Annotated in this window: 57 protein-coding genes (1 of these 57 running past the window's edge); 8 read left to right on the forward strand and 49 right to left on the reverse strand. The window is 51.9% G+C overall.

Annotation, left to right across the window (positions count from 1 at the left end):
• Positions 1-146: 146 nt before the first annotated feature.
• The 10 genes from DWY25_RS13080 to DWY25_RS13125 all read right to left on the reverse strand — a co-directional run bounded on the left by DWY25_RS13080 (position 147) and on the right by DWY25_RS13125 (position 10,739).
• The gene (locus DWY25_RS13080) at positions 147-677 is read right to left on the reverse strand and encodes a LemA family protein (RefSeq protein ID WP_117895602.1); all 531 of its coding nucleotides are present in this window, start codon (positions 675-677) and stop codon (positions 147-149) included.
• Positions 678-754: 77 nt separating this feature from the next.
• A complete protein-coding gene (locus tag DWY25_RS13085) occupies positions 755-1,639 on the reverse strand; it encodes a DUF3137 domain-containing protein (protein WP_117895603.1) in 885 nt (294 codons plus the stop codon).
• 188 nt (positions 1,640-1,827) lie between these two features.
• Positions 1,828-3,045, reverse strand: a complete 1,218-nt coding sequence (locus tag DWY25_RS13090) for an ABC transporter permease (protein WP_006061132.1) — start codon at positions 3,043-3,045, stop codon at positions 1,828-1,830.
• A gap of 12 nt (positions 3,046-3,057) precedes the next feature.
• Positions 3,058-4,767 (reverse strand): efflux RND transporter periplasmic adaptor subunit, encoded by a 1,710-nt coding sequence (locus DWY25_RS13095; RefSeq protein WP_006061133.1) that lies wholly within the window; start codon positions 4,765-4,767, stop codon positions 3,058-3,060.
• Positions 4,768-4,769: 2 nt separating this feature from the next.
• The gene (locus DWY25_RS13100; protein WP_006061134.1) at positions 4,770-5,468 is read right to left on the reverse strand and encodes an ABC transporter ATP-binding protein; all 699 of its coding nucleotides are present in this window, start codon (positions 5,466-5,468) and stop codon (positions 4,770-4,772) included.
• A 403-nt stretch (positions 5,469-5,871) separates the two neighbouring features.
• A complete protein-coding gene (locus DWY25_RS13105; protein ID WP_181981821.1) occupies positions 5,872-6,480 on the reverse strand; it encodes a MerR family transcriptional regulator in 609 nt (202 codons plus the stop codon).
• 203 nt (positions 6,481-6,683) lie between these two features.
• The gene (locus DWY25_RS13110) at positions 6,684-8,081 is read right to left on the reverse strand and encodes an FAD-binding oxidoreductase (protein ID WP_117895605.1); all 1,398 of its coding nucleotides are present in this window, start codon (positions 8,079-8,081) and stop codon (positions 6,684-6,686) included.
• A complete protein-coding gene (locus tag DWY25_RS13115; protein ID WP_117895606.1) occupies positions 8,066-9,265 on the reverse strand; it encodes an FAD-binding protein in 1,200 nt (399 codons plus the stop codon). The genes DWY25_RS13110 and DWY25_RS13115 overlap by 16 nt, the downstream gene beginning before the upstream one ends.
• On the reverse strand, positions 9,262-10,065 hold the full coding sequence (locus DWY25_RS13120; RefSeq protein WP_117895607.1) for an electron transfer flavoprotein subunit beta/FixA family protein: 804 nt from the start codon (positions 10,063-10,065) through the stop codon (positions 9,262-9,264). The genes DWY25_RS13115 and DWY25_RS13120 overlap by 4 nt, the downstream gene beginning before the upstream one ends.
• Positions 10,062-10,739: a FadR/GntR family transcriptional regulator gene (locus DWY25_RS13125; RefSeq protein ID WP_117895608.1), complete on the reverse strand. Its 678-nt coding sequence runs from the start codon at positions 10,737-10,739 to the stop codon at positions 10,062-10,064. Before DWY25_RS13125 ends, DWY25_RS13120 begins: the two co-directional genes overlap by 4 nt.
• Before the next feature lie 363 nt (positions 10,740-11,102).
• Here DWY25_RS13125 and DWY25_RS13130 point away from each other — a divergent pair, with 363 nt between their 5' ends.
• The 4 genes from DWY25_RS13130 (at position 11,103) to DWY25_RS13145 (ending at position 13,854) form a co-directional block, all read left to right on the forward strand.
• A complete protein-coding gene (locus DWY25_RS13130) occupies positions 11,103-11,906 on the forward strand; it encodes a Cof-type HAD-IIB family hydrolase (RefSeq protein WP_181981822.1) in 804 nt (267 codons plus the stop codon).
• Positions 11,907-11,915: 9 nt separating this feature from the next.
• A complete protein-coding gene (locus DWY25_RS13135; protein ID WP_117895610.1) occupies positions 11,916-12,101 on the forward strand; it encodes a hypothetical protein in 186 nt (61 codons plus the stop codon).
• A gap of 542 nt (positions 12,102-12,643) precedes the next feature.
• Positions 12,644-13,654 carry an SPFH domain-containing protein gene (locus tag DWY25_RS13140; protein WP_117895611.1) on the forward strand — a complete coding sequence of 337 codons (1,011 nt, stop codon included), beginning with the start codon at positions 12,644-12,646 and terminating at the stop codon, positions 13,652-13,654.
• Positions 13,654-13,854, forward strand: a complete 201-nt coding sequence (locus DWY25_RS13145; protein ID WP_072684612.1) for a type II toxin-antitoxin system antitoxin — start codon at positions 13,654-13,656, stop codon at positions 13,852-13,854. Before DWY25_RS13140 ends, DWY25_RS13145 begins: the two co-directional genes overlap by 1 nt.
• Before the next feature lie 74 nt (positions 13,855-13,928).
• Here DWY25_RS13145 and DWY25_RS13150 read toward each other — a convergent pair whose 3' ends face one another.
• Both DWY25_RS13150 and DWY25_RS13155 read right to left on the reverse strand, forming a co-directional pair.
• Entirely contained in the window at positions 13,929-15,269 is a 1,341-nt protein-coding gene (locus DWY25_RS13150) for an ATP-binding protein (protein ID WP_117895612.1), read from the reverse strand.
• Between the two features lie 261 nt (positions 15,270-15,530).
• A complete protein-coding gene (locus tag DWY25_RS13155; protein WP_181981823.1) occupies positions 15,531-17,519 on the reverse strand; it encodes an FAD-binding protein in 1,989 nt (662 codons plus the stop codon).
• Positions 17,520-17,661: 142 nt separating this feature from the next.
• Here DWY25_RS13155 and DWY25_RS13160 point away from each other — a divergent pair, with 142 nt between their 5' ends.
• A complete protein-coding gene (locus tag DWY25_RS13160; protein ID WP_117895614.1) occupies positions 17,662-18,537 on the forward strand; it encodes a LysR family transcriptional regulator in 876 nt (291 codons plus the stop codon).
• Between the two features lie 107 nt (positions 18,538-18,644).
• On the opposite strand, the gene DWY25_RS13165 is transcribed toward DWY25_RS13160, so the two are convergent.
• The 7 genes from DWY25_RS13165 to iolD form a co-directional block, all read right to left on the reverse strand.
• Positions 18,645-19,823 carry a metal-dependent hydrolase family protein gene (locus DWY25_RS13165; protein WP_117895615.1) on the reverse strand — a complete coding sequence of 393 codons (1,179 nt, stop codon included), beginning with the start codon at positions 19,821-19,823 and terminating at the stop codon, positions 18,645-18,647.
• A 183-nt stretch (positions 19,824-20,006) separates the two neighbouring features.
• Positions 20,007-21,098 carry an ABC transporter ATP-binding protein gene (locus tag DWY25_RS13170; RefSeq protein ID WP_117895616.1) on the reverse strand — a complete coding sequence of 364 codons (1,092 nt, stop codon included), beginning with the start codon at positions 21,096-21,098 and terminating at the stop codon, positions 20,007-20,009.
• Positions 21,099-21,110: 12 nt separating this feature from the next.
• Complete coding sequence (locus DWY25_RS13175) at positions 21,111-22,166, reverse strand: transaldolase family protein (RefSeq protein WP_117895617.1); 1,056 nt, start codon at positions 22,164-22,166, stop codon at positions 21,111-21,113.
• An 11-nt stretch (positions 22,167-22,177) separates the two neighbouring features.
• Positions 22,178-23,614 carry an aldehyde dehydrogenase family protein gene (locus DWY25_RS13180; protein ID WP_117895618.1) on the reverse strand — a complete coding sequence of 479 codons (1,437 nt, stop codon included), beginning with the start codon at positions 23,612-23,614 and terminating at the stop codon, positions 22,178-22,180.
• Positions 23,607-24,641 carry an inositol 2-dehydrogenase gene (gene iolG / locus DWY25_RS13185; protein ID WP_117895619.1) on the reverse strand — a complete coding sequence of 345 codons (1,035 nt, stop codon included), beginning with the start codon at positions 24,639-24,641 and terminating at the stop codon, positions 23,607-23,609. Before iolG ends, DWY25_RS13180 begins: the two co-directional genes overlap by 8 nt.
• A gap of 14 nt (positions 24,642-24,655) precedes the next feature.
• Positions 24,656-25,552: a myo-inosose-2 dehydratase gene (iolE, locus tag DWY25_RS13190; RefSeq protein WP_117895620.1), complete on the reverse strand. Its 897-nt coding sequence runs from the start codon at positions 25,550-25,552 to the stop codon at positions 24,656-24,658.
• A gap of 4 nt (positions 25,553-25,556) precedes the next feature.
• Positions 25,557-27,482 (reverse strand): 3D-(3,5/4)-trihydroxycyclohexane-1,2-dione acylhydrolase (decyclizing), encoded by a 1,926-nt coding sequence (gene iolD, locus DWY25_RS13195; RefSeq protein ID WP_117895621.1) that lies wholly within the window; start codon positions 27,480-27,482, stop codon positions 25,557-25,559.
• Positions 27,483-27,642: 160 nt separating this feature from the next.
• Here iolD and DWY25_RS13200 point away from each other — a divergent pair, with 160 nt between their 5' ends.
• Positions 27,643-28,398: a DeoR/GlpR family DNA-binding transcription regulator gene (locus tag DWY25_RS13200; protein WP_117895622.1), complete on the forward strand. Its 756-nt coding sequence runs from the start codon at positions 27,643-27,645 to the stop codon at positions 28,396-28,398.
• A 23-nt stretch (positions 28,399-28,421) separates the two neighbouring features.
• Here the strand turns inward: DWY25_RS13200 and DWY25_RS13205 are convergent, their stop codons facing one another.
• From DWY25_RS13205 to DWY25_RS13245, 9 genes are all read right to left on the reverse strand, one after another.
• Positions 28,422-29,357 (reverse strand): carbohydrate kinase family protein, encoded by a 936-nt coding sequence (locus tag DWY25_RS13205; RefSeq protein WP_006061161.1) that lies wholly within the window; start codon positions 29,355-29,357, stop codon positions 28,422-28,424.
• The gene (locus tag DWY25_RS13210) at positions 29,348-30,730 is read right to left on the reverse strand and encodes a family 4 glycosyl hydrolase (protein WP_117895623.1); all 1,383 of its coding nucleotides are present in this window, start codon (positions 30,728-30,730) and stop codon (positions 29,348-29,350) included. Before DWY25_RS13210 ends, DWY25_RS13205 begins: the two co-directional genes overlap by 10 nt.
• A 15-nt stretch (positions 30,731-30,745) precedes the next feature.
• On the reverse strand, positions 30,746-31,798 hold the full coding sequence (locus tag DWY25_RS13215) for an amidohydrolase family protein (protein ID WP_117895624.1): 1,053 nt from the start codon (positions 31,796-31,798) through the stop codon (positions 30,746-30,748).
• Positions 31,799-31,800: 2 nt separating this feature from the next.
• The gene (locus DWY25_RS13220; protein WP_117895625.1) at positions 31,801-32,511 is read right to left on the reverse strand and encodes a PIG-L deacetylase family protein; all 711 of its coding nucleotides are present in this window, start codon (positions 32,509-32,511) and stop codon (positions 31,801-31,803) included.
• Positions 32,499-32,966, reverse strand: coding sequence for a hypothetical protein (locus tag DWY25_RS13225; RefSeq protein WP_117895626.1), 468 nt, complete (start codon positions 32,964-32,966; stop codon positions 32,499-32,501). Before DWY25_RS13225 ends, DWY25_RS13220 begins: the two co-directional genes overlap by 13 nt.
• A complete protein-coding gene (locus DWY25_RS13230) occupies positions 32,966-33,787 on the reverse strand; it encodes a carbohydrate ABC transporter permease (protein WP_006061166.1) in 822 nt (273 codons plus the stop codon). Before DWY25_RS13230 ends, DWY25_RS13225 begins: the two co-directional genes overlap by 1 nt.
• Positions 33,788-33,797: 10 nt before the next feature.
• Entirely contained in the window at positions 33,798-34,703 is a 906-nt protein-coding gene (locus DWY25_RS13235) for a carbohydrate ABC transporter permease (protein ID WP_117895627.1), read from the reverse strand.
• Positions 34,704-34,783: 80 nt separating this feature from the next.
• Complete coding sequence (locus tag DWY25_RS13240; protein ID WP_117895628.1) at positions 34,784-36,061, reverse strand: ABC transporter substrate-binding protein; 1,278 nt, start codon at positions 36,059-36,061, stop codon at positions 34,784-34,786.
• A gap of 405 nt (positions 36,062-36,466) precedes the next feature.
• Positions 36,467-38,548 (reverse strand): FAD-dependent oxidoreductase, encoded by a 2,082-nt coding sequence (locus DWY25_RS13245; protein WP_117895629.1) that lies wholly within the window; start codon positions 38,546-38,548, stop codon positions 36,467-36,469.
• A 102-nt stretch (positions 38,549-38,650) separates the two neighbouring features.
• On the opposite strand from DWY25_RS13245, the gene DWY25_RS18090 reads away from it, so the two are divergent.
• Positions 38,651-38,773 (forward strand): 4Fe-4S binding protein, encoded by a 123-nt coding sequence (locus DWY25_RS18090; protein WP_117895630.1) that lies wholly within the window; start codon positions 38,651-38,653, stop codon positions 38,771-38,773.
• Between the two features lie 22 nt (positions 38,774-38,795).
• On the opposite strand, the gene DWY25_RS13255 is transcribed toward DWY25_RS18090, so the two are convergent.
• The 16 genes from DWY25_RS13255 to DWY25_RS13330 all read right to left on the reverse strand — a co-directional run bounded on the left by DWY25_RS13255 (position 38,796) and on the right by DWY25_RS13330 (position 52,621).
• Positions 38,796-39,587 carry a MerR family transcriptional regulator gene (locus DWY25_RS13255; RefSeq protein WP_117895631.1) on the reverse strand — a complete coding sequence of 264 codons (792 nt, stop codon included), beginning with the start codon at positions 39,585-39,587 and terminating at the stop codon, positions 38,796-38,798.
• Positions 39,588-39,722: 135 nt separating this feature from the next.
• Positions 39,723-40,610: an RluA family pseudouridine synthase gene (locus DWY25_RS13260; RefSeq protein WP_117895632.1), complete on the reverse strand. Its 888-nt coding sequence runs from the start codon at positions 40,608-40,610 to the stop codon at positions 39,723-39,725.
• Positions 40,610-41,893, reverse strand: coding sequence for a M20 metallopeptidase family protein (locus DWY25_RS13265; RefSeq protein WP_117895633.1), 1,284 nt, complete (start codon positions 41,891-41,893; stop codon positions 40,610-40,612). The genes DWY25_RS13260 and DWY25_RS13265 overlap by 1 nt, the downstream gene beginning before the upstream one ends.
• Positions 41,894-42,011: 118 nt before the next feature.
• A complete protein-coding gene (locus DWY25_RS13270) occupies positions 42,012-43,193 on the reverse strand; it encodes an ATP-grasp domain-containing protein (protein WP_244925980.1) in 1,182 nt (393 codons plus the stop codon).
• On the reverse strand, positions 43,190-43,966 hold the full coding sequence (locus DWY25_RS13275; protein ID WP_117895634.1) for an alpha/beta hydrolase: 777 nt from the start codon (positions 43,964-43,966) through the stop codon (positions 43,190-43,192). The genes DWY25_RS13270 and DWY25_RS13275 overlap by 4 nt, the downstream gene beginning before the upstream one ends.
• Positions 43,967-44,108: 142 nt before the next feature.
• Positions 44,109-44,864, reverse strand: coding sequence for an esterase family protein (locus tag DWY25_RS13280; RefSeq protein ID WP_117895635.1), 756 nt, complete (start codon positions 44,862-44,864; stop codon positions 44,109-44,111).
• A gap of 5 nt (positions 44,865-44,869) precedes the next feature.
• Positions 44,870-46,060, reverse strand: coding sequence for an ATP-grasp domain-containing protein (locus tag DWY25_RS13285; protein WP_117895636.1), 1,191 nt, complete (start codon positions 46,058-46,060; stop codon positions 44,870-44,872).
• Positions 46,061-46,352: 292 nt separating this feature from the next.
• On the reverse strand, positions 46,353-47,426 hold the full coding sequence (locus DWY25_RS13290) for a type IV pilus twitching motility protein PilT (protein ID WP_006061192.1): 1,074 nt from the start codon (positions 47,424-47,426) through the stop codon (positions 46,353-46,355).
• A complete protein-coding gene (locus DWY25_RS13295) occupies positions 47,426-47,632 on the reverse strand; it encodes a hypothetical protein (RefSeq protein ID WP_006061193.1) in 207 nt (68 codons plus the stop codon). The genes DWY25_RS13290 and DWY25_RS13295 overlap by 1 nt, the downstream gene beginning before the upstream one ends.
• Positions 47,629-48,042 carry a hypothetical protein gene (locus DWY25_RS13300; protein WP_117895637.1) on the reverse strand — a complete coding sequence of 138 codons (414 nt, stop codon included), beginning with the start codon at positions 48,040-48,042 and terminating at the stop codon, positions 47,629-47,631. Before DWY25_RS13300 ends, DWY25_RS13295 begins: the two co-directional genes overlap by 4 nt.
• Positions 48,039-48,503, reverse strand: coding sequence for a DUF4860 domain-containing protein (locus DWY25_RS13305; RefSeq protein WP_006061195.1), 465 nt, complete (start codon positions 48,501-48,503; stop codon positions 48,039-48,041). Before DWY25_RS13305 ends, DWY25_RS13300 begins: the two co-directional genes overlap by 4 nt.
• The gene (locus tag DWY25_RS13310; RefSeq protein ID WP_117895638.1) at positions 48,500-48,808 is read right to left on the reverse strand and encodes a hypothetical protein; all 309 of its coding nucleotides are present in this window, start codon (positions 48,806-48,808) and stop codon (positions 48,500-48,502) included. Before DWY25_RS13310 ends, DWY25_RS13305 begins: the two co-directional genes overlap by 4 nt.
• 4 nt (positions 48,809-48,812) lie before the next feature.
• The gene (locus tag DWY25_RS13315) at positions 48,813-49,847 is read right to left on the reverse strand and encodes a type II secretion system F family protein (protein ID WP_117895639.1); all 1,035 of its coding nucleotides are present in this window, start codon (positions 49,845-49,847) and stop codon (positions 48,813-48,815) included.
• A 15-nt stretch (positions 49,848-49,862) separates the two neighbouring features.
• Positions 49,863-50,765, reverse strand: coding sequence for a transglutaminase-like domain-containing protein (locus DWY25_RS13320; protein ID WP_244925981.1), 903 nt, complete (start codon positions 50,763-50,765; stop codon positions 49,863-49,865).
• 132 nt (positions 50,766-50,897) lie between these two features.
• Complete coding sequence (locus tag DWY25_RS13325) at positions 50,898-51,368, reverse strand: hypothetical protein (RefSeq protein WP_117895640.1); 471 nt, start codon at positions 51,366-51,368, stop codon at positions 50,898-50,900.
• Positions 51,369-51,457: 89 nt separating this feature from the next.
• The gene (locus tag DWY25_RS13330) at positions 51,458-52,621 is read right to left on the reverse strand and encodes an AfsR/SARP family transcriptional regulator (RefSeq protein WP_181981824.1); all 1,164 of its coding nucleotides are present in this window, start codon (positions 52,619-52,621) and stop codon (positions 51,458-51,460) included.
• A gap of 145 nt (positions 52,622-52,766) precedes the next feature.
• On the opposite strand from DWY25_RS13330, the gene DWY25_RS13335 reads away from it, so the two are divergent.
• Positions 52,767-54,101 (forward strand): bifunctional diguanylate cyclase/phosphodiesterase, encoded by a 1,335-nt coding sequence (locus DWY25_RS13335; protein WP_181981825.1) that lies wholly within the window; start codon positions 52,767-52,769, stop codon positions 54,099-54,101.
• Positions 54,102-54,133: 32 nt separating this feature from the next.
• Here the strand turns inward: DWY25_RS13335 and DWY25_RS13340 are convergent, their stop codons facing one another.
• The 5 genes from DWY25_RS13340 to DWY25_RS13355 form a co-directional block, all read right to left on the reverse strand.
• Positions 54,134-54,616, reverse strand: coding sequence for a COG2426 family protein (locus tag DWY25_RS13340; protein WP_039865392.1), 483 nt, complete (start codon positions 54,614-54,616; stop codon positions 54,134-54,136).
• 495 nt (positions 54,617-55,111) lie between these two features.
• Positions 55,112-56,101, reverse strand: coding sequence for a virulence RhuM family protein (locus tag DWY25_RS13345; RefSeq protein WP_117895643.1), 990 nt, complete (start codon positions 56,099-56,101; stop codon positions 55,112-55,114).
• 95 nt (positions 56,102-56,196) lie between these two features.
• Positions 56,197-56,508: an abortive infection family protein gene (locus DWY25_RS13350; protein ID WP_117895644.1), complete on the reverse strand. Its 312-nt coding sequence runs from the start codon at positions 56,506-56,508 to the stop codon at positions 56,197-56,199.
• Between the two features lie 209 nt (positions 56,509-56,717).
• Entirely contained in the window at positions 56,718-56,846 is a 129-nt protein-coding gene (locus DWY25_RS18055; protein WP_261795729.1) for a hypothetical protein, read from the reverse strand.
• A 17-nt stretch (positions 56,847-56,863) separates the two neighbouring features.
• Positions 56,864-57,671: the 3' portion of a nucleotidyl transferase AbiEii/AbiGii toxin family protein gene (locus DWY25_RS13355; protein WP_181981826.1), read on the reverse strand. The gene runs 29 nt beyond the window's last position; only the last 808 of its 837 coding nucleotides appear in the window; its start codon lies off the right edge, out of view — the gene reads right to left on this strand; its stop codon occupies positions 56,864-56,866.

Consider the following 57,671-nt stretch of genomic DNA (forward strand, 5'->3'; position numbering starts at 1 on the left):
AAAATACTTTTTTGAGTTAATCTTTCTGAGCTCATTATAACTCAATACCGTTTTGTTTTCAATTTCCTTTTCTGATCTTTTGTGCTCTTCTTTCTATTTAAAAAGCTGTAACGTTTGTGCTACAGCTCTCCGATTGCTTTTTTCCTTTAAAATGAAACATTCACATTCTCACGCTGATCCAGCTCGGCCTGGAAAAAAGCTTTGGCTTCCGCATGAATCATTCCGGCGATCAGACTGGATGGAAACATCTGAAGCTTCTCGTTGTACCGCGCCACATTGGCGTTGTACGCCCGGCGGGCTGCCTGCAGGTGTTCCTCAACATCAGCGATCGTTTCCTGCAGCTGAAGGAAATTCACGGACGCCTGCAGCTGCGGATAGCCTTCCGCCAACATCATCAGCCGGTTCTGAGCCTGAGCATACTGATCCGCCAGTTCAGCCTTTTCTTCCAGCGTCATCGTCGCGCGCAGTCTTGTCAATTCAACCAGCGTCGTCTGTTCGTGCTTGACATACCCTTTCACCGTTTCCTGGATATTGGTCAGCGTATCATACCGTTTCACCAACGCGACGTCGATTCCCGACAAAGCTTCTTCACATTTAATCCGGCTCCGGACTAATTGATTGTAAAGAAATATGCCATATACGATTAATGCGATCGCCCCGATCAACAAAATCATCATCCTTCTTTCCCCTCCTTCTTATCTGGTTTATTTCTGTATTTTAAAATAAAATTTGCTTATTTCGCAACATTTTGAGCTTAAGGTTCCGGCCGTTCCCCGCGTTCTCTGCCAGCGAGATGAAGCAGATCGATCAGCTCGCACACCAGCTGTGCCTCCGTCCGGATCTCCTCCAGCTGCGCCGGCTTGATCGCCGTAAACACCGGCGGCTCAAAGCTGTTTTGCCGGTTATCCACTGCAACATGGAACTCATGGCCGAAAAAGCCATAATACATCCGGCCGTCGAGTTCATGTTCGGCCTGTTCCAGCTTTTCCATAAACGACGGCGTCAACAGGTAAAACGCTTCGTGTTCATCCTCGGCATACACCTCAAACTTTTCGTTAAAAGCTTCGCTTTCCATCTCAATCCGTTCCGTCTTTAATCCGCTGAACCAGCCGCCCGGCTTACCATTGGAGAGAAACTCCTTTTCCCTGACCAACAGATAGTGCCCGAAGCTTTTGGGAAATTCAAACACCATCCACGGGCCTTCAAACAACGTCGTCACCGTCGTCGTTTTCCCGGTATGCGTCACCTGCTGGGTCAGAATATCGCTGCGGCGAAACGGACAGCCGCGGTAGCTGCCGGAAAGCTGATCATCGCTGAAAAAACGGTTGCCCGTAGGAATGAAATGCGCGTCTTCAACCCATTCCTGGTTAAACCCCGCGTCGATATTCAATTCCACATCATCAAATATTTCTTTCAGCACCGCTAAGACAACCTGATTCTTATAAGCCCGGATATATTTCGGTTTTTCCGTCAGATTGATCGCCAGGATGAATCCCGCCCCGGCAAGCACGATCAGAATTCCAAGGGAAAAGCTTGTAAATAACAAGAGAATACCCAAGCCGATCAAACTGCCGCCGATCAATGTCGCCGCCATAATCCGTCCCCGCTGCCGGTTTAGCTGTGCTAAGATTTCTTCCAATCGAATTCCCCCATTCTTTTTTTATTATATCATGCCCAAACTCCGCGTTTGACGTTCTTAAGGAAATTGACAGACTCTGCTTAACCGCCGCAAGAAAAAAACCGAAACAGCGACGTCTGTCTATCCCTTCCGGTTTTAATCTGATCTATCCTTTTTTTCCTCATTCTCTACCGTCACAAGTCATTCGCTTAATCGCGGCGGAGCGCTTCAATCGGCGAAAGGTTCGCCGCTTTGCGGGCCGGCATAATCCCGAAGAAGATCCCGATGGCTGAGGAGAACAGCGTCGCGATCAGGATGGTGGACAGGCTGATGCGCGGAGTCAGCGGCATCACCAAGCACAACAGCTCTGCTCCGCCGATGCCCAGAATAATCCCGATGATGCCGCCAATCGCCGTGATGATCGCCGATTCGGCCAAAAACTGCCATAGGATCGAGCTTGTCCGGGCGCCCAGACCTTTGCGGATGCCGATCTCCCGGGTTCTTTCCGTAACCGACACCAACATGATGTTCATAACGCCGATTCCGCCGACTAAAAGACTGATCGCCGCAACAAAGGAGATAAACGTCGTGATCATGTTCAGCACTTCATTAATCTGCCCCATCTGTTCGTTGAATTCCTGCATCAGAAACGCACCTTTGCCCTGGGTCTGATGACGGCTGTCGAGCAGGCTCAGTGCCGATTGGGCGACCGCCGCGGAATATTCGTTGCCTTCGGAAATAATATAGATGCTTCCGAAATCATCCGTGCCGATATCAAACGCCTGCAGCGCGGTGTACGGCATTTCCATTGAAATCGGCGCACCTTCATAGGTTGTGGAAACAAAGGTTCCCTCGACGTCCTTCCGCACGCCGATGATGCGGATATCCTTGGTGACGTTCATCATCGAGGCTTCGATTGACATGCCGACGATATCGGCCGTCCCGAACAGCTTCTTGGCATCCGCTTCGCCGATCACGCCGACTAACCGGGCGTCTTCAAAATCCGACTGATCAAAATAGCGGCCGTGCAGCATCGGCTGCACCGACATCGCGCCCAGATCCGGATTGCCGCCGCTGATCGACAAATCGAAGGTGCCTTTCTGCGTCATCGCGCTGCCCCAGGCGCCCAGCGTCGGCGTAACGCCCTTGACATGTTCGATCTTCGTTTTGATCGTGTCGATGTCTTTCTCCGTGATCGCCACCGGTTCCCCGGCGGTGTAGTTCTGACTTGCGTAAATATAGATCTGACCCCCGGCGATACTGTTGAGTTCGTCGCTGATCGTTCCCTTGGCGCCGTTGCCGATCGCCATAATCATGATAACGGAGGAGATGCCGATAATAATGCCCAGCATCGTCAGAATCGACCGCCCCTTGTTGGCGCGGATATTCTTGACCGCCATCTTTATATATTCAAATAGCTGCGTCATCTGCGGCCTCCTTTACTGCTGGACAGGCGTAACCTGCATTCCCTCCTGCAATCCTGCGGCGGCGCTCAGCACGACCAGATCGCCTTCGCTGAGACCGGACTTAATCTCTGCAGCGTCATCGGAAGTCACACCGATTTCAATTGTTTTGCGGATTAACAGACCGTTTTCCACCGCGTAGACAAAACTGCCCTGACGATCGGTATTGATCGCTTCCACCGGCACCAGCAATGCGTTCTCCGCTTTGGCGGTGTTGACGGAAACCTTGGCCTCCACGCCTAAGAAGATGTTGTCGTCCGGATTATCGAAACGAACCTGGGCATGAATCACCGGCGTGCCCTGAGCGTTAGCCTCGGCCACCCGGCTGATTTTTTCAACTGTGCCGGTGTATTGATGACCGGCTAAGGTAATTTCTGCTTTTTGTCCGACTGCGATTTTTTCCAGGTCGTATTTCGTGATTGAAATTTCGACCATAACCTCACGGTTGGAAGCGACGGTAATCAGCTCTGTGCCTTCGGCGGTCGCGGCGCCTTCCTTGGTGTTGACCTTGGTGACGATGCCGGAGAATTCCGCCTTGATGCCGGCGCGGGCCAGCTGCAGCAGTTCGTTGGTGCTCATCGCGGCCAGCTCGCTCAGATTCGTATTCGCCTGCAGCTGGGTTTTCATTTCATTGGACAGAATCGAAGCCTGGGCGGAATCGCGGACACTCTCGCGCTTGGCCAATTCCGTTTCCTTCTGACTTAATTCCGTCGATGCTTTTTCCAGATCCGCCTGCAGCTGGACGACCTTGGCCGCCGCCGCGCCCCCGGCGCTTTGGAGCTGCTGGATCTCGTCGGCAATCTGCTTCTGACGCTGATCATTATCGGCCTGCGTCTTGTTCAGAACGTCCAGCTCACCCTGCAGCGTACTGATTTCCTGCTTCAGCTGCTCAATTTTATCGCTGGAATCCTCGATCGGCGCAGGACTGGCCGCAGGATCTGGTTCCGGCGGGTTGACAAGCGCATCCAGCTCCGCCTGTTTCTCGGCAATCAGCCGCTGCTTCTCGGCGATCTGCAGCTCCAGCTGGGCTTGCGTCGTTTCCAGATCAGCCGCTTCCTTCTGCAGCTCGGCAATTTTCTGCTGATTGGCCGCATTGCCGGCTTCCTGCCCGGCTTGTTCCTTCTGGGCCTGCGCCAGCTGATCCTTCAGTCCGGCCACCTTGCTGCGCAGATCGTTGGCCTCGGCATAAAGCTTTTCAGCATCGTGCTTAGCCTGGCTGTATTCGTCGGCCTTCTCGTTGCTTTTGTTCAAACTGTCGTGATATCCGCTGCGGGCCGCCGTCAGCTCCAGATTCGCTTTCTGCACCTGTTCCTGAATCGAATCCAGATCGTAGCCGACGATCAGATCGCCCGCGCTGACATTATCGCCGACCGCGACCGGCAGCTGCGCGACGTTGGCGCTGACCGGCGAGAAATACGTCTTCTCCGATAAAGAGGAAACCAGACCGCTGGTATCCAGCGTCTGCTCGACGCTGCCCCGCGTCACCGGCGTCACCGCGACAGACGGCAGCGAAGGCTTGCGCGTCAGATTCGAAATGACAACAGCCAGGACTAACAAGCCAACCGCCCCGAGCATAACGGTTTTCTTCTTCGGCATCGTCAGTTTCCGTTTTTGTTTATTTTTACCCGGCTTCTTTTCCAGTTCCAGTGTTTCGACTTCAACCCGTTCCACTTGTTTTTCATCCATTGTTACTTTCCTCCCTCGTTGATTGTATCTGAATCAATCTTCCCGTCGCGGATATGGATAATCCGCTTGGCCTGCGCGGCGATCTCATTGTCATGCGTTATCAGGATGACCGTGCGCCCGCTGGCGTGCATCTGTTTTAAAATCTGCAGGATTTCCTTGCTTGACGCGGAATCCAGATTGCCGGTCGGTTCGTCCGCCAGAATCAACGGCGGGGCTGCGGCGATGGCCCGCGCGATCGCAACGCGCTGCTGCTGCCCGCCGGACATCTGCGACGGCTTGTGATCGAGCCGGTGACCCAATCCGACCTTTTCCAGCGACGCCACCGCCAGCTGACGCCGTTCACGCTTGCCGATACCGCGGTAAATCAGCGGGACCTCGACATTCTCCACAGCAGTCAGATTGGGAATTAAGTTAAATCCCTGGAAGATAAAGCCGATCTCCCGGTTGCGGATATCCGACAATTCGTTATCGCTGAGCTTGGCAACGTTCTGACCGCTCAAAAAATAATCGCCGGAAGTCGGAACATCCAGGCAGCCCAGCTGATTCATCAGCGTGGATTTGCCGGAACCCGACTGTCCGATAATCGCGACCAGCTCGCCGCGGTTGATCGTCAGGCTGACGTGATCCAGCGCGCGGACCTCAACCTCGCCCGGATTGTATATTTTACAGAGATCCCTGATTTCTATTAAAGCTTCTGACATGAACTTCCCTCCCTGTCATGCTCAATCGTTTTTCATTATAAAGTCCAAGGCTAAAACCCAGCGAAAGGATTCCTAAAGATCTTCATAAGATTTTTGTATTAAGACAGTAATACATTAATACACATTTTCTTGTTTGTCAATCCTTTTTTCAATTATTTCTGATCTTTTTTATCTTATCTCCCATTTCTTTTTTTTCTTATTAATCTTTCTTGAATCATATTATATTCTGATTTCGATGGAAAGCAAGCGTTTTTTCCAGGATCTGCCTGCTTTCCTTTTTCATTTTACGCGTGCAGCCGTTTCTTCACCATGGATTTGGCTTGCGGTGAACTAACGATTTTGTCACATTCCCGGAAAAATAAAAAGCGCGGGTTTGTTCGTTAATCCGCGCTGAACCTCAAATTTAAATCACTCTCAAAAACTGACCCATCCGCAGGATCAGCCAGCGGAATCGCGTCGACGACTTCATTCCCTGCACCAGCAGCATGGTGACGATCAAAATTATCAGGCGCAGATTCTGCTGCGATATTATCGCCGTCATGGAAAAACCGATGCCGATTGTGTATTCGATTAAACTATTAAACGATACCTGCGCTTTGACGATTTCATTTTCCATCTGGATAATTTTCTGTCCGCGCTGGCCGGCACTGATCTGATCATAGAGATCGAACGTTTGTTCCACGGATTCCAGGTCAACCTGCTGGGTATCGGGATCCTTGAGATGATCCAGATATTGCAGCGCAGTATCCAGCCGGTAGCGTTGAGACAACAGCTGTTCCCGTTTCTGATCCAGAACGGCTGTGTCGCCTTCGATCAACAGGGCGTGGCATTCGTCCAGCGTGAACTCAAATTTCTTAAGAAAGTTAACCTGTTTCAGCGTTTTCAGATCCTGCTCGGTATAATTGCGGTATCCGTTTTCTTCCCTGGCCGGATGAATCAATCCCTTTTGTTGAAGTATTTCAATTTGTTTGCGGGTCAGCCCGCTCTTTTGCATGACTTCTTTCAGCAGCATTCCGCTCACCTCGCTTGTGAGCATAACACAGTCCCCAGGGGACAGGTCAACGTTTTTTCAAACAATTCGCTTTTTCCGCTGGTTTTCATTGTGGAAAACTGAAAAGACCCCGGCGGCGGCCGGAGTCCTGAGCGGATCTGATTTCTGTTTAACGATGATTTCAGGTTAATTTAGAAGGATGAAGCCGTGGCTTTCGATTCTTCTCAGCCGATGACTTTGCCCGGATTGAGAATTCCGTTCGGGTCAAAGGCGGCCTTGATCCGTTTCATCAGCTCGATCTGAACCGGATCCAGCGATCGTTTCAGGTAATCGCGCTTGGCATGACCGATGCCATGTTCGCCGGAAACCTGACCCTTCATCGCCGCGGCTTTCGCGTACAGCGCGTCCATGCAGCGCGCGACCTTCCGCTGCCATTCATCTTCCGGCAGCGCGTCTTTCAGCACATAGATATGCAGGTTGCCGTCGCCGGCATGACCGAAGCTGCGGATCCGGATGTCTTCCTGAATTGAGAGATCGCGGGCAAACTGACAGAAGTCGGCGACCTTGTCGATATCCACGACGACGTCGCATTCGTCCATCTGCGTCGTCGAATTCTTAATCGCTTCCAGAAACGCGCCGCGGGCATCCCAGATGCTGCTCTGGCGTTCTTCGGTATCGGAGATGAAGACGTCCTCCGCCCCTTCCTGCAAGGCCAGTTCGGCGCAGTCGTGGATCATCGCCTGCATTTCTTCCGGCGTGTTGGCGCTGTAGGAAACGATCAGATAAGCATTGAATTCCTTGTTCGGGAAATCCTTGCCGAGGTAATCCTGAGCATCCTGAATGACTTCCTTTTCCATGAATTCGATCGTCGTTGCCACCGCCGGCAGCCGCATGATTTTCGGCACCAGCGTCAGCGCGTCCTTCAGCGTTGTAAACGGAATCAACAAGGAAGTCATCGCCCGCGGCTTCGGCAGCAGCTTCATCGTGATCTTCGTGACGACGGCCAGCGTGCCTTCGGAACCGACGATCAGATCCTTTAAGGAATAGCCGGAGCTGTTCTTCGAGGTCTTGCCGCCCAGTGTCAGCACACTGCCGTCCGCCAGCACGACTTCCAGGCCGCGCACATAATCGCGGGTCACGCCGTATTTCACCGCCCGCATGCCGCCGGCGTTGGTCATGACGTTGCCGCCGACCGACGCGCTCTTTTCGCCCGGATCCGGCGCGTACAACAGATTATGATTGGCCGCTTCCTCGATGATCTCCATCAGCAGCACGCCCGGCTGCAGCACGGCGTTCATCGTCTGTTCGTCGATTTCCAGAATTTTGTTCATCCGCATCGTCGACATCACGATGCCGCCGTGGATTGGCACGCAGCCCCCGCATAAGCCGGTGCCCGCGCCGCGGGTCGTAACCGGCAGATGTTCTTGGTTGGCATAGGCCAGAATCTGTGAAACTTCTTCCGTGCAGCCCGGCTGGATGACCAGCTCCGGGTCAAAACAGCCGTAATGGGTCATTTCGTCATGTGTATAATCGGGATGAATTTCATCACGGACACTGACATAGTCCCGTCCGGTGATCGCGCTCAGCGCTTCGATATCCCGGGTTTCTAATTTGCGGAACATACGGTCTCTCCCTCCATTTCTTTAAGCATATTTTCAGCGATTTGCCCGGCGTCGCCGATGACCGCGACATGCGCCAGATCAAAGATCGGAGCCTGCGGATCGGTGTTGACAGCGATGATTTTCTCCGCCCCCTTCATCCCGGCGGTAAACTGGATCGCCCCGCTGATGCCGAAGGTCAGGATCAGCTTCGGTTTCACCGTTCGGCCGGACAAACCGATCTGACGGCGGACGTCGTAGCGCCCGCTTTCCACAACCGGCCGGCTGCAGGCCATCTGGGCATGCAGCTTCTGCGCTAGCGTTTCGATCAGCGCCAGCGTCTTTTCATCCTTAACGCCCCGTCCGACAGCGACGAGAACTTCGGCGTCGGAAATGCTGACCTCCTGTTCCTTGTTTTCAATTTTCAGCCATTCAATCCTGGAATCCAGCTTGGCCGGATCGATTGGACAGGACACTACCTTTCCGATCCGGGCCTGCTTCACCGCCGGATCCATCACTTTATAGCGCACCGTCGCAAACTGCGGACGATGATTGGTGTTCAGAATCTGAGCCATGATGTTGCCGCCGAAAGCAGGCCGGATCTGCACCAGATCGGTATTCTCCCGCATTTCCAGAACCGTACAGTCGGCCGTTAAACCGGTGCGGAAGCGCGCCGCGGTGCGCGGAGCGAGCGAACGGCCGCTGACCGTCGCGCCGACCAGAACGACCGCCGGATGGCTGCGCTGAATGCAGTCCTCAAACACTTCGGTATAATTATCCGCACGGAAATACTGGAGCCGCGCATCTTCATAGAGATAGACGTTGGCGACGCCATAGTCCAGCAGGGAATCCGCCGCCTGTTCAATGTGATCGCCGATCATCAGACAGTTGACCTGCTGCCCGATAACCCGGGCCAGCTCGTGCGCCTTCCCGATCAATTCCAGCGTCACCGGATGAATCCGGCCGTCGCTGTGTTCAACGTAAACGAGAATATCGTGCCACTGGGATTTGTCGATCTGCGGCTGCGGCGCGTCCACCTGTTCGCTGATCGCCTGACTTGGACAGTTGCGCAGACACATCCGGCACATCTTGCAGGCGGCGTTGATCTGGACCTGACCGTCGACCATCGCCATGGCGTTAAACGGGCATTGAGTGATGCACAAACCGCAGCGCGTACATTTTTTAGGATCGATCACTAAGCCGCTCATGCGTTTTCCTCCTCCCACATTTTATCTTCTTTCAAGATCGCGACCAGCTTGGCCGCGCTTTCCGCTTCCGGCCCGTCCAGCCGCATTGTCTTCACATCATGAGTTGGCGTGAAAATCCGCTCGACCTGGGTCGGCGAGCCTGACAAGCCGATACGGGATGGATCCAAGGTCCGGCACTGCGCCGCGCTCAGTGTGTGAATCGGGTTGTCCGCGGCTTCCTTCGCCCGTTTATAGGACGGCAGATTCGGCTGGAAAATTCCTTTTTCCACCGTGATCAGGCATGGATAAGGAATCCGGGCCACCGCTTCGACCTCGTTCAGATCCTGCTTAACAATCAAGGCCTGATCGTCGGCGTCGATCAGCTCTGTAACCCAGCTGATATGCGGAATTCCCAGAACCTCGGCCATTTCCGGTCCAACCTGAGCCGTGTCGCCGTCGGTCGTCTGCTTGCCGCACAGAATCAGATCGACGTGATCGATCTGACGGATTCCAGAGGCGATCGTATACGAGGTCGCCAACACGTCGGCCCCGGCAAACTTCCGGTCGGTCAACAGCCAGCCCTCGTCGGCGCCCAGCGCGAACGCTTCCTGCAGCACCGCTTTGGCGGCTGGCGGCCCCATCGTGATCACATGGATCTTCGCCCCGGTTTTCTTTCTGATCTGCAGCGCCGTTTCCATCGCGTACAGATCATACGGATTCATCTTCGTTTCAATACCGTCCCGCTTTAAGACGCCGGTAACCGGATCGACTTCGACTTTCTGCGTCGCCGGAACCTGTTTTACGCATACGACAATGTTCACTTCTCTATTTCCTCCCTGTTTTCTTCCAGCCGCAGATGCCGTTTCATCAGCTCCGCCGCTTTTTCCGTCTGTCTGGCCGCGATTGTCCGGGTCAGCTGTTCGTGCTGGTCGATCAGAATCGCCAGCGAGCTGTGCGTGGATATCTGCCGGCGGTTATGCGCGACGGAATATTCCATCAGACTGCCGACACTGTCCAGCGCGATTTTCAGCAGGGTGTTGCCGCTGTTGCGCACCAGCGCCTTATGGAATTGCAGATCCAGCTGCGCTGCCTGCGCTTCATCCTCGCACTGGCGCATCGCCGCCACCAGCTCCATCAAACCTTCATCCGCCCCTTTTTCAGCCGCCAGCTGCGCCGCTTTGATCTCAACGGTCAAGCGGAACTGAGCGATGTCCTGTTCACAGCCCTTCTGCGCGAACAACAGCGGGGAAATCCGCTGGATGAACGGTTCGATCTGAAAGGCCTGAACGCGCGTCTTTTCCTTCGGACGGATCCGCACGATGCCTAACAGCGCCAGCACCTGCATCGCTTCCCGCACGCAGCTGCGGCTGACGTGATAGAGCTGCGTCATCTCCCGCTCCGACGGCAGAGCTTCGCCGATTTTCAGCCGTCCGCTGCCGATCTGACCGATCACATCGTCGACGATCATCTGCGAATTCTTTTCCTGATTTTCCATAGTTCACCCCTAACTGGTCAGACCAAGTTAATTCCATTATAGAAGAAGCTAAGCAAAAATGAAAGCCCTTACAGTTAATTAATTCTTTCACGACTGATTTCTCTGCCGCACCCCCGATAAGGTGTCCGTTTCCCGTGGACTCTCAAACGCTATAAAGTCATCCGCAATCCTGATTCAACTCTGTCAAAAAAGGAAATCCAGGAATTTTCCCGAGCCGTCATCCACGGTTGGCTCACGCGTTGAAACATTGAAACATTATTTCATTCAATGTTTAACTTTTACGAATAAAATCTTCAAAAGCTCTTTTCACCCGATGAAAATCACGGTATGATAACTGACAGAGGAGAGTACAAAAAAACAAATATGGAAAATGTAAAAATGTTGATTCTGGACATCGACGGCACCCTGATCGCCCGCGGCTCGGAAACGATCCGGCCCGCGGTCGTTGAAGCGCTGCATCAGGCGCAGCGTCAGGGGATCAAGCTGTTGATCGCCACCGGCCGGGCTTATTACTTCATTCAGCAGGACGTCCACGACACGCTGAAACCGGATTATTACGTCACGATCAACGGCCAGTGTCTGATTGAAACCGGCAAGGGAATTATCGAAAAGCATGAAATTCAGGAGGACACAATGATCCGCCTGAACAAGCTGTGCGATGAGCTGGAATTGGGCGTCGGCTATAAATTTGACGAATCGGTCGTCTGTCAGTCGCACTTCCATCAATTTCACTGGGGTTATCTGAAAGGAAAGGACGTCGGCAAGCTGTTGATCGACGATACCGCCGAACAGAATTATCAGAAGACGCACGGTCTGCCAATGGGTCTGTTCATCATCGGCGATGAAGCGAAGGTCGAATCGATTACCGATCAGTTCCCGGAGCTGACCTTTACCTGGAGTTATCCGCAGGGCTATGATATTTACAGCACCGGCAACGATAAGACAACCACCATCGAATCCGTTCTGAAGCGCCTGGGGATTTCCTGGGCGGAAACCATGGCCTTCGGCGATGGGGAAAACGATATCCCGATGTTGGTGAAGGCCGGCGTCGGCGTTGCGGTAGCCAACGCGAAGGATAACGTCAAAGCGGCGGCGGATTACATCGCGCCTTCCGTCGATGAAGACGGCGTAGCTGAAGCCTTGCGGCATTTCGGCGTCATCGCCTAGCGCGCAGCTATGCAGTGGGAATTTAAAATTCTGGTCTTCGATGATTTAGACGAAGCGGAAAAAGAATTGAATCAATGGGGACGAAAAGGATGGCAGGTGGCTGCCGCCGGTTACAGCAGCGATCTGTTTCAGCGTGGCTACCTTGTCACACTGCAGCGGCCGCTGGATCCGGATCGGTACCCGCTGCCGCGTTAATCTGAAAACATAGAATCCTGTGACAAGACATGAAATGGCAGCGCCCGGACGGATTGTCCTGCGAAGCTGACGAAGGATCTGACGAAGAAAAAGGATAAACGCATTGCGGAAGCAAGGGTTATCCTTTTTTCATATTGCTTTAGACTGCATTCTCGTCAATATCTAATTAAGCCAGAATCTGAGTCTTTATAAGAAAAACAATATACGGCACAAAAGAACGATATTGACGCAGAATGAACAATTCGTTTCACAGCTTTATTCTTTGATAACAATCTTTGATTCTTTTAAGTGCCCTTTTATTCCGCGGTTCAGATTGAAACCAGAATAAAAGCGGCGATTACAATCGTTGATCGATCCTGAGATCAGAATCATAAAAACAGCGAAATTGGTTCAAGAAGCTGCGTTATTCCGCAGCAGCTCCGGGCCGCTTCTAAAGAAACAGATATCGGATTCTGGAATATTTTTATCGAACCTTGACGAAAACGCTTGACAAGAAATTGAAATGATATCAAAATGATATCAACAAGAGGAGGTCGTCAAAGATGGAAGAAAAAATTTTAAACGCCAGGAAAGGGTTAATGCCGCTGATGCTTCTGGTCGCTGCGTTTGCCTTATCGGTCATCGCCTTGATCGCCGGCATCAGTCTGGTTGAAAACAATACGCTGGGCGGCGTACTGATCGCTATTTCGGTTGCCTGGTTATCATTAGGCTGGATCCCGTGTATGGGCGTTAAGGTGCTGAAGCCGCAGGAAGCGTTGGTGCTGACGTTGTTCGGCAAGTATGTCGGAACGTTGAAAGAAGAAGGAATTTACTATGTGAATCCGTTTGTATCCGCGGTGAACCCGGCCAGCCGGACAACGCTGCGTCAGAGCGGCGACGTCAATTCCTCAGAACGGGCGATCACAACCAGCAACGGCACGCAGAATCAGGTTGTGCCGACCAAGAAAATCTCGCTGAAAGTGATGACGTTGAATAACAACAAGCAGAAAATCAACGACTGCCTGGGCAATCCCGTGGAAATCGGAATCGCGGTCATCTGGCGTGTCAACGATACGGCCAAAGCGGTCTTTGCGGTAGATAACTATAAGGAATTCCTGTCGCTGCAGTGCGACGCCGCGCTGCGTGATATCGTGCGGCTGTATCCTTACGACGTCGCTCAGAATGTCGATACGACGGGCGATGGCGAACCGGATGAAGGCTCGCTGCGCGGTTCCAGTGAAATCGTAGCCAGCCGAATCCGCAAGGAAATCCAAAACCGGGTTCAGGAAGCGGGCTTGGAAATTCTGGAAGCGCGGATCACCTATCTGGCCTACGCTCCGGAAATCGCCGCCGTTATGCTTCAGCGGCAGCAGGCTTCCGCGATTATCGACGCCCGCAAGATGATTGTCGACGGCGCCGTCGGCATGGTGGAAATGGCGCTGAACAAACTGAACGAAGGGGGCATGGTCGAGCTGGATGAAGAAAGAAAAGCTGCCATGGTATCCAATCTGCTCGTCGTCCTGTGCGGCAATAAAGACGCTCAGCCGATCGTCAATTCAGGAAGCTTATATTAGTGGCAGATCAGGAAAAGAAGCAGGTTCCGCTGCGGATTTCCAGTAAGCTCTATGCACAGATCGCAGCCTGGGCCGAAGATGATTTCCGATCTTTAAACGGACAGATTGAATATCTGTTGACGGAATGCGTCAAACAGAGAAAGAAAAACGGCTCCCCCCGGCCGGAAAACCTGGATGAAGGGATCAAACTGGATCTCTGATAAAAGACCGCAGCTTCGCGGTCTTTTCTTAATCCTTATATTATGCTAAAAGAAACAAAGCCTTTGCCCTAGCTTCAAAATTCAGCTTGCCTTAAAAATCGTTTCAACAAAAACGCACAGAAATAAGGAAAGCTGTAAATTTGATCGCTGACCCCGATGTTTCCAGCACTAAGCTTTAAACCATAGCGGATATCAGGATACCGGTCAGAGCTGATCAGCGTCCGTAATGATTTCGCTGTTCCGTGCTTTGCCTTAACTTCTAATGGAAGCAAACTATGCTGCGTGCGAACAAAGAAATCCTGTTCTAATGTAGAGTCTTTCCGACGATAATAATAAAGAGGAATCGAACATTTGGTCAGTGCTTCCGCAACAATATTCTCATAAAGTGCGCCTTTATATACACCTAAATTCTTATTCACCCGTAAATCTTCCTGAGATTCATCGTCCAGCATGCCGATTAACAGTCCTGTATCCGCAAAATAAAGCTTAAATTTACTATCGTCGCTATTCCCCTTTAATGGAAGTTCAGGAAATTGCAGGCAGGTACAACAATTAACGATTCCTGAATCACAAAGCCATTCAATGCATCCACGGTAGTCTTTAAACCGGGCGCCTCGTTCAACTTTAGATAATTGAAATTTTTTATTTTCTTTTGCCAATTGGGAAGGAATATGGTTGAAAACATTCAATATTCGAGTCTGGTCCAGACCGACGGCATATTTCCGAATGTCTTCCTTATAGTCTTCAATGAGCTGCCGCTGAAGATCCAGAGTTCCTTCAAACGTTCCTCTTTCAACATAAGTCCGCACTACCGCAGGCATTCCGCCTAAAATGCAAAAGTCAAGGAACAAGCTGCTATACGTTTCCACTTCAATTAAATTAAATGGTTTTTGATGGATAAGGTGGTTCAGCAACTCCTCTGCGATGGATTCAGAATATCCTTTAGCCCACAAAAATTCTTCAAAATCCAATGAAAATAAGGTGTAATCCGTTTTATATCCTACACTGTTGCTTTCAATTTGTTTATCGTTAATTCCCAATAAAGAACCGCTGCAGATAACGTCGAAACGCCCGTCAATCTTAAAAAATTTTAATGCTGTAGCAATATCAGGATGCGCTTGCAACTCATCAAAAAAAATCAAAGTTTTCCCAGGAATAAAGCGTTTTGACGGATCCATTCTCGAAATATTCTTAATAATATCTGATGATTTATATCCATCCTCTGTGATTAAGCGATATTTAGGTTCCTCTACAAAATTAATGACTACAACACTTTCATACGCTGCCTTGGCAAACCGCAGAATGGACTCCGTCTTTCCGACTTGCCGCGGTCCTTTTACAATCAGTGGTTTATGATCAGCCTCTTCTTTCCACGCTATCAGATAGTCGTCGATTTTCCTCTTTAAATAAAGCATAGCGCACCTCCTTTACTAAGATTATACATAATTTTGAGGGATTTATCCACGTTTCCCAACACAAAACATAGTGATTTTTTATTAATAATTACACAAAAATTAGGGAATTTTACATAGAAATTAACAAAAAAATGAGGGAATTGAAATTTTTTTCTTATCTTTCCACATAAGCGGTTGATCCTCGCTTTTTTTCTCAGCAAAAAAAATCAGGTTCAGCTTTCAAAGCAGAAATCCTGATTCTTTTCCTTTTTCTGATTCAGCTTACAATTCTTCGCCGAGGATCGTCTTCACGGCAACCCGGCCCTGCGTCATGGTGCGGCCGACTGCAACGCCGACGAAGTATTCCGGATAATTGCCCGCAAAGAAGCTGCCTGAGCAATCGCCGATTGAATACAAGCCTTCAATGATTTGATGGTTCGTATCATAAACCTGACACTTGCGGTTGATCCGCAGGCCATCGCAGGTGGTCAGCAGACTGCCGCCCAGGAAGCAACCGTAATACGGCGCGGCCGCGACCGGACGCATCCGGTACGCCTCTTTGCCAAAATCCTCATCGACGCCTTTCGCGCACAATTCATTGTACCGCTCGACTGTCGATTTCAGATTATCTGCTGGAATTCCCAGCTTCTCCGCCAGTTCCTCAATCGTATCCGCTTTGAAGATCAAGCCCTGTTCAACATAGCTTTCAATCATCGGCATAATTCCGTCGTTCTTTGCGATATTGACGGAGATCTGAGCGCAGCCGTATTGATCGTAGGCCAGGATCGCGTCAGTGACATTGGCGTCCATAATCGCCGCATAGACGCCGTCGGTTTGTAAAGACGCCGCGTGATTCAGAAAATCATACGGACAGGATTCATTTGCGAACCGAAAGCCCTCTTTATTGACCTTTAAATGCGGCTGTGTGCCGGGGTTAAACTGATAAACTGTGCCTGGGAAAGCGAGGTTGCCCTGCCCATCATCAACATAACCAGCCTTGACGCCCGGTGCGACCAAACCACGGTCAAAGATCATCGGCGCATCAGTCGTGTCCATCTTCGCGCCAGCCCAGATCCCGGCGCGGATGCCCATGCCGGTATCCGGACCATAGTAGCTATTGGCGGTGACGCATTCGTTGACAATCGGCGCCAGCGCTTTCACCATTTTCGGATTGCCCGGATATCCGCCGGTCGCCAGAATGACGTTTTCAGCATTGATTTTTACATAGGCCCCCTTCGCGTCGGTGAAGATCGCACCGGTGACTTTGCCGGTTTCATCCTGATTCAGCCGTACCAGTGTCATCGAATAATTTACCTGATAGCCTAAGTCCTGAATATGTTTTTCCAGGAAGCGATTGCGCTCACAGCCCATCGCTCCGGCGAACTCGCTGCCTTCCGGCGCACTGACGGTATGCCAGATCGACGGTACATAGTATTCCATATGGTTGCCGCCGACATGATTCTCATGCGCGATGTTGACCGACGCGCTTAACCCCAGGCTTTCCAGATAACTGATCATCTCCGCGCTGTTGCTCATCCACATTTTGATGACATCCATATCGCACTTATAGGAAGCGTAGCGGGCGATTTCATTCAACAGCCGATCTTTCTGTACTGTGACCCCGGCCTTTTTCATCGCTTCGGTGTCCAGCGCGCCGATCCAGTGCCGCGTATCGCCGAGCGTTTCATTCTGTTCGCACAAGATGAAATCCATCTTGGCGTCCGCCGCGGTCGCCGCGGCCATCATCCCGCCATTGCCCGCACCGATGATCAACAGGCTGGTATCCAATGTGGAAGTAATCTGCGAATCCGCGATCTCCGGAGCTTCACCCAGCCAGTCTTCGGAATCGCTGTCTGTGTTTTCATTCAGAGCGGCGGCCAGCCCCTGAGCCTGGGCGATACAGTTGCCAACCGCTTTCTTAATCGCCGGAACGGTGATATCCGCCGTCGCAGTTGTTTCCACATCCACGGATTGTTTCTCGACGATCAGTTTCGCCAGCTCGTCCGCGACCGCCTTTCCGATCGATTCCGTTTCTCCGTCAGCGGCGATAGTACAATCGGTAATCTTATCCGCTGTGAATGTCATCTCTACCTGAATATAGCTGGAATAACCTTTGACGCGTGCGGAATACGTCCCCGGCGTATAGATTCCCTTGTTTGCGGCCGGAGCTTCGTTAACAGCACATCCGGTCAGACTGACAGCCGCCAGGCCGAGCGCGCCCGCCGCCGCGCCCTTCAGGAAATCCCGGCGGGTTATGTTCTTAGAACTCATGTTTTTTCCTCCCTTTTCTCTCGATGTGTTCATTATTTCACATAACAACTTGCAAAAGAAGTCTGAATTCCTTATGATGGTTTGTAGGAAAACCTTATAACAAGAGTGAGAGCTTTCGATAGTGAACCAGGAGGAATCAAGGATGCTTAATCATCAGCTGGAAACGTTTATTCAGGTTGCCGAAAACGGCAGTTTTTCCAAAGCGGCTGAGAAACTTTACATTACCCCCAGCGCTGTGATCCAGCAAATCAACAATTTGGAACAGGATCTTCAGGTGACATTGTTGAAACGGACACGCCACGGAACTCAACTCACCCTGGCCGGCGCTTATCTTTTTCAACAAGCCGGGTCGCTGATCCAGACCTGCCGGGAAATTGAGGAAAATCTGATCCTGATTCATCGCCGGGATCAGCAGAAAATTACGATCGGCACGAGTTTGTTGATGAAATGCCGTGTTTTTTATCCGCTGTGGGCACGGTTTCAAAAGGAAGTAACTGATCAGATCCCGGTTGAACTTCTTGACCTTTCCTTGAATACGGAAGCATACAAAGCCGATCTTATAGAAGGAATTGATGACGGTGAACCCTGGCAGCACAGCCGCAGCTTCCTGAGTTTGTTCCGTGTCCCCATCGCCGTTGCGGTCGCGCGGGATCATCCGTTAGCGTCCAAAACGTGTTTAACGCTTGCGGACATGCGGCCTTATACACTGGTCACCATCCGTTCCAACATGTCTGATGAACTGGATCGTCTGCAGCAGGAGGCCAAAGCGCTCGGTGTTCATGTCGTCGAGGTGCCGCGCTATGATCTCTCTGTTTTCAGCCGCTGTATCGTCCAACAGGATTGTTTGCAGACGCCGTTGTGCTGGAAGGATATCCATCCTGATTTGGTGACGATTCCCTGCGACTGGAATTACTCGCTGGCCTATGGGTTCCATTATTCTAAGGATCCCAGTCCGGCCGTCCGGGAATTTTTACGCTTTGTCCGACAAGTTGCCGAAACGGAAACACTTCATCTTTAAACACTTCCAAAGCTTTCCCCTGCGGAAGAACCAAAAGAAAACCGCGTTGATCAGACTTTTCAATCCGATCAGCGCGGCTGTTTTTATTATCCAAGACAGCGCCGTTTTCAGCCTTTCAGCTTTTCACCCGCTTTATAAACGGTGCGGACCTTGCGGACACAGGAAATATCCTGCAGCGGATCGCCTTCTATCGCGATAATATCCGCGACTTTTCCTGCTTCAATCGTACCGTAGTCCTTCAGCACGCCGATGCAGTCGGCCCCGTTGCGCGTAGAAGCCACGATCGCGTCCATCGGCTTCATCCCGTTGGCCACCATCAGTTCCAGCTCAAACGCCGAATTGTTATGGAAGTTATAAGGCGTGCCGGCATCCGTGCCCATCGCGATCTTCACACCACGCTGATAGGCTTTCTTAAAGCTTTCAATATGCGCGTCGACAACCAGATTCGCTTTGCGCAAAACATAATCCTTCATGCCTTTTTCCACACCGGCGTCCAGAATGCAGCGCGGCGCGGCTAACGTTGGAACCAGGTATGTTCCATGTTCGACCATCCAGTCGATGCATTCATCATCCAGGAAAATGCCATGCTCGATGGAGTCGATGCCGGCGTGCAGGGCATTCTTGATTCCCTGGGTACCCTGGGCATGCGTTGCGGTTTTGCGGTCGGCTTTGTGCGCCTCGTCGATCGCCGCCTTCATTTCTTCCATTGTCAGCTGCGCACTGCCTGGTTCCACGCCCGGGGTCATTACACCGCCGGTCGCCATAATCTTGATCAGATCCACGCCGTGCTTCAACAGCTCGCGGGCATGCTTGCGGCATTCGTCTACGCCGTCGGATTCCAGTCCGCTTTTCCAGCCATGACCGCCGGTCATCGTAATCACCCGGCCGGCACAGAACATGTGCGGTCCGACGACTTTTCCTTCCTCAATGCATTTTTTCATTTCCAGATCGTAATATTTTTCAGACCCCAGCGAACGGACAAACGTCACGCCGCTGTCAATATAATCGTGCGCGTTCTTCATCCCCCACCAGGCTTTTTCCATAGTCGTCAGCGCGTTTTCTTCCTCGTCGCTGATGCCCACTGGAGATAAAGAGTGAACATGACAGTTGATCATGCCCGGCATCACGGTCATTTCACTTAGATCCACCCATTCTTCCTCGTTTTTTCCATGGAAATCTTCGATCGCGGCAACCCGTCCGTTTTCGACGCAGATGGCCTGGTTCTTTTTTGGTTCAGCGCCAGTGCCGTCGATCAGCGTTCCGGCATGAATCCAGAATTTTTTCATTGATTACTCCCCCTCATTTGTTTTCTTATCTTTCATTATAGCGCATTTTCATTTTCAGACAACTTGAAAATAGTTTCATTTCTTTCCGTTCTCAAGGTCCCGCCGTCACGCACCGATGTTCTTCCTCGATGATTGACAAGCTTGTCTTAAAAACTAAGCGAAAGAGGCCTTCCGGCCTCCTGCTTAAAAGATTGCTTTTTCTGTTTCCTTATCAAAAATGTGGATTTTCGACAGATCCATTGCCATTGAAAGGTGAGAATGCGAATCCGCTTCCGTACGAGCGGAAACCTTGGCGACTAACGGACTGCCTTCCAGCGCGCCATGCAGGATCAGTTCATGACCCAGCAGCTCGCAGACGTCGACTTCAAAATCAAAGATCGACGACGGATAAGTTTCGGCAACGATCCCCTCGCAATGCAGATCTTCCGGACGAATGCCGAACACCACTTCGCGGCCTTCAACTTCCCGTAGTTGCGGATGATACATCTCGGGCAGCTGAACGCTGTATTTCCCGGTGGAAAATTTCCCGCTTTCAATCTTTCCCGGAATGAAATTCATGGCCGGAGAGCCGACAAAGCTGGCGACAAACATATTGACTGGATGATTGTAAATCTCCTTCGGCGATCCGATCTGCTGGATATAGCCGTCCTTCATGACGACGATCCGGCTGGCCATGGTCATGGCTTCCGTCTGATCGTGGGTAACGTAGATTGTCGTCGCGCCGATTTTTTCATGCAGCTTGATGATTTCAGAGCGCATCTGCACGCGCAGCTTCGCGTCCAGGTTGGACAACGGTTCATCCATCAGGAACACCTTGGCGTTGCGCACAATCGCCCGGCCCAGCGCAACGCGCTGACGCTGGCCGCCGGAGAGTGCCTTCGGTTTCCGCTTGAGATATTCTTCGATCTCAAGAATTTTCGCCGCTTCCAGTACCCGCTTGTCAATTTCTTCCTTCGGCATTTTCCGCAGCTTTAAACCAAACGCCATATTTTCATACACCGTCATGTGCGGATACAGCGCATAAGACTGGAACACCATAGCGATGTCGCGATCTTTCGGCGCCACGTCGTTCATCCGCTGCCCGTCGATCACCAATTCTCCGGATGTAATTTCCTCCAATCCCGCGATCATCCGCAGCGTCGTGGACTTACCGCAGCCGGACGGGCCGACAAAGACGATAAACTCTTGATCTTCAACGTCCAGATTGAAATCGAAGACTGCCTGAACTTTATTGTCATATACTTTATTTATATTTCTTAGACTGACCGTTGCCATTGTCTTTCCTCCTTATTTAATCATGTAGCTGCGGATGAGTCTGACTAAATCGTCATAGCCGCCCAGAAACTGGTTCATCGTCGCCAGGAACGCGCCGTAATGCTCGAACGCTTCCGGCTTCAGCCCCTCTTCAAAATAGGCCTTTTTGAATTCGTCCAATTTCATCAGCTCGCCGAGCAGCTCCTCAGCGACCGGGGTATCGATGTTGTTTTGGATCACGACGTCGCTGCCGTTGTACTTGCGCTGCCAGTCGCTGGTGATCGTGAGGACGATATCTCCGCCGATGAATTCTTCCCAATGGTGCTGATTGCGGAAGGCCGCGACCAGCAGCTTTGTCCGGTAACCGCGTTCCTTGTATAAACGGTAAGCGTTCTTAACGACCGCCACGCCCGCCATGTCCAACGCTTCCGCGCTGATCATCACGTCGTGCTGCTTGACCCAGGCTTTTAAGTAATCGTCGGTCCGGCCGGCCATGATCGTGCAGACCGGATGCATTTCCGCCGTGGACAAGCCTTCCGCTTCCCGCCGCGCCAAGCCGCGCTCCACCGCTTCGGCGACCGCAATCGCCTGGGCGCAGGTGAACGAAACCGTTGCGTTGATGCTGACGCCGCGGTAGGTTAATTCCTCAAACGCTTCAATGCCGGCCTGGGAGGTCGGAGCTTTGATCTGGGAATTGGGTACGGTGGCTGCCAGCTCGCAGGCTTGCTCGACCATCTTGTCCTTGCTGCGGTAGAACTTGGCGTTGGTCTGGAACGAAATCCGGCCTTTCTGGCCATGGCTTTCCTCAAACATCGGTAAAAGCAGCCGGCTGGCCTTGGCGCCTAACGCCTTGATCACATCCCAGGCGACGTCATCCTCGGTGGAAGCCGGATGGGTGCTGATGATATCTCTGATGGTCTCTTCCCATTCAGGCAGTTCCTTCTTTAAGACGTTGCCGACGATGACCGGATTGGTTGTCGCGCCGCTGGCACCGTTGTCGATCGCGTACTGCAGTTCCTTGCAGCTGCAGGAATCGTTCCACACTTCCGTCTGCGGAAAGCGGGTGACCATTTCATAAAGTTTATTCATTCGCGAACCTCCTAGCTTAACCAATCCTTTTTATCCTTGGGATTCCACTTGGTTGTTACTTTGCGCGTCGTCGTCAATAACGGCAGCGAACCATAACCGGTGATGTCGCCGTATCCAAACTTTGACCCCTTCAACCCGCCGAAGGAAAACGGATCACGCGGCACCGGTACGCCGATATTAATCCCCAGCATGCCGCTGGATAAGCCCAGTGACGCTTCCTGTGCGTACAAACCGGTATCAGTAAAGATCGACGCGCCGTTGCCATACGGCGAACGGTTTTGATAGGCGATCGCTTCTTCCAGCGTCGCCACCTGAATAATTTCCAGCGTTGGTCCGAAGACTTCTTCCTCCGGCATCGCATCAATTGTATCGTAAAGAATCACGCTCGGACCGATATAATAGCCATTCGGATCCCCTTCCACCATTGCCCGGCGGCCGTCGACAACCACCGTTCCCGGAGTCTGATCCAGGTACTGGCCGATCTTTTCCACCGCTTTCCGGGAGATCAGCGGCGGACAGTCCCGGCCGGCGACCATTTGTTTGGAAATGGCGATGATCTGATCGATCACAGCGCCGCAATGGCCGATGGCCAGAACAACGGAGGCTGCCATACAGCGCTGACCACTCATGCCGTAAGCCGCCGAAGTAATCTCCTTCGCCACGATTTCCGGATTCACTTCGTCTGTAACCAGAATGTGATTCTTCGCTCCGCCCATCGCCAGACAGCGTTTTAAATTGGATGTAGCCCGCTTGTAGACGAGTTTGGCCACCGGCGTGGAACCGACAAAGGTCAGTGCGTCAATACCCGGATGATCGCACAGCGCTTCCACGACTTCCTTTTCACCGTTAACCACGGAAAGCAAGCCGTCCGGCAAGCCAGCCTGCGCGAACAATTCGGCGATTTTCATCGCGGTCACCGGCGTGGCTTCACTCGGTTTCAGAATCACTGCGTTGCCGCAGACCAGTGCGTTGGGAATCGTCCACATCGGCACCATCAGCGGAAAGTTAAATGGTGTGATGCAAGCCAGTACGCCGACCGGGAATGTCATTTCTTTGACCTCGATCCCGGTGCTGACGATTTCCGTCTTCCCGGCGATCAGCGCCGGAATGCTGACGGCAAACTCGCAAAGCTCGATCGCCTTGGCCACCGCCGCCCGGGATTCGGCTAACGATTTCCCATTTTCCTGCGTGATGATCTGTGCTAATTCGTCTTCGTGCGCCTGCAGCTGCTGCCGCATCGCGAACAACACCTCGCTGCGTTTCTTATAGGTCAGCTGCGCCCACTGCCGCTGAGCTTCGCGGGCTTTGGCTACGGCTCTGTCAATCATTGCCGGATCGGCATAGCTGACCTCGCCGATCACCTGTCCAGTTAAAGGACTGGTCACCGGATGAACCGACGCCGGATTATGGACTGTTTCCTGACCGATCTGATTGCCAATTTTATACATGTTCAACGCCTTCTTCCTGTTTGATTTCCGCCATCGTGACCGGACGGTGTTCGCGCATCGACTTGAGCGCGGCTTTAGCCATCAGCACCGGGATCAAGCCGTCACGGCCGTTGACCGCCGTTGGTTTATTTTCCACAATCGACTCGGTAAAGCTGGCGATTTCGTCGGCGAACGACTGCATATATCGTTCCAGAAAGAAATATAATGGTTTTTCCTGTTGAATTCCCTGTTCATCGCTGAGGATCAGCGTGCTCGGCGTATCGTTCTGGGTCGCGGCGCTGCCCCGGCTGCCAAAGACCTCAGCCCGCTGATCATAGCCGTAAGCGGCCCGGCGGCTGTTGCTGATGCAGCCGATCGCACCATTCTCAAAGCGCAGCGTGATCTGAGCGCTGTCGATATCCCCCAGCTCCTTAATCTGAGGATTGACCAGGGCATCGCCAACGGCGTACACCTCACTCACCTCGCTGCCGGATAAATAACGGACCATATCGAAATCATGAATCGTCATATCCATAAACATCCCGCCGGATACCTTGACGTAATCCAGGCTTGGCGCTTCAGGATCACGCGAGAGCACCGTAATAAAATGCGGATCGCCGACCTTGCCTTGCTCAACAGCCTGGCGCAGCGCCTTGAAATTATGATCGAAACGGCGGTTGAAGCCGACTTGAAAATGGACGCCGGCTTTTTCCACGGCAGCGATGACCTCGGTGATCCGCTTGGGATCCGGGTCCACCGGTTTTTCGCAGAAAATATGTTTTCCCGCCTGCGCAGCTTCGATCGACAGCGCGGCATGGGTATGGGTCGAGCTGCAGATCAGCACAGCGTCGATGTCCGGATCATGAATCAGTTCCCCGGCGTCGGTTCCCCATCGCTGAATGCCGAGCTTTTGTGCTTCCGCTTCCATTGCCGGATTCATAAACGGATCGCAGATCCGCAGGACGCAGGCATTTTCAACGCGTGTCTGGATACTCCAGGCATGAACCTTGCCGATCCGGCCGAAGCCGATAATTCCAATTTTCAACATCTTTCATTCCTCCTTTAACAGCCGGTCTTTTCCCGGATAAACGCCCGGGCCTTCAGCGCGTATTCCAACGGATTGGCCTTGGCTGGATCCTGTTCCGCCTCGACGACCATCCACCCTTGATATTGATGCGCCGCCAGACAGGCGAAGATTGGTTCAAAATGAATCACGCCGTCGGAAGGGACAGTGAAGCTGCCCGCGCGCACGCCTTCCAGAAAGCTCAGCTTCTCGCAGCGCACCTGTTCCAATACGTTCGGACGGACGTCCTTGAGATGAACATGGACAACGCGGCCGATATGCTTTTCCAGAACGCGCAGCGTCGCTTCCTGGCTGCCTTCGGAATAATACAAATGACCGCAGTCGTAAAGCAAGCCTACCTTTTCAGAGGTATGTTCCATTAAATAATCGATCTCCGCTTCCGTCTGTACCCCCGTTCCCATGTGATGATGAACACCCAGCCGCATCCCTTTTTCCGCTGCCAGCGCCCCAAGGATCTCAAAGCCTTCTGTCACAGCCTGCCATTGCGCTGCGGTATAGACCGGCTTGGCATCGAAGATCGGCAGTGTCGTGCCCTGAATACTGTTGCCCTGTTCGCTGATGCCGATCACCTTTGCGCCTAAGGCGTGCAGGAAATCGCGGTGTTCAATGAATTTCTGAATCGTTTCTTCCTTCTGGCCGCGGGTGAAATAGGTCGAGAACCAGGCGTTGCAGATCTGCAAACCACGCAAGTCCAGCGCCTTTTTCAAGACAGCCAGATCGCGCGGATAGCGGTTGCCGATCTCGCATCCCGCATAGCCGGCCAGCGCCATTTCGCTGACACATTGTTCAAAAGTATTCTCCTTGCCTAAATCCGGCAGATCGTCGTTAGTCCAGGCAATCGGCGCGATGCCGATTTTCACATTTTTCATTTCCATAATCTTAATATCTCCTTGCCTTCTCCCGCTGCGTCTGCAGCTGTTCATACGCTTCATTGACTTGTTCAAACGGGCTGACGGACGCCAGGCCGACGTTCCACCAGGAAGCGTAACCATCGGTCATCGTTTTCGGCAGCACCTTGATGTCGATCAAAACGCTGTGCTTCGCCCGGGCCGCTTTGGCCAGCGCGTCTTCCAGCTCTTGCTCGCTGCGCACCGTCCATGCTTCACAGCCGTAACCGCGGGCGACCGCCGCATAGTCGATCGGAATGTATCCGCCTTCCAGCTTTCCGCTTTCCGCCTTGCGGTAGCGGAAATCGGTGCAGAAGCTTTCCAAACCATTGGACATCTGAAGATTGCTGATGCAGCCGTTGCTCATGTTATCGAACAGACAAACCGTAATCTTGGCGTTCTCCTGCAGCGAAGTGACCAGTTCGCCATGCAGCATCAGAAACGCCGCGTCCCCGACCATCGCGTAGACCTCGCGCTTGGGTTCAGCCAGCTTCGCCCCCAAGGCCGCCGCGATCTCAAAGCCCATGCACGAATAGCCGTATTCCACGTTGTAGCTGTTTTCACTGCGGCTGACCCACATCCGCTGCAGATCGCCCGGCAGCGAACCGCTGGCCGCGACGATCAGAGAAGCAGGTGCGATGCGTTCATTAATCAATTTTACCGCCGCGGTCTGCGACAGGCAGGAAGCCGTCATCCGTTGGAATTCCTGCAGTTGCCGTTCGTAATCGTTCTTGATTTCCGGTTGAACCTGCTCTGAATGCCGCACACTGGTGAAGCGGGCGACTTCCTCGTTCCACAAGCGTTTCACCTTGCTGATGCCAATGTCGTTTTCATGATGGTAATGATGCTGCCGCAGAATCTGACCCAGCTGTTCCAACGCCGTTTTCACATCAGCCTTGACGTGAAGCGCGTCCAGCTTCAGGCCATGGTAATCAGATAAATTGATTTGAATCAGCTTTGCCTCAGCCAACAGTTCTTTGGATCCAGTGGTGAAATCCGTCAGCCGCGTGCCCAGACCGATGACCAGATCGCATTCGCGGACATAGCGGTTAGCCGCCAGGTTGCCGGTGACGCCCATACCGCCAAGATTGTAGAAAAAATCCGAGGTGACCGTTGATTTACCAGCTTGGGTTTCCGCCATCGGCAGCTTGAATTCGTTGCAGAAATCCCGGATCACCGTGCCGGCTTCACTGTAGCGGCAGCCGCCCCCGACAATCAGCAGCGGATTGCGGGAATCCAAAATCTGATACGCCGCCTTGTGCAGCATTTCGCTGTCCGGAAGGGTTCTGATCAGCGGATGAGTTCGTTTCATGAAAAAGCTTTCCGGGAAATCCCAGGCTTCACCTTGAACATCCTGCGGCAGCGCGATCGTAACCGCGCCGGTTCCCTGCGGATCCGTCAGCACCCGCATCGCGTTGATCATCGCGCTCATCAGCATCTCCGGACGTGATATCCGGTCAAAATAACGGCTGACAGGGCGGAATGCGTCATTCGTCGTGATGGACAGATCATAAGGCTGCTCGACCTGCTGCAAAACCGGATCCGGCTGGCGCGTCGCAAACGTATCCGCCGGCAGCAATAACAGCGGAAGATTGTTCGCGGTCGCTGTCGCCGCCGCGGTGACCATGTTCGCCGCGCCCGGTCCGATTGAAGACGCCACGGCGATGATCTTACGGCGCTGATGCTGTTTGGCAAAACCGATTGCCGTATGCGCCATTCCCTGTTCGTTGCGTCCCTGGAAGACCTTCAGCGAATGATCGTCGTGAAGCAGTGCTTCACCCAGTCCCAATACGATCCCGTGTCCGAAGATCACACTGACACCTTCTACAAATTTACTTTCTTTTCCATCCAGGCTGACATACTGCTGATCCAGAAATCGGACCAGCGCCTGCGCCGTAGTACAATGCACCGTTTTCATTACTACCCCTCCCGATTAGCACGTCCGCGCTCGCTTGTTTTATTATTTCCAGATCTCCGTCTCTCCTTCCGGAAATATCCGGCAAGACGATTCCGATCCGGCGCTTGATTCCCTGCCCCGCTTTTCTTATAATGAAGTCAAAGTCGAGGAAGCTTAGGATATGAAATATAACCGTTTAAATGAAATCGAACTGTATCTGTCGCAGAAGCAATATGCGTCAATCGACGATCTGCTTGAGAAATTCAACATTTCACTGCAGACACTGCGGCGCGATCTGAAGGAATTGCAGGGACGCGGCGTCATCACCAAGGTGTACGGCGGCGTCCTGTTCAAACGCGTTCATGAAACAAAGGTCGACGTCAGTATGCCGGCCGTCCATTCGACAATCAACATTGAAGAAAAGATCAAGATCGGCGAGCTGGCCGCGTCGTTAGTTGAAAATAACGACATCATCTTTATCGACTCCGGTTCTACCGCGCATTACATCGTCGACTTTTTAGCCGACAAGGAGAACATCACGATCGTGTCGCACAGTCTCGACGTGCTCAATGCCGTCAGCAAGTATCCGTCGATCCACTGTCTGGCCCTGGGCGGCGCTTATCATCATGAAAGCCGTTCCTATTACGTCGACACCGATACGATGCGTTATCTTTTCAACAAGTCCTTCATCGCGACCGTCGGCCTGTCGCTGCCCCGCGGTTTAACCAACATGAATTTCTATGAGGCGGCGGTGAAGACCAAAGTCATCGGCAATTCCATTAAAAACTATGTACTCTGCGATCATACGAAATTCAACGTGACCGCCTTCAACAATTTCGCGTCGTTGGAAAAAATTGAAGGCGTGATCACCGATGAATGTCCGCCGGACAATTACCTGAATTACTTCAAGCGCAACAATATCCAGCTCTTTTATTAATCTGGCCGCAATACTGAGAATCACTAAAGTTCAAAGTGTGTAATTTCCTGGGCTTCAGGACATTGGTTCCAATACGCCTCGATCATCTGGGGATTGAGATCCCAGCGGAAGCAGCCCAGCACCTCGGTGCAGAGACCGCCCATGATGTTGCCGTAGCGGATACAGTCGACCAGCGGCAGTTCATGATATAAGCCGTAGATCAAACCGGTCAGGAAATTGTCGCCGGCTCCGGTCGGATCGATAGTGTTGAATTTCAATCCCGGCACGTGAATATACTTGGAATCCAGCTTGACGATGCAGCCCCGCCGTCCCAGTTTGACGATCGGGGTTTTTGTATAGGCCTCCAGCCGATCCAGCATCACTAACGGATCATGCGTGCCGGTCAGCTTCTCCGCTTCCTTTTCATTAGGCGTAAAGTAGTCGCATACCCGCAGATGCTCGCCGATTTTCTGAAAAGACAGATCGTCCGTCCAGCCGACGTCGAACACCAAGATTTTTCCCTCGTCTTTCAGCTTGCGGGCGACCGAGAGATCCTGCGGGCAGAAACAGATCGAGCTGGACTTGTAAAATTCATAGATGCTTTCCGGTCCGCAGTCCAACTCGTCCGCACCTTCGTTGTAGCAGACAAAGCTGCGTTCAGCTTCGGTCGTGATCACGCACGTCACGACCACCGGATGTTTTTTTCGCGTTTTGAGCGTTTCCACATAATGAAAGCGGATGTCGTTTAAGAGATCGCTGGCAATCCGCGATTGAAAATCATCGCCGAAATAGGTTCCCAGCTTAACGGGAATGCCCAGTCGGCTCAGCATGATCGGAATGACCATCGGCCCCCCGCCCAGTTCGATCTTAAAATCAGTGGCGAAAACTTCTTCACCTTCATTGGGAAAACGATTGATATCTTTGTAGATCAGATCGACGTTCATCTGGCCGATCACCGCAACGATTTTACTCATTTCCATGGCGGCTGTCCTTCCTTTTGAACTTCCATCAGAAACGCGTCGACGATCTTTTCCGCCAGATCGAGATTGGCGACCAGCGGATTGATCAGCAGCGCCTTGATTGCCAGATCCCGGTCGCGGTTCAGGATCGCGCGGACCGCGGTTCGTTCATATTCTTTCATCGTCTGGATCAGATTCAGGATTGGCTGCGGAATCTGACGCTGGTCGATCGGATGCGCGCCGTCCTTGTCAATCCGGCAGGAGATCTCAACGACGTCCTCGTCGCGCAGGCCGGGGATCGCGCCGTGGTTGGGAATCGACAGAATCATTTCAACCGGCTCGTTCTGCGACCAGGCTCGGACAAAGCGCAGCGCTACCCCGGCATAGCCGCCCTCATCCGGCGCTTTCAGGAATTCCTCAACGCTCGGCACGTCATAGTGCCGCACACGGGCTTTGCCGGATTCATTCATCATGTAATTATTTTCCCGGATGTTGTAATGCTCAAAGAAAATCCGGAATGCCTTTTCAAATTCCTGATCCGGATCGACGCCTTCCAGCGCCTGGTTCATCTGGGCATTGACCCGCTCGATCAGCTGCGCCCGGGATTCTTTGGCCTGAGCGCTGGAAGCGATCACCTTGCGGGTATAATAGTAGAAATATAAATATTCGTTCGGCAGGCAGCCGTCGGTCATTTTCAGCACCTGCGGCTCAAACAAACGCATTTCCGTCTTGGAAAACAGCTGCGGATCGTTGAAAATCCGTTCCGTAACGTCCTGGCCGTCTACCTGGAAATGCGTGAACCACGACAGATGATTCAGGCCGAAGCATTCACAGGCAAAGCGGTCTTCCGCCACATTGAGCATGGCGGCCAGCTGCTTGATGAATTCGCTCGGCGCATCGCAGATCCCGTATACCGGATATCCGCAGCTGTTCAGCGCCTGGGTCACGATGCCGCTGGGATTGGTGAAGTTGAAGATCAGACAGTTCGGATGCGCCAGCCGTTTGATTTTTTCACAATAATCCAGCAAGACCGGAATCGAGCGCATCGCCATCGCAAAGCCGCAGGCGCCGGTTGTTTCCTGGGCTAATAACCCATAGCGGCTGACGATTTCCTCATCCCGGACGCGGCTGTGATCACCGCCGGAACGAATCGTTGTAATTACGAAATCCGCGTCGGTTACGGCTTCCTCGACGCTGCGGGTCAGCGTGACCCGCAGTGAGGGAGCGATACGGATCGCGATCTGCCGGGCCAGCTTGCCATAGCGGTCCAGCTTCGCCTGATCGACGTCCATCAGAACAACCTCGGTCAGATTTGCCAGACTGGCGTTGCAGGCGATGCTTTTCGCCAGGAAACAGGATCGGACGCCGCCGCCTCCCAATACGCACAGTTTCATAAGAGTTCCCCTTTCTTACAGATAACGGGCAATTTCTTCCTTATAGAAGTCGATATCGGCTACGATCAACGCTTCCTCCGGCAGCCCCTTTGCCTTGGCGTACAGCGTGTCGGCATACGCCAGCACTGCTTTGACGTCTAACGGTTTGCCTAAGCTGTTGAACTTGTAGTAATTGTTATGATAGAGATCATCCAGCACCGAATCAGGCAGATCTAATCCGCGGCAGTGTTCCTCAAACGCCGTAAATTCCTCGGCAGTTTCCAAGACCCGCTGCAGGCAGCCGACCGTTTCCTGCCAATGATCGGAGAAGGTATCGGTGCCGTAAAGAATCTTATGGGAATAATCACGGAAGAAGTCCCGCCACAAATCGACATCCTTGGCGAAGTTCTCAAACATTTCCCATCCCGGCGTGATATCAAAGTACAAATTCGGATACCGGTCGAGCATTTCGCAGCACAGACCGTGCTGATCAGAAATGAAGAAGAAATGCGGAATGCACAGCTTTAAGTTTGGATGCTTGCGCAGAAAGCCGAAGGTTTCCTGGTCGATTTCCAGCTTTTTCGGGAATGTCCCGTCGCCGTAGAAATTCCCTTTGCCCTTCGCCCACTCCGGAAGCAGCTCCGCATGCCAGAATTCCATTGGATCGTTGATGTGGTAGAGGATCGGGAACTGACGTTTTTGGGCATAATCGAACATCAGATCATAGGCCGGATCATCCAGCCGGCGATTCAGACGCTTGCGGATCCCCGGTTTGCCGTCGAGCATTTTGATGCCGTCATAGCCCATCTTGTCGAACATCTCGATCTGAGCGCGGAGATTTTCCGCATCTGGAAGTTGCATGGAATCATAGTGAAACGACGCATACGCCAGACACTGCCCCTGGCCTTTGAGCTTCAGCAGTGCGCCTATCAGATTCTGCGTCAGAGCCCGGCTTCCGATCAAGGTGCAGCCGAGGAAGGTCCAATGATCATAACCGCAGGTTTTGACCATGTCGAAGCATTCCTGAATCTGAGCAGGATTGAACAGATGGATGTGACAGTCGCTGATCGGTCTTCTAAATTGCAGCATGGTTAATTCCTTTCCGTTGTCGGAACAATTTTTTCCGGCAGCTCATAATCGTCGTGCGGCAGCAGCTCATAGGCTTTGACCCACTCAAAGCGTTTGTAAAGTTTGAAGCACTCGGCATAGCGGATCTCTTTACGCCGGCACTGCAGCGCGCGGAAGCGGTTGACGATTTCAATCGTTTCCTTCGGATCCTCCGTAAACTGCGACTGATGCTGGCGGGCCATTTCAATTTTCGTTTCGATAAATTCCGTAATGTCGACATAGAAATCAGGATTGAAATCAACACCGCAGGAGGTTTCCGCAAAGAACACCGGCGCCCAGGCGCTGTTGAGCACTAACCGCGACAGACAGCGGTGATCATTGTGATAATCGTTCGGCGCACAGGTGAAGACAACGTCGGGATTCAGGCACTCCATGGCGGCGATGACCTTTTCATAACAGTCGCGGTCATCTAACAGACGATGGTCTTCGATGTCAAGAAAGATCGGCTCCACGCCTAAGATGGCGCAGGCCCGGCGGGCTTCTTCATGGCGGATCGCCACGATTTCCTGCCAGCTGACAGAATCCGGCAGATGCCCCCGGCCGCGCCGGCCGTCCATTGCGATGACGACGTGAACGTCGTGACCCTGGGCTTTGTATTTCAACAAGGTCCCGCCGACCAGAATCTCCGTATCGTCGGGGTGCGGCATAAACGCGGCAATTTTTAATTTACGCATAAGACTCCTTTCGACGCGGGCTTTTCGCTTTTCAGCTCGCGGAATAACGCACGGCAGGCGGCAACTTTCATCAGCCAGGTCCCTGCCATCAACAGAATCGTGATCATTTCAATACCAAAGCCCCAGCGCGATTCCAGAACTGCCAGGCTTTGGTAGCCGATGGAGAAAACGATCCAGATCAGACTGTACCGGCCTGCGGGAGTGTTCAGCGCGGCCCGGGTATGATACAGCGAGAGGGCCAGCCCCGCGTTGATCAGAAAGATCAGCGAGGGCAGCGACGCGCTCAGCTGCAGCGCCAGCTTCTGGGAATCCAGGACCTCCAGCTGGTATAAATCCTGGGCCGGATCGATCAGCAGATAGGCGTTGTCCTTTAAGATCAGCGTGATCAGCCCGGCGCTCAGCGCTAAGGAAAACAGACCGAGAATCAGCGTGATCCGGTAGATTTTCTTCCGCATCAGCCCTTCACTCCCGTCTTGGCGATCCCCTCGACGAATTGTTTCTGGAAGATCATGAAGACGATGATCATCGGGAGAACCGAGATGACCGCGCCGGCCATGACCTGTTCATAATAAGTCGTATGCTCGCCGATCAACATCGCCAGCCCCGCTGACAACGTCATCTTCTCAATCGAGCGGTTTACGATAATCGGCCACATCAGGTTTTTCCAGGTGCTCAGCATCGTCATGATGCCCAGAGCGACCAAATTCGGCGTGACCAGCGGCAGCATGATCTGCCAGTAAATCCGGAAATAGGAACAGCCGTCCATCCGCGCGGCTTCGTCAAGATCTTTCGGAATCGTCTGGAACGCCTGCCGCAGTAAGAAGACGCCGAATACGCTGAACAATGACGGCAGCACCAGCGCGGTCAGTGTGTTGGTCAGCTTCATCTGGACCATCAGACGGAACTGCGGGATCAGAAAGATCTGGCCCGGCACCATCATCAGTCCCAGCATCCCGATGAACAGAATATTCTTAAACGGGAAATTCAGCCGCGCGAAGGCATAAGCCGCCAGGGAAACGATGAACAGCTGACCGGCAATCGTGACAACTGTAACGACGATGGTGTTCCAGTATAACGTCAGGAATGGGAACTTGTTGTAGACGATCTCATAATTCACCCACTGGATTTCCTTCGGGAACATCTGCAGCGGAATCCGGATTGCTTCCTCATAGGTTTTGATGGATGTCAGAAACATCCAGACAAACGGGATCAACATGATCAGCGCGAAGATCACTAACGCCGCATGAAACAGAAATTTGACTTTATTCTCTTTCATAAGCCCCTCCTTAATCGTAGTTAACCCAGTATTTCTGGGCTACAAACTGGACGGCGGTGATCGCCAGGATAATCAGAAACAGAACGACCGAGATCGCCGAAGCGTAGCCGCGGATATTCTGCGTAAACGCGATTTCATAGAAGTAGCTGACCAGACTCATCGAGTATTGATACGCCACGGTGTTGCGCTGGATCATCAAGAAGATGAAATCAAAGATCTGCAGGATGTTGATCATCGACATGATCGTCACGAAGAAGATCGTCGGACTCAGCAGTGGCAGCGTCACTTTGAAGAAAATCTGCATTTTATTCGCACCGTCGATTTCCGCCGCTTCATAATAAATCTTGGAAATCCCCTGCAGGCCCGCTAACATGATGATGACCTGATAGCTGACCATCGACCATACCAGGACGATCAAGATCGCCCATTTTACGGTATTGGGATCGCTCAGCCAGGCAATCGGCTGACCGCCGAGCTTGACGATGATGTAGTTTAATAAGCCGTATTGGTAGTTCATCAGCCAGCGCCAAAGCAAACCGATCGCCGCCGGCATGGTGATCGCCGGCAGAAAGATCGCAGTGCGGTACAGCGTCTGGCCCTTGATTTTCTGGTTGAGCAGCCAGGCGATCACCACGGAGAACCCGACGACCAGCGGTACGCCCAGCACAGTGTAAAACAACGTGTTTTTAAGCGCCGTCCAGAACAGCGGATCGTTAACCAGACGGATATAATTATCCCAGCCGATAAACGTAGGCGGCCCAAACGCGCCGACTTTATTAAAGCTGAAATAAATATTCTGGATGAAGGCAAAGAAATAAAAGATCAGCAAGCCGATCAACATCGGCGCGATAAACAGATACGCGGCGCCGGCTTCCTTGACTTTTCTTTTTGAAAACCTCAGTTTGTTTGTACTCATGGGATTCCTCCTGATTCAAGAGAATCAGAGTTAGGCAAAACTGCTTCTGCCTAACTCTTTCACGTTCATTGCTTCACTGATTAATTTAACTGATCGAGTACGGCCTGCGCTTTTTCTGCACCGTCCTTCAGCGCCTGTTCAACCGGCTGCTGACCAGAGAGCGCCATCGCGATCGCATCGTTGACGAAGGTGTTCCATTCAAAGTTGCCGTTGGTCGGATATGGGAAGCCAGTCTTGGTGACGTCGGCGATCACCTGCGCATCAATATTCTTGAAGCTCTTGACATATTCCTTCTGCGCTTCAAAGTTCGCCGGGAAATCAATGCCGTTCTGCGCTTCCACGCTCATCGCTTCCGCACCCGTCAGGTATTTGATCAATTCCCAAGCTTCTTGCGGATGCTTGGTCTGCGCGGCAATCGCGTAGCCCAGTCCGCCTAAAACAGACTTATTGTTAACGGCCATCGACGGCATTGGAATGAGCTGAATCGCGCCGTTTTGTCCTAAGCTCGAGGTATCCAGCACGGAGGCTTTCCAAGAGCCGATGAAGACGATCGCGCCCTGACCGGAAACAAACAGGTCAGTACCTTTGGTTTCGGATAAGACGGTGTACGGAGCCATCATCTTCTGGTCCATCAAATCGACCATCTGCTGAATCGTATCAATGCCGGCTGGTTCGGCGACGCCGGTCGTCTTGCCATCGTCAGACAGATAGACCGCGCCGTTTTGTTCAAAGAAGTTGACAAACGAAGGCTGGGCATCAAGTTCCATGACAATCGGATATTCGGAGCCGCCTGCGGCTGCGATCGCGTCGCGCAGCTGTCCGGCAATCGTCCGCATATCGTCCCAGGTCCAGCCATCCTGCGGCAGCTCAACGTTGTATTTCGTAAAGATTTCAGTGTTCAGCGCAACATAGACAGCGTCTAAGCCTTTCGGCAGACAGTATTGGGCGCCGTCATAATTGAAAGCCTGGACACGTGCATCAACATACTGTGTCAAATCATAATTATCGGCTTTGATGAATTCGTCCAGCGGTTTTAAAACGCCGCCCTCGACATATTTCGGCAGATAGGTGTTCATCCACATTACGTCCGCGGATTCTCCGGATTCCAGCGAAGCGTCCAGCTTCTGCCAGTAGTTGCTCCATGGAACCTGTTCGATCGTGGCTTCGATTTCACCCTTGTGAAGTTCGTTAAACTTGTCGACGTTCTGCTGGATGACTGGCGCCTGCACCTCATCCCACAGCGTAAGGCTGATCTGAACTGGACCTGACGTCGGAGTTTGGCCGCCGCCTCCGCCAGAGCAGGCAGACATGGCTAAGACCATAAAACTGCTGAGTAAAATGCTGAGTAATTTTTTCATAATCGGTAATCTTCCTTTCCGTTGGCGTTAGTGTAAGCGATTACATTTAAAAGTGTCAATTTTTTATTGCTTAACTCTTGGTATTGTGTAAGAATTTAATCTGTTATTTTTGATACTCTTTTGATACTTTTTTGTATATTTCTTTTATCATTTTTAAATTCCTCTTTTGTTTCTTTCAACAAAAAAACCGCACATAATTACGGTTTTCTTCTCTTTTCATTCATTTTCCCGGATTTTCATCTGAGCATTTTGATGTTCTCTGATTTCCAAAAAACTTTTTTTTAAATCCATTTCCCAAACTGATTCACAAATTCTGTTTCCGCCTTTCGTTAGAATTTCCAGCGACGTTTAAAAGTAAAAAAAGCCCCTCGGAGAATCTCCGGGGAGCTGAGTTGATAAAACGAGTTACTGAGCCTTGCCAGCGTTCTGACCGGCAATCATACCGAAGGTGAAGATATCGGCGATCGCGTTGCCGCCCAGACGGTTGCCCGCATGGATACCGCCGGTAACTTCGCCGGCTGCCCATAAGCCTTCGATCGGCTGACCTTCAGCGTTTAAGACTTCCGCCGAGGTGTTGATGACCACGCCGCCCATTGTGTGGTGTAGCGAAGCCTTCCGCGGTGAGATGACGATGCCAACGTTCGGATCGTTCTCAATCGCTTCCAGATCGATCGCGCCGGCCAGGACTTCTTTGCCGAAATCCGGATCGTTCTGATTTTCAACATAGCTGTTGTATTTTTCGATGACCTTGCGCAGCGCTTCTTCCGTAAACGCCGGAGTCGCTCCGCCTGCCGCAGTCTTGGACGCTTCCGCCAGTTCCGCTAAAGTAGAACCATACCAGACATGGCCATTGTCGACCATCGACTGAATGGTCGTACCGAACAGCCCTTCTTCCAATGAAGCCCCCTTGCATAAACCGTCGGCTTCCTTCAAACCGCTGCCGGCATAAATGATGTAGAAGATGCCGTTATCCAGCGTCAGCGAAGCCTTGGCCAGAACGTCGCGTTCCGCATATTCGTCGACAAAACGTTCACCCTGACCGTTGATCCAGATCTGTTCTGATGCGTCAGCCCAGATGCCGTCGGTCATTGTGCCCTTGATCGGGGAAGAGGAAGGCATCAGCTGGGAAACGCCCAGACCCGTCGTATCCGCGCCGATTTCCATCGCCATGACGATGCCGTCGCCGGTGTTGGTGCCGACATTGGTCGTCAAGGTACGGTCGGTCAGATCGTCGCCCCAGTATTCGTCATACTGTTTGACCATTGCCGGATTCGCGCAGTAGCCGCCGCTGGCCAGCACAACGCCGTGTCCCGCTTCTAATGTGACTTCCGTACCGTCGGCTTTTTCAGCCTTAACGCCGGTAACGCGGCCGTTGTCATCAACGATCAACGACTTCGCCGCCGTTTCCGTATAAATCGTTACGCCTTCTTTTTCAGCCGCGCTCTGCAGTACCTGAATTAACGGCAGACCTGCGGTGTAAGCATGGGTTCTTGGCCACATTGCGCCTAATACGGTGTACAGCGAATCCCCGGCGCCCGCATGAGAAGCTGTGCCGACGCCGATTGAACCCGCCCAGTCATAAGAATTCAGCGCGCTTTCCGCTAAGGTGCGGGCCAAATCGATGTCTGAAGCAATCCAGCGGCCGTCGTTCATCTGCCGCAGTCCGCCCGTATAAATATGCCACATGTGCAAAGAAATTGAATCGAAGCCCGGCATATCCTTGCCTGCCGTCTTGCCGGCATTCGTCTTATAGAAAGCCTGGATATCGCTCTGCAGCGTGGTCAGGACTTCCGCCCATTCCGGGAATTGATCCAGATGCAGGTCCGCGTCGGTTGTCGACAGCGCCAGATAGGAATCCAGCGTATTTTTCTGCGCTTCCGATAAAACGCGCTCCGCCTGCGCTTCCGGGTCAACCGCGTTGAACGCGCCGCCGGCCATCATTGTATCGCCGCCCAAGAACGAGCTTTTTTCAATCAGGATGACCTTCGAGCCTTCCTGTGCCGCCGCGATCGAAGCGCTCAATCCCGCTCCGCCGCCGCCGACAACGACGACGTCCGCGGATAACGTTTCCGCCTCGCCGGCTGCCGCGTGATAAGCGTTTGCCTTTAAAGCGCTGAGATCCATACCGGCGTTGGTTGCCGCATCCTCAGCCGCCCGCATTAATGCGTTGCTGCAAAGCGTCGCACCGGTAACGGTGTCTAAATCGAAGGTCTGATGTTCGACGATCTGAGCCGGAATTCGTTCCAGCGCTACATCGGACAGCCCTGCGGTTTCATGACATTCCGTCACTTCAGCCTTGGTGATCTTTCCTTCTTCCACTGTCAGCTGGACGCTGACCGGTCCCTGCATGCCCGTTGACGTGCCTGTAAACACTCCGGACATCGTGTCCCCGGTTTTCGCCGGTTCCTGTTTTGGTGTCTGTGAACAGCCGGTCAGACTCATCGTCATCGCCAGAGCCAGAATCACAGAAAGACAAAATTTCTTCATGACTTTCCCTCCTGTTATGAATCGTAAATATTGTAAACCTGTTAGCTGCTTACAGGTCAACAAGTTTGTGAACGAACAAACAGAAGAAATGGAAAACAAACCGTGTTTCAGATCCATGGGTTAATCCAAGAGGGAGATTCCGGCTATTACATCGTCGAGGAGGAATGTATATCCTGTCAAATGTGCAAAGAGCACTGTCCTGTCGACGCAATTTCTGAAGATTAATCCGCTTCTCAGCGTATCGGATTTATAATTCTGCCGATACTCCAATGCCATGCACGAACATGCCGTTTTTCATATAGCTGAGATAGATGCGGCCGATCAAATCTTCCTTCAATTCAATATTTCTCTGCCGACACTCAGCCAGAAGCGGTTTTAGATCGCTGCGTGTCAGCTGAAATGGATCGGAAATCTCAAGCATGTACTGCAGAATCTCGCCGCCTTCTTTTCGTTCCACTTCGGCAGGCAGCTTTAGGTCCAGCTTCTTTTTATTGCGTTCCAGAATCCCCAAACCGATGCTGACATCCAATGGCCGGCGATCCTCGATCACGCTCTGCAGTCCGATTTTGATCGCAATGTAGGAGAATGGCATATTCTCAGACAGAATCTCAACGGCCTTCTGCACCCCCGGAGTCCTGACGGCCCCAGTCCCGAAATTCCAGACATTATAGCTGTTGTCACGGGAGAATTGAGCGATGCGTTCCCGCCCATCTTTCATCATTTGAAAATAAGCCTGCATTTCCTTCAACCGCAGCAGCTTGATTTCCTGCCAGCGGATTTGTTCCTCCAGCTCGGTGACATGCGCGCCGACCCATTGATCAATCGCTTCCAGTTCCTCATTTTTCGCGCTCAGCGATTCTTGAATACTCATATCAAAGCTGCGCAGCATCTGCGCGTGATAAATATTCAGCGCGTCCTGCGGCGTAAAATTCCGATAATTATTGTTCTGACGTTCTCCCTGTATCAAGCCCATCCGGTCATAATAACGAACCTTACTGCTGACCATGCCCAGCTGACGGGCAAACTCATTGACCTTCATGTCTGTCACCTGTACGCTTTCTTCCTTTTAATTTTATTGATATCATTATAAAGCATAAACGTAATAAAAACGCTGAAAATCGCATTGATTCCAGCGCTTTTTAATTTTTTTCATTCAAAAACAACCAAGATCAAATTACCAAAATTCCGTTTCCGGCTCATCCATAATTTCCACCCGCCGGCCGCTGACAAGATCCGTCCAGGCGCATTTCCACGCGTGCAGCTTCATCCGGCCCTGAACCGGCCGGGGATTATACAGCGGGTCGTTGACGATCGGCCGCTGGATTGACGCCAGATGGACGCGGATTTGATGTGTGCGTCCGGTTTCCAGCTGACAGCGGACCAGCGTCTGTTTCTCCTTTTGCCGGCAGCGCAGCACTTCGACATGAGTCACCGCCGGCTTGCCGGTCGGGGAAATCCGATAGGCCTTTGCGTTATGCCGGTCCCGGCCGATCGGTTTGTCAAGCGTCAGTCTGTCCTTCGGCTTCATGACGCCGCTGACCACCGCCAGATACGTTCGGGCGATCTGCTTCCGGGCCAAAGCCTGATCCAGCTTCGGCTGAAAAAACGGACACTTGCTGAAAAGCACGATCCCGCTGGTGCCTTCGTCCAGCCGGTGAATCGGCCGGACAGTGCAATGCTGGCCGGTTCGCAGATAATACGCCGCCACCGCGTTGGCCAGCGTGCCGGTCTTTCCTTTATCATCCGGATGGACGATCATGCCGGCCGGCTTGGACACCGCCAGGATCAGTTCATCTTCATACAAAATCCTGACCGGGATTGCCCACGGAACAAAATCCGGTTCTTCCTGCTGAAACACCTTCAGCGCCAGCTCGTCGCCGACCTTTACCTTCGCACTCTGCCGTACTGGCTGACCATTCAGTGTAATTCTCTGTTCAATTTCCAGCTTGTAGCGCGCAGCCTTGGAACATCCCCAGGGCGCAAGCAATTCCGCGATCGTCTGACCTTCGGCTTCCGCGGAGACGGAAAACCGCAGCCAGGGCGTATCGATCCGCAGCGTCATCAGTCCCGGCCTTCCGGAAACAGATAGCCCGCCTGCTCAAACAGAGTGTCCAGATCGAGCGGATTCGGCTTCCAGGTCTGCGGCCGTGCTTGCTTTAAGAACGCCTCGGCACAGGCCGCATGCGCGGCTGCCCCTTTCCACAGTACGCTTTCGTCCAGATCATGCCGGCTGGTATGCACGTCGGCAATGATGCCTTTTTCCTCATTGCGCATGCCTAAGAAGGCGTAAACTCCCGGCATCCGCTGCAAATACAGCGGGAAGCTGTCCGTGCCCATCCACGGCTCGGCCTGGATTACCGCTTCTTTTCCCAACATTTCGCCGCAGACCTCGGCCGCGGTTTTCGCGTAGTCCGCGTCATTGTTCAGCGGGAAGCCCGGCGCGTTCAGCTTATCAAAACTTGCCGTGCAGTCGTAGGCTTCGGCGATGTGTTCGACAACGTGGCGCAGCTTGGCCTGAAACGCCAGTCCCGCTTCCCGGTTATAAAACCGCACCGTGCCCTTAAATACGCAGGTATCCGGCAGGATGTTGGACTTCGTTCCGGATTGAACCAGACCCGTGGAAATCGTCAGCGGCTCAAACGGACTGACCGTGCGCATCCGCAGCGCGTTCAGCGCCTGACCAATCGCCGCATAGCAATCGATCGGATTGACGCACAGATCCGGGCGGGAGCCATGTCCGCCGCGTCCCTGCAGCCGCACATGGAAGGAAAACATCCCCGCCATCAGCGGCCCGGCCTGAATTTGCAGCGTCCCGGCCGGAGTATGCGGGGAAACATGCAGACCAAATACACTGTCCGGCTTGATACCTGCTTTATCCAACGTCTTCATGATATGATAAATATTCATCGTCGCTTCTTCGCCACGTTCAAAACACAACAGCACCGTACCTTCCAGAGCCTCCCGGTGGGTCTGAAGCAGCTTGGCCGCTGTCAATAACATCGCGGTATGACCGTCGTGGCCGCAGGCATGCTGGACGCCGGGAATCTCGCTGACGCACGCTTTCTGCAGTCCGCCGCCGTTGGTCTTTTCTTCCTGGATCGGCAGCGCGTCGATGTCCGCCCTTAACATGACGGTCCGGCCCGGCTTGCCGCCCTCGATCCAGCCCAGCACCCCGCCGTGCTCAACGATCTGCGTGCGAATACCCTGCGCCTGTAAGAACTGATCGATCAAGGCCACCGTCTGTTCCTCGTGCGAGCTTAATTCCGGATGGCGGTGCAGCTGACGGCGCAGATCGATACAAAGATCGCTTAAGCGCTGCGCTTCTTCATTCCATTGAATTGTCATGATCTTCTCCTCGCTTTTTCACTATCGCTTTCATGAAACAGCCTTCCTGACAGGCTGAAGCTTTCCGCCGGATCAGGAAGACTTTGCTTTTTCTTTGAGTACAAGCCTTTGCTTTGTCTTAGCGGACGCAGTCGGCATAGAAATCAAACACCTGCTGCTCAGTCGGGAACCGGGCGATCAGAACCTCGTCGCCCATCGCTTCCGCCAGCGCCGGATCCATCGCAATCCGCTGGATGATCGCGCCTTGATACCGTTCGATGATCCATTCCATCGAATGCTGATACGCTTGTTCCTTACGCCGTCCGACAAACACGCTGGAATACGGGCGTTCCGGGTTGTAGCAAGGCTCGTGATCGATCAGGGTATCGGCCCAGATCTGATAGATGTCGATATCGTTGGCATAGTCGATCATGTCTGGCAGAAATCCTCCCGGCGGGCGCATGTTGACTTCCAGGCCGATGATGTCGCCCTGCCGTCCCAGTCCCTCCTGATCGCAGTCCAGGCGGAAGAATTCCAGGTGGAAAAACCGGTCGCGCACGCCGAAAGCCTGCAATGTCCGCTCGCCTGCGCTGCGCAGATCGTCCGGCACCGTTTTCAGCGAATAACAGCCGATCGGCTGCTTCTCGTTGACCGAATCCATGACCGAACCGAGGTAGACATGACTGGTCGCAAAGACGACCTTGCCCTGGTTGTTGATAATCCCATCGAACGTGCAGACTGTGCCGTGGACGAATTCCTCGACGATCATCCCGGAGTGCATCGTTTTTAACATCTGCTCGAGTTCCTCCGCGTTGTGAATCCGCATCGTGTCGCTCGCCCCGACGCCGCGGTCCGGCTTGGCAACTAAGGAATAGTTCACTTTTTCGGCAAACTCGCGGATCTCGGCTTTATCCTCACTGATCAGCCAGCGTGCAGTCGGTACGCCCGCTTCGGCGTATTTTGCTTTCATCAGCGACTTGTGCTGACAGACGTTAAGCTGTTTGGGAAACATGCCGGTCGTGACATGAAACAGCTCGCGCAGCTCGGCGTCCAAATTCAGCCAGTATTCGTTATTCGATTCGATCCAGTCGATCTTGCCGTACTTCCATGTGAAATAACCGCAGGCCCGGATCATCTGATCCCGATCCGTCATCGAATAGACGCAGACCACGTCGTCCAGCACTGCCCGCAGTGTTTCCGGCAAGGATTCCACCGGCGTGTCGACAATCCCCAGCACGCGCACGCCGCGGTTTTTCAAAGCCCGCGCAAACAGCCAGTAATTGGATGGGAAATGCGGTGAGATCAATACGAAATTTATCATTCTGTTTCCTCCCAACACCGCTGAAGGATCCCTAATTCTTCCATCCAGGCCGGTGTTTCTTCTTCCCAGCACGCCTCGCAATGCGTCCCTTCCGGGTAGCAATGCAGATAAACCGACGCTTTGTCCTCCAGAATCCGCTGGATCGTCAGATTATCGGCCGTGACCTGCGCCAGTTCTTCCTGGGTGCCGGTTTCCATGCCGCCCCAGCTGATATAAAACTGCGTGTCTTCCTCGATCCAGGCTTCGTCAAGATCCTCGCACAACGGTTCCATGACCAATCCCAGATACGGCGACAGGCAGGCAGCCCGGCTGTAGACTGAGCTGTAGCGGCCGCCGGCGTACAAGGCCATCAGGCCGCCCATTGAGCTGCCGCCGATAAACGTATGTTCCCGATCCGTCAGCACCGGCAGGTTCTCGTCCACCCATTCTTTTAACTCGCCGCTCATCCAGTCCAGCAGCAGCTCGCCCTGCCCCTGCACCTCGCCCCAGACGGGATCGGCAAAATCGTAAGGTGAAAACTCCCATAGCCGGCGGTTGCCTTCATGGTTGCATTCAAGGCCGACGACGACCAACGGCAGCCGGGTTTGTTCGAGGTAATCCTTCAATCCCCAGCTTTTGCCATAGGTTGCTTCCTCATCGACAAACAGATTGTGACCGTCGAACATATACAGCACCGGAACCTTTTGGCCCGGCGTCAGTCCGTCGGGAATATACAGATGGAGCGTCCGCGCTTCGTCCAGCGGCGTAATCCATGTTTCCTGTTGAATAAGCATCTCTGTGATCCTCTTTTCTAGCCGGGAATTCCCAGCCTGACGTTTTCATTGTAGTGAATTTTCAGTCGGAGCGCAAGCCTGAAAACCGCGGGAAAGAATCAGAAACCGCCGGACACAGCCCGGCGGTCAGATTCTGAAGCATTTAACAAAGACGGCTGATAAAATACGGGAACTGTTTGCGCCACCACGGCCAGTCGTGAACCGCGTCGCCGCCCCAGTAATCGATCCAGGCCGGGATGTTCTTATAGCCTAACAGTTCCTGCATCCTACGGGTATCCTGCTGAGCTTCCTGTTCCCAATCGCCCTGGCCGCAGCACAGCACGATATCGCAGTGCCGGTATTTTTCCACATACGGATGATCGGCCGGCATCTGATCGAGATAATCGATTGTGGAGTTGTTATAAACCAAATCATCCATGTAGCTACCGAAATACCACTTACTGGAATAGATGCCGCTTAAGCCGATCGTGCCGTTGAACAGATCCGGCCAGCGGAACATGAAATTCACAGCGTGAAGCGCCCCCAGACTGCAGCCGGTCGTCAGAATCCCGCCGGCCCGCCGGCCGTCATTGGACCACTGGTTAATCTCGAGGATCCGCGGCGCCAGCTCTTCCACGATGTAGCGGGCATAGGCCTCGTGGCGCTCGATCCGGCCGCGGCATTCGCGGTCGAAAGCGGCCCAGGTCTCCCAGTCGATGCTGTCGCAAGTAAACAGCTGCAGCCGCCCCTGTTCAAGCAGATCCTGTACGGCCCCGACCATGCCGAAATTTTCAAAATCATAGAACCGGCCGCTCTGTGCCGGGAACACCAGGCAGGGCCGTCCGGCATGACCGTAAACCTTGAATTCCATCATCCGGTCAAGATGATAGCTATATTCGTTATAATACGCTGTATGCATGTTTTCTACTCCTTGGTCATGGTAAAGCTGACGAATTCCATCATATCCTCATAGCCCGCGAAACGGGCGGTGATCATGTCGTTACCCATCGCCGGGGCTAAGACCTCCGGCATCGTTTCCGCCATCACGATCGCGCCGGCGTAGCGCTCATGCACCTCGGCGAGGGTATGTTGATAAGCCAGGCGGTGGCGGCGGCCCGTATAAACGCAATAATACGGCCGGTGCGACGGATCGAAATATCCGTGGTCATATGCAACCATGTTCGCCCAGATTTTATAGACATCGATATCGTTGGCATAATTCATCATATCCGGGGTATAGCCTCCCGGCGGACGCATGTTCACTTCCAGGCCGATCAGATCGCCCCGCTTGCCTAATCCTTCCTTATCTTCAGTCAGGCGGAAAAACTCGCAGTGGAAAAACCGGCTCTGCGTCGGAAACGCCGCGATCACGCGCCGGCCGGCATCCTTGAGATCCTCCGGGATCTGACGTACGGAATAATAATAGATGTCTTCCTCATGATTGACAATTTCCATAATCGGCCGCGGAAACACATGCGACGTTTCAAAAATCGGCTGACGCTCACGGTTGGCGATGCCATCGTAGGATTCAATCGAACCCGGCACATATTCTTCCATGATGTACTGCACCGATGGCAGATGATCGTAGAATTCATGCAGCTGCGCTTCATTTTCCAGCTTGTAGGTCGCGTTGGCGCCGACGCCGTTGTCTGGTTTGACGACAACCGGATAGCCCGTTTGCGCGACAAACGCCAGTCCCGCTTCCCGCTGTGACACCAAATGCCAGCGGGCCGTGCGGACTCCGGCTTTTTCATACAGCGCCTTCATCTGGCTCTTGTATTTAATAAAGGAAATGGCCTCGTTGCGCACGCCGCTGGTCACGTTGAAATCTGTGCGCAGCTGAGCGTCCTGCATCAGCCAGTATTCGTTATTGGATTCGATCCAGTCGATCTTGCCATAGCGGAACGCAAAAAAAGCGCAGGCTTTATACACTTCCTCATAGTTTTCCAGACTTGAAACCTTGTAATATTCCTGCAGGTTCTGCTTCAGGTTCTCCTCAAGCAGTTCGTATGGAGTGTCGCCGATCCCCAGTACGCGCACGCCGTTCTGTTTCAGACAGCGGCAGAAATTCCAGTACGTCTTCGGGAAGTTTGGCGATATAAAAATAAAATTCATGACGATTCCCCACCTTATCTTTTTCTCATTGTAGCAGAATTGAACATTTTTTTAAATTGGTTGACAGTCAAAAGTCCGCTATTTCTGAAAAAACTTGCTGAAAGAAATGAAAGAGTATCAAATTTAACCAGTGTGAAGACACAACCTTCCGCTGATAGAAACGTGGGAAAAGCGAAAAATAAAAAACGACCAGCGGCTTGGCGCGGATCGTTTATCCCCGGCTTCATATTTTATCCTTGTCCGATTTGATATTCACTTGATTCCGGGTTTCTGGTTCTTCCCGGGGGAATTCCTATCCCAGATTGGCCGCGGTTAACCGCTTGCGCATTAAATCCGGATCCGTGCAGGCCAACAGCGCGGTTTCCTTTGTAATCCGGCCGGCCTTTAATAAATTCAACAGACTTGCGTCCATCGTAATCATCCCCTCGCGGGCGTTGGCCTGGATGGTATTGTCAATCTGGTGGATCTTATTTTCCCGGATCTGCGTCTGCACGGCATTGTTGACCTTCATGATTTCAAAAGCCGGGATCAGGCCGCCCCCGACCGCTGGAATCAGCTGCTGGGACACAATCGCCTGCAGCACCATCGACAGCTGTACGCGGATCTGCTGCTGCTTCTCAGCCGGGAACACGTCGATAATCCGGTTGATCGTATTCGCCGCGCCGGTCGTGTGCAGCGAGGAAAAAACCAGATGCCCGGTTTCCGCTGCCGACAGCACCGTCTGCATTGTTTCCAGATCGCGCATTTCCCCGACCAGAATCACATCCGGAGCTTCCCGCAGCGCCGCCGTCAGCGCGTGGATATAATCCGGCGTATCCTGCCCGATCTCGCGCTGGCTGACAATACTTTTCTGGTGCCGGTGCAGCACTTCAATCGGATCCTCAATCGTGATGATATGCCCGCTGCGGCTGTGATTGATCGCGTCGATCAGGCAGGCCAGCGTCGTGGATTTCCCGCTGCCGGCCGCCCCGGTGATCAGCACCAGTCCCTTTTTCAGCTCGGAAAACGACAGAATTTCCGGACCGATATGCAGCTCATTCGCATCGGGCAGGACGAACCGCACAACCCGCAGCACCGCGGCCAGCGATCCGCGCTGACGATAGACATTCACGCGGAACCGTCCCATTTGAGAAAGCGAAAAAGAAAAATCATCCTCGCCCGTTTGATGCAGCCGATCCATCGTCCGGTTCTGGCTCAATTTAAAAATTTCCTGAATCAGCGCTTCCGTCATCGCCGGCGTCAGCCGCTGATCATCCAGCTGGACCATTTCCCCGTTAATTTTAATTGTTAACGGCGTGCCGGCGACGATGAAAATATCCGAAGCCCGGCGGTCGACCGCCTGCTGCAATATCGTTGGACAATCCATCAGCGTTCCTCCTTTTCCATTTCCGTTTCACTGTAACGCGCCTGCACCCGGCTGATCGCCTTGTCGCTCATTTTCAGCTGCGCGCTGGCCTGGACATACGACAAAACCGCGAACGTCGTCATGCACAACAGGCAGAACAACATCAATAACGGCGCGATTCCGGTGCCGATATGCACCGCGGTCTGGGTTTCCTGATGATGACTCATGACTTCCCGCCTCCTCGGATCGGACCGATTTCCAACAGAACCCGGCCATCTTTCATCCGCACGACACGCAGGACGGCGGCTTTTTCTTCATTATGGACCAGGCGTTCAATCTCAATCTGATAAACGCCGTTTTCCTGCGGCATCCCGTTTTCATCGCTCCGCCATGCACAGGCATCGCTTTCGCATTGCGGCCACAGCGTGTTCAGCGGCGTATCGGAATGAGTCCGCAGCTGCTCAGCCAGCGGCTGGGCCAGCCGCAGCGCCTGGTTCTGATCCAGCGCTAAATAGTGCTTGGCGCTGGCCAGGGCGAACAACCGCACGCACAGCACAGAGCCGAGGGCAAAACAGAGAATCACAAACAACAGCTCGCTGAGAAAATAAAACGAACTGGAACGCTGCCGTATTTTCATTCTGCGCCCTCCTTCAGCTCAAGGCTCAGCGCCGCCGTTCCCGCTTCCCTTTGCCATTGCAGCCGCAGCTGCGATCCCTGCAGCTCAAAGCGGATCGGATCGGAAGCCGCTAATCGCTCCCCGGCGCTCAGATCCACCGGCTTGTCCGCCTGCCGCAGCAGTTCCATTAACTGGCCAGCCTGAACATAGAACACCGTTTCATACGTCCGGTCCTCAATCTGTTCACGAATCACCAGACACTCCTGATCTTCGATCCGCTGCACGCGCACCTGCCCGCTGCTGACGCCCTGCAGCCGGTTGAACAACACCAGATAAGGCAGCTGCACCCGATCATCCTGCCGCTGTTCCCGCAGCATCCGCTGGTAGAAGGACGCACACCGCTCGATGGTGACAAACGAACAGCCGACAAACAGCGTCAGCAGCAGAAGCATAAACACCATTTCCGTTACCGACCGTTTCATCGCGCCGCCCCCTTCCGGTAGACCGCGACCTCAGGTTTCAGATTGGAGCCGAGCGATTGATAGAATACATTATATTTCGCATGGTCGATCACGACCCCGTAGTTTTGTTCCAGATAGCTTACCTCATCAGGATAGCTTCCCTCCAACGCGTAACACAGCACCGCCGCCTGTTCGATCCGCTGCTCGATCAGCTGCGCTTCTTCATTTTGGATCTGGCCTGAAGCCTGGTTCAGGGAATAAACGATTCCGCCCAAAAGCGCCGCAAAGACCAGGATGAACGCTGTGATTTTTCCCAGTTTCTTCATCGGATTATCCAATGCTGGACATGATGTTCATCAGCGGCAGCATCACCGAAAGCAAAATTGCCCCGACGATGACGGAAAGCAGTACGATCATCAGCGGTTCGATCGTATTCAAGAACTGGTTGACAGCGGTTTCCGTATCGTCGTCATAGCGTTCAGCCACCTGCGCGATCATCTCGTCGCCCCGGCCGGCCCGCAGACCGATGCCGATCATCCGGGCATAGGCTTCTTTGAACAATCCGCAATCCAGCAAGGCCCGGTCAAAGTTTTCGCCTGCGTTCATTTTCTGCATGCAGTCCCGGATTTGTTTTTTCACGCCCGGATGTTCGATTAAGGTTTCCAACCCCTGCAGCGCTTCGCTGATTTCCACACCGCTGCGGGTAAATAAGGACAACGCGAAGGCCGCCTGCGCCAGCGATAATTCGCGGCATACCCCGCTGATCAGAGGCACGCGGGCAAACAGTGCCGTTAACGACAGCTGCGGATTGCGAAGCTGCCGCCATCCGATAACCCCGGCCCCGATCAATACCAGAGCGGAAACCGCCGCAGAAGCGACGATCAGGACCGTCCCTGCCTGCATCAGCACCTGCGCCGGTACCGTAAGCGAAACGCCGAGATTGCGCAGCACTTCGTCGAACACCGGCAGCACCTTAAATAAGATCACGCCGACGACGACCATCACCATGATCAACAGGATCAGCGGATAGGTCAGCGCGTTCTTCAGATTGATCCGGATCTTTTCCATCCGTTGATAATACTGTGCCAATGCGTCCAGCACCTGATCCAGATAACCGGTCTGTTCCCCGATCCGCACCATCCGGATCATATAGGCGTCAAACGCTTCCGTCCGTTCCAGGCTGTCCGCCAGGGTTTCGCCCAGTTCCATCTCATTCTTGATTTTCAGCAGCGCGTCGTGCAGACCGGCATCCGGCTGATCGTTAGCCACCACGCCTAATCCGTCTTCTGCCGACAAGCCCGAGCTGATCATCATCGACAGCTGCTGGCACAGCAGCGCGCATTCGTTTCCGGCGATTTTTTTCATGCTTCCTTCCCCCTTTTAATAGCGATATTTATCCTGATACTGTCCTTTGTATTTCATCTGGGTCGACGCGTAGGTCGGATCTAAGCGCGTCCAGGTTTCCTTTTCAAAATAGATTTCCGGATTGATCCAGCCGGCTCCGCGGACATAGACCTCAACCCAGGCATGATAGCCTTCGTCGACATAGCCGGTAATCAGGCGGGTTGGAATCTGCTGGACGCGCAGCATCGTGCTCATCAGCGCCGCATAGTCGAAACAGATACCCTTGCCCTGGGCCAGCGTATCGTCGACCACCGGCAGGACGTACTGATCCTTGACTTCTTCCGCTTTGTCCCAGTCATAGCTGACATGCTTGACCACGTAGTCATAAACCGTCAGCACCCGTTCCAGCTCAGTCCGGCAGTCCTGCGTCAGTTCAAATGATTTCAGGACGCTGGCCGACTGCGGCGTATAGTTTACGATCTGATTCGGATAGAGGAACGGCAGCGTTTCCCCGCTTAGCTGAACGTCTAACGTCTGCTTGAACAAGACCGCATACCGCGAGCCTTCAATATTCTCATATCCCCGGATTTCATACTGGCCGCTGCCCAGCGTCAGCGGATAGGTGATATAATTCCCATCCTGGTCGATATCGTAGGGATATTCTTCTCCATCCTTGATGACTTTCAGCTTTAATCGGCGGTGTTGGGAACTTAGGGTTTTCACCATGATGTAGCCCTGATCGGCATGACTGGCGTCGATCTGGATTAAATCGTCGCCCAGAACCACGCTGCCGGAAGCCTCGGGAAGATGAATTTCCGCAGGCGTCGGAGAGGGGGTTTCCTCGGTGGGCGTCGGGTATTCCTGGGCTGAAGACGGCTTGCCGGAGGAGCCGCAGGCCGATAATAACAGTGCCAAAACAAGCCATCTGCGTATTTTCAAAATCTGCACTCCTCCCTTTTCTGTTTCATTATAACACAAACCTTGCGATTCTCATGAGACTCTGTTATGCGGGTCTGTAAGAAACACAGAAACTCCCGCGCTGGTTAAAATACGCAGAAAATCCAAACAGTGCTAACGTCCGGCACGAAGCCGGCTCTGGCTGATAATCAGCTTCGCTGGGCCGACCTCCACCGACAATTCCGCCAGGGCATCCAGTACAATGGTCAGCTGACAGTCGTCGAGATCGCTGCTCTGTGACTGCCGGAAGATCAAGGCCGAACCCTTGCGGACACGGACGTGGGATAAATCCAGCGGCAGCGGCTTTTTGTTTTGATATCCAGCGCAGACAACGGTCATCGTCCCATCCGGATTTTCCTCGACGTTTCCCAGTTTCAGCACAATCTTATCCTTCCTCACCATCACCCGCAGCACGGTGATCAGACCGCCGGCCAAAATGCCCCAGCCGATCAACCATTCCCAGCCCAAATCCACCATCGGATCCATCGCCGCCGCGGGTAGGATGACAGTCAGATCCAAACCAAAAACTTCCGGCGGCAGTGTCCGGAAGCAGGCAAAACTTGTTATCAGTAATCTGAGCCTCATCACCGCAGCCACCCTTTCTTTCTTATTCTTTATTATGCGGAAAGACGGTTAGAAATCCGTTAGATAATGCGGGATTTAAAGAATTATTTTTATGAATGCGAAGCAGCGGGAGTTTCCTCATTCAAGATTTGATAATCATAATGAAGTCGGCAGCGGGAAGACGCGATTTTCTTATAAAACCGCCGGGTAAGCCGATCCATAACCAGCGCGGTATCGCTCTTTTCCCGCACCGTCATTAAAATTCCGAACTGCGTCTTGCTAAAACGCGTGTACACATCGTTGGCCCGCAGTCCCGAGCGGATGATGCGGTTCATCAGATCCCCGCAGTCCTGGGCGGACAATTCAGCGTCCAGCACTTTCAGATGGGTGATCAAAAGCACGATCGGCTCCGCGCTGCGCCGGGCCTCCAGACATTTGCTCTGTACAAGCTTGGCAAAAACCGGACGTTCGCAATAGAAGGCGGAAGGCTCGCTGATCCCTTCCAGCTGAGAGAGATAATCCAGCGGCGTCAGTTCCTGATCCTCGTTATCCGCTTTAACAAAATAAACCAGCGACTGACTTTTGCCCTGGAATTCCATTCCGAATTCCTTGTAGAAAGAATCGGAGATCTTTTCATAGTGCTGGATCGCACGGGCGTATTTCTTTTGATCGAGCAGAATTTTCAGATAAAGGTAATTCAGCTGATCCTGATAGAGATCGTGCTGAAGGGCTTTGAGCAGCAGCGTTTCCGCCTGCTCCTCATGATGATGCTCCGCCAGCGACAAAGCCGCCGCCTGAACCCGCTGGAGATACAGCTGCCAGTATTGTTCGCGGTATGTATAGATCCAGCTTTGATCCAAACCTGGTAGAAACTCGCCAGGATACAATTTTGCCAGCGCTTCCACCTGATCGCCGTCGAGATTCTCAGGAATCAGCGGCTTATTCAGCTCGTCAATATCCAGTTCCAGATTGGAACAAACAAAGCTGTAGCCGCCCCGCTGCGTCACAATCCACTCGTCCGCGCCCGCCACAGGCAGCTCCTCCAGATATTTCCGCAGTCGGTGAACAGTGAACTTCATCGCGTTCAGCGGATTTTTAGAATCCTCCCAAAACAATTCAATCAGCCGTTCTTTTGTCACCAAGGTACCGTGATTCAGGCAAAGACAGGCTAAAAAGGCCGCCGTCTGCTTGCCGAGCAGCGCAATAAGATCCATTTTCTGTTTGTCTGTTTTTAAGATAAAACCGCCAAGCATCTGAATTCTAATTCTTTCCATTCGTCTGCCTCCCCGACTTTTTAATCTCATTGTTATTATATTATAATTTACAGGTTTTTACTAATATCAATGTCTCACTTCCGTAAAATTTCTTAGGATTGTCCGGGATAATGATATAATGAGGGAAATAAGGCAGGGTATGTTCATGAACAAGAATCAAGACCTCATTCCGGAGCGGATGGCGCTGTCCGCGGACTGCCGGGATGGAGAATCGCTTTTTTACAAGCTGAAACAGAAGTTTCAGGAATCCCTGGTCTTGATGATCATGGATATCAAACAGTTCCAGACGATCAATTATCTGTACGGCTACCCGGCAGGCGATGAAATTCTACGCCGGATTTTTACCATTCTGAACAATAATTTACGATTGGAAGAAGTGGTTTTCCGGCTGTGTGAAGATCAGTTTGTCTTGCTTTTAAAACAGGAGAGCCGGTATGATCTGATCCAGCGGCTTCTGGTCATCGACGAAGAAATCTATCAGCTGCATTATGACGGACACTGGCTGAGGCTGTTGTTATCGTTTGGGATGCATGAAGTTCATCCCGATGATCATTATCTGTTTGCCCTGGACTGCGCCAACAATGCGCGATTGTGCGAGCCGGATTATTCCCGATACAGTACTTCCTATGAATTTTCAAGTCCGGCAATCCGGGAACAGCTTCATCATCAGGCGCAGATTGAGACGCTGATGCATTCAGCGCTGGAAAAACCGGAATTTGTCGTTTTCATCCAGCCCAAGGTTTCATTAAAAGACGGCCGGATCGCCGGCGGGGAAGCTTTGATTCGCTGGTTCCATGACGGACGGCAGATCCCGCTGAATTTATTCCTGCCGATTCTTGTACGGAATACATTTATCCGCAAGATTGATCAGTTTGTTTTCGAGCAGTTATGCCAGTGCTTCAGCCGCTGGATCCGACAGGCAGCGCCGGTTGTGCCGATCAGCTGCAATCTGTCGCGGCCTTCCTTTCAAGACACCAGTTATCTCGGTGAACTGTTGGAAATTTACCGCCGCTACTCAATTCCGCAGTCATTATTAGAGCTGGAACTGTCGGAAGAAATTGAGCTGGGCAGCGAAATTTCGTTGTTGGATTATATGAAGGAGATTCAGAATCTCGGATTTCCTTGTTCCCTGGATGATTTCGGATCGGGTTACTCGTCGCTGAGCCTGCTCAGCTCTCTGCCGGTATCGATCATCAAGCTGGACCGTTGCTTTTTTACACAGCCGCTGCATGAAAAAAATCGGATTGTATTGCAGGAATTATTGACGATCACGCGCCGGCTCGGAATGAAAACGGTAGCGGAGGGCGTGGAAACGCAGGAATATATTGATTTTCTAAAGGCAAACGGATGTGATCTGGTTCAGGGATTTTATTACTGTACGCCGGTGACCATTTCTGAATTTGAAAAGCTGCTCATCCAGCAGCCGTTTCTCGATCGCCAAAATGAAACAAATAAAAACAGCGTCGCTTTGGAAGCTTGATGAATCTCGCTTCTCAAAGTTTCGCTGTTTTTTTAGCCTAAGATAAAATGGTTCAGCGCGCCGAACAGGCCTGCGCTGGCTAAGCCCATAATGACGCCGGCCAGTAAGACGCCGCCCATCACGGCTAAGACGCTGGATTTAAAATCCATGTCCAGAAAGCTGGCTGCCAGCGTTCCCGTCCAGGCGCCGGTGCCTGGCAGCGGGATTCCCACGAACAGCAGCAGCGCGACAAACAGGCCGCGGCCGGCTTTTTCCTGCAGCTTTTTTCCGCCTTTTTCGCCTTTGTCCAGACAGTAGGTAAAGAACTTGCCGATAACCGGCTTGTCTGCGCCCCAGATCAAGACCTTCCGGGCGAACAGATAGATAAATGGGACCGGAATCATATTGCCTACAATCGCGACAATATAAGAGGACCACAGCGGCATACCAAACGCCTGGGAATACGGGATCGCGCCGCGCAGCTCAATCAGGGGTACCATGGATATCAGAAACACTAGGAAATATTTTTTTAACACTTTCAGCACTCCAATTCTTTTCATTATTTACAGCATTGCCATTGTACACGAATTCAAACTAAGTTACAAGGTGAAATGGCTTTTCTTAAGGGATTCTTAGAAATTTCCAGGTTGGTTTCTCGAGAAAAGGAAGGGCGTAAAAACCAGGAATCTCGATTAGGATTGTTATTATTTATCCCTTCTAAACTTCCGTTTTTTATAAACATTCTAATCCCATTCACTTTACTTTAGACTTAACATTCATGGAATTTACTTCATTAGCATCATACAGAAGATTTAATCCTGGTTCTTTTTTACATATCTTGTTTCTTTTATTGGCTTTTAGGCATTCATACACGTTCCCTTAGCTTTAATTTATAACATCTATTCATCATTGTTTTTTTAATATAGGCCGCGGGTAGTTTTCATAGCAATCTAAGAGCCTGACTTTTCATTATTGCAGGGAACAAGTCCATTAATCTTAATCTTTTGAATTATTCGAAATTTCTAGATAGTTCATTTCCACTGTTTCCCTTTTTGTTCCAGCAGCTTTATACTTTCCAAATAATCCTTTTCCACACTGCTAAGTGTCTTTGCTTTGTATTTCTTATATTCCGTTTGAGCCTTTTCCATCGCCTGCAAATGACTGACCGTTCCATTTCCTATGAGAAGATTTTCACCTGTTGATGTCAAAATCCCGTCCAGATGCTTTGCCCAATCTTCCATGGTCATCGGTATCTCTCGTTCTGCCTGCCTTTCCGCAAAATCAAGATATCCTGATACTAACTGTCCCATCGCACGAAGTTCTTTTTCATCCAGATAATTTTTAGCCATTTTCGCTTCACGGAGCGTAGGCTGGTTTCCTGAAAAAGTCATCAAGCCCATAAAGTCTTTTTCTGCATCCGCACGATGATAAATCACCTCTGCCGCTGTTTCTCCTGAAACAGCATAGTGAATCTTGTTCTGCACTCTTTTGAAAAATTGTATGGAGACTTCTGCGTTGGGATTGTAATCAACACTGGTCGCATAGATTTCCAATACCTGACGATAGAACACTTTTTCAGAAGCCCGGATGTCACGGATTCTTTCCAGTAACTCCTTAAAGTATCCGCCACCGCCTAGTTCCTTCAAACGGTCATCATCCATGGCAAAACCTTTTTTGATGTATTCCTTTAAGATATTCGTTGCCCATATACGGAACTGCACACCACGCTGGGATTTCACTCGATAGCCAACGGAGATGATAACATCAAGATTATAGTAATCCACTTGATATGTTTTTCCATCCGCAGCAGTTGTTGCAAAATTTGCAACAACTGAATTTCTGACTAATTCTCCATCTTCAAATATGTTTTTTATATGCTTAGATATGGTAGACTTATCTCTTTGAAACAAATCAGCCATCTGTTCCAGCGACAGCCACACCATTTCATCATGCATACTGACATCTATTTTCGTCAGACCGTCTTCGGTCTTGTAGATTATTATTTCTCCACGGTCATTCATCCTGTAGTCCTCCTGTCAAAATGTATTTCTAACTCATAACAATGATCTGTAATATATTCTTGCGATTAAGCTTTATCCAATTTTGTGCATCATATTTATATCACCTTTGTTTCTGTTTTCTGCTGTTCTTCATGGGTACTCCAGATTAAATCGACAAATGTAATACTGCTTCCTACAGTCAGCTTAGCGTGGCGTTCCTCTAAGCCTTGAAAAGATGCACTTTTCCCGTGACCGCTCCCGAATGGATTTCTAATCTCGGCTAACTTTGATGGTCTTGCCCTCAAGTTCCCCAAGACTGCTTTTATTGCCTCTGCGCCCTGATCAGTCTCCTGTCTATTTGCTGGCAACAAATTCAATGCATCCGCCGTCTTTGCGATGATAGAAGAACCACCTTCCAATCTATCCATAATGGCTTTGCATTTTTGATCAATCCGAGCGTATCTTTCATCGTACCTTGAAACACCGCTTCCAAAATAAAGGTCATCTTCATAATCTGCATTATATTCATATTCCTATTATCTTCATAATAATGGAATAAATCGGAAATTCGTTTTAGCCTGTTTTCTTAAGATGAACTATTTAAGTATGCATTAAGAAATTTACCCTTTGAAAGACCCTATTTTGCCCACAGAGCCTCACCAATACTGTTGGTTGTAAATACATCAAAATTGTTGGTAGAAAAATTTAAAACATATCCACTTCTATTGAACAGCATCAGAAATATTCCTTCTTCTTGCTTTGTCATCATAGTCCCCCCTCCAGTTAACTTATCTCATCCATAATCTGCACTACCGTATCACAGGCATCCTCAAAATTTACATCTGTGGCGTATTCAAAATTTCGCTGGTATGCTTTCCATTGTTCCTGCATAACGAGGCTGTTTTTAACCGTTGTCATTATGTTTTTATAGTCAGAAAGCACATCATAAGAGCCTCTCTTCTTTGAAGTTGCTGCGATTGCCTGTCTTAGCGTTTCAATATTGATATTTCCAAACTGCAATCTTTTCAATATGTACACATCATAATAATCCCTCGGTCTGGTATTCTGGTCACCTCTTGATATAACTGTTTCCAGTTTCTCTGCAAGAACTGTTTCCAGATTGTAAGCAAGGACTGAGATGCTCCTATCCTCAAGTAGTAATTTAAAACTGTATTTTACTTCCCTTGGTGTAATCTTATCTCCCGTAGTAATATCCAGTTTCAATGGCACTGCCATTGGCAGATAATTTGCTGTCAGATGGACTCGGTATCCCATGTATTCATCACCCTCACGAATTTTTCTAATACTCTGGAAAGAAAAAGTCACATCATCATTCAGTTGTATCTGACATATCTCTTCAAACATATCCCTGACTGTTTTCTCGTTTACCGGAAGTCCCTTGATGGTTGCATCCATATCCATTGTTGCCCTTGTATCAAGACCTACCATTGCTGCAATCAAAAAACCGCCTTTCAGTATAAAATTACTTTGATATTTTGACACAGAGATTCTTTCAAGCATTCTCTCAAGCATAAAATTTTGCATTACCAATTGGGCCGATATATTTTTTTCTTTTGCCATATTCTTTATG

This window comes from Holdemania filiformis, assembly GCF_003459085.1.
Lineage (GTDB): Bacteria > Bacillota_I > Bacilli_A > Erysipelotrichales > Erysipelotrichaceae > Holdemania > Holdemania filiformis.

Bases quoted from the DNA above. Each gene is read 5' to 3' on its own strand.
- DWY25_RS13155 (WP_181981823.1), bottom strand. From the start codon at position 17,519: ATGAGTTCTAAGAACATAACCCGCCGGGATTTCCTGAAGGGCGCGGCG.
- DWY25_RS13115 (WP_117895606.1), bottom strand. From the start codon at position 9,265: ATGAGCGGCTTAGTGATCGATCCTAAAAAATGTACGCGCTGCGGTTTG.
- DWY25_RS13310 (WP_117895638.1), bottom strand. From the start codon at position 48,808: ATGAAGAAACTGGGAAAAATCACAGCGTTCATCCTGGTCTTTGCGGCG.
- DWY25_RS13130 (WP_181981822.1), top strand. From the start codon at position 11,103: ATGGAAAATGTAAAAATGTTGATTCTGGACATCGACGGCACCCTGATC.
- DWY25_RS13200 (WP_117895622.1), top strand. From the start codon at position 27,643: ATGAAATATAACCGTTTAAATGAAATCGAACTGTATCTGTCGCAGAAG.
- DWY25_RS13080 (WP_117895602.1), bottom strand. From the start codon at position 677: ATGATGATTTTGTTGATCGGGGCGATCGCATTAATCGTATATGGCATA.
- DWY25_RS13255 (WP_117895631.1), bottom strand. From the start codon at position 39,587: ATGAAGGTCAATGAGTTTGCCCGTCAGCTGGGCATGGTCAGCAGTAAG.
- DWY25_RS13230 (WP_006061166.1), bottom strand. From the start codon at position 33,787: ATGAAAGAGAATAAAGTCAAATTTCTGTTTCATGCGGCGTTAGTGATC.
- DWY25_RS13275 (WP_117895634.1), bottom strand. From the start codon at position 43,966: ATGCTTATTCAACAGGAAACATGGATTACGCCGCTGGACGAAGCGCGG.
- DWY25_RS13345 (WP_117895643.1), bottom strand. From the start codon at position 56,101: ATGAATGACCGTGGAGAAATAATAATCTACAAGACCGAAGACGGTCTG.
- DWY25_RS13100 (WP_006061134.1), bottom strand. From the start codon at position 5,468: ATGTCAGAAGCTTTAATAGAAATCAGGGATCTCTGTAAAATATACAAT.
- iolG (WP_117895619.1), bottom strand. From the start codon at position 24,641: ATGTTGAAAATTGGAATTATCGGCTTCGGCCGGATCGGCAAGGTTCAT.
- DWY25_RS13300 (WP_117895637.1), bottom strand. From the start codon at position 48,042: ATGAAAATACGGCAGCGTTCCAGTTCGTTTTATTTTCTCAGCGAGCTG.
- DWY25_RS13110 (WP_117895605.1), bottom strand. From the start codon at position 8,081: ATGTTCCGCAAATTAGAAACCCGGGATATCGAAGCGCTGAGCGCGATC.
- DWY25_RS13160 (WP_117895614.1), top strand. From the start codon at position 17,662: ATGCTTAATCATCAGCTGGAAACGTTTATTCAGGTTGCCGAAAACGGC.
- DWY25_RS13090 (WP_006061132.1), bottom strand. From the start codon at position 3,045: ATGACGCAGCTATTTGAATATATAAAGATGGCGGTCAAGAATATCCGC.
- DWY25_RS13295 (WP_006061193.1), bottom strand. From the start codon at position 47,632: ATGAGTCATCATCAGGAAACCCAGACCGCGGTGCATATCGGCACCGGA.
- DWY25_RS13210 (WP_117895623.1), bottom strand. From the start codon at position 30,730: ATGAAACTGTGCGTATTGGGAGGCGGCGGCGTCCGATCCTGTTTCCTG.
- DWY25_RS13170 (WP_117895616.1), bottom strand. From the start codon at position 21,098: ATGGCAACGGTCAGTCTAAGAAATATAAATAAAGTATATGACAATAAA.
- DWY25_RS13270 (WP_244925980.1), bottom strand. From the start codon at position 43,193: ATGATAAATTTCGTATTGATCTCACCGCATTTCCCATCCAATTACTGG.
- DWY25_RS13105 (WP_181981821.1), bottom strand. From the start codon at position 6,480: ATGCTGCTGAAAGAAGTCATGCAAAAGAGCGGGCTGACCCGCAAACAA.
- DWY25_RS13260 (WP_117895632.1), bottom strand. From the start codon at position 40,610: ATGACGCTGCGGATCGATACGCCCTGGCTGCGGTTTTCCGTCTCCGCG.
- DWY25_RS13280 (WP_117895635.1), bottom strand. From the start codon at position 44,864: ATGCATACAGCGTATTATAACGAATATAGCTATCATCTTGACCGGATG.
- DWY25_RS13245 (WP_117895629.1), bottom strand. From the start codon at position 38,548: ATGAAGAAATTTTGTCTTTCTGTGATTCTGGCTCTGGCGATGACGATG.
- DWY25_RS13180 (WP_117895618.1), bottom strand. From the start codon at position 23,614: ATGTATAAAATTGGCAATCAGATCGGTCAGGAAACAGTCCATAATCCG.
- DWY25_RS13135 (WP_117895610.1), top strand. From the start codon at position 11,916: ATGCAGTGGGAATTTAAAATTCTGGTCTTCGATGATTTAGACGAAGCG.
- DWY25_RS13265 (WP_117895633.1), bottom strand. From the start codon at position 41,893: ATGACAATTCAATGGAATGAAGAAGCGCAGCGCTTAAGCGATCTTTGT.
- DWY25_RS13125 (WP_117895608.1), bottom strand. From the start codon at position 10,739: ATGGAAAATCAGGAAAAGAATTCGCAGATGATCGTCGACGATGTGATC.
- DWY25_RS13175 (WP_117895617.1), bottom strand. From the start codon at position 22,166: ATGAATAAACTTTATGAAATGGTCACCCGCTTTCCGCAGACGGAAGTG.
- DWY25_RS13215 (WP_117895624.1), bottom strand. From the start codon at position 31,798: ATGCTGCAATTTAGAAGACCGATCAGCGACTGTCACATCCATCTGTTC.
- DWY25_RS13225 (WP_117895626.1), bottom strand. From the start codon at position 32,966: ATGCGGAAGAAAATCTACCGGATCACGCTGATTCTCGGTCTGTTTTCC.
- DWY25_RS13150 (WP_117895612.1), bottom strand. From the start codon at position 15,269: ATGCTTTATTTAAAGAGGAAAATCGACGACTATCTGATAGCGTGGAAA.
- DWY25_RS13095 (WP_006061133.1), bottom strand. From the start codon at position 4,767: ATGGATGAAAAACAAGTGGAACGGGTTGAAGTCGAAACACTGGAACTG.
- DWY25_RS13285 (WP_117895636.1), bottom strand. From the start codon at position 46,060: ATGAATTTTATTTTTATATCGCCAAACTTCCCGAAGACGTACTGGAAT.
- DWY25_RS13335 (WP_181981825.1), top strand. From the start codon at position 52,767: ATGAACAAGAATCAAGACCTCATTCCGGAGCGGATGGCGCTGTCCGCG.
- DWY25_RS13290 (WP_006061192.1), bottom strand. From the start codon at position 47,426: ATGGATTGTCCAACGATATTGCAGCAGGCGGTCGACCGCCGGGCTTCG.
- iolD (WP_117895621.1), bottom strand. From the start codon at position 27,482: ATGAAAACGGTGCATTGTACTACGGCGCAGGCGCTGGTCCGATTTCTG.
- DWY25_RS13205 (WP_006061161.1), bottom strand. From the start codon at position 29,357: ATGGAAATGAGTAAAATCGTTGCGGTGATCGGCCAGATGAACGTCGAT.
- DWY25_RS18055 (WP_261795729.1), bottom strand. From the start codon at position 56,846: ATGACAAAGCAAGAAGAAGGAATATTTCTGATGCTGTTCAATAGAAGT.
- DWY25_RS13240 (WP_117895628.1), bottom strand. From the start codon at position 36,061: ATGAAAAAATTACTCAGCATTTTACTCAGCAGTTTTATGGTCTTAGCC.
- DWY25_RS13350 (WP_117895644.1), bottom strand. From the start codon at position 56,508: ATGGATAGATTGGAAGGTGGTTCTTCTATCATCGCAAAGACGGCGGAT.
- DWY25_RS13235 (WP_117895627.1), bottom strand. From the start codon at position 34,703: ATGAGTACAAACAAACTGAGGTTTTCAAAAAGAAAAGTCAAGGAAGCC.
- DWY25_RS13220 (WP_117895625.1), bottom strand. From the start codon at position 32,511: ATGCGTAAATTAAAAATTGCCGCGTTTATGCCGCACCCCGACGATACG.
- DWY25_RS13165 (WP_117895615.1), bottom strand. From the start codon at position 19,823: ATGAAAAAATTCTGGATTCATGCCGGAACGCTGATCGACGGCACTGGC.
- DWY25_RS13325 (WP_117895640.1), bottom strand. From the start codon at position 51,368: ATGAGGCTCAGATTACTGATAACAAGTTTTGCCTGCTTCCGGACACTG.
- DWY25_RS13305 (WP_006061195.1), bottom strand. From the start codon at position 48,503: ATGAAACGGTCGGTAACGGAAATGGTGTTTATGCTTCTGCTGCTGACG.
- DWY25_RS13330 (WP_181981824.1), bottom strand. From the start codon at position 52,621: ATGGAAAGAATTAGAATTCAGATGCTTGGCGGTTTTATCTTAAAAACA.
- DWY25_RS13315 (WP_117895639.1), bottom strand. From the start codon at position 49,847: ATGAAAAAAATCGCCGGAAACGAATGCGCGCTGCTGTGCCAGCAGCTG.
- iolE (WP_117895620.1), bottom strand. From the start codon at position 25,552: ATGGAAATGAAAAATGTGAAAATCGGCATCGCGCCGATTGCCTGGACT.
- DWY25_RS13140 (WP_117895611.1), top strand. From the start codon at position 12,644: ATGGAAGAAAAAATTTTAAACGCCAGGAAAGGGTTAATGCCGCTGATG.